Annotated in this window: 50 protein-coding genes and 2 rRNA genes (1 of these 52 only partly in view); 32 read left to right on the forward strand and 20 right to left on the reverse strand. The window is 64.2% G+C overall.

The genetic code is table 11. The features are described from left to right. The first annotated feature begins 230 nt into the window (after positions 1–230). Together AC3FKG_RS24645 and rrf are read left to right on the forward strand one after the other, a co-directional pair. Positions 231–3,111, forward strand: a 23S ribosomal RNA gene (locus AC3FKG_RS24645). Positions 3,112–3,237: 126 nt separating this feature from the next. Next, a 5S ribosomal RNA gene (rrf, locus tag AC3FKG_RS24650) occupies positions 3,238–3,351 on the forward strand. Positions 3,352–3,413: 62 nt separating this feature from the next. Here the strand turns inward: rrf and AC3FKG_RS24655 are convergent. Together AC3FKG_RS24655 and AC3FKG_RS24660 are read right to left on the reverse strand one after the other, a co-directional pair. Next, entirely contained in the window at positions 3,414–4,031 is a 618-nt protein-coding gene (locus AC3FKG_RS24655) for a 2-hydroxychromene-2-carboxylate isomerase (RefSeq protein WP_488744367.1), read from the reverse strand. Between the two features lie 65 nt (positions 4,032–4,096). After that, positions 4,097–4,825, reverse strand: a complete 729-nt coding sequence (locus AC3FKG_RS24660) for an SDR family oxidoreductase (protein WP_483712503.1) — start codon at positions 4,823–4,825, stop codon at positions 4,097–4,099. A 182-nt stretch (positions 4,826–5,007) separates the two neighbouring features. On the opposite strand from AC3FKG_RS24660, the gene AC3FKG_RS24665 reads away from it, so the two are divergent. Further along, on the forward strand, positions 5,008–6,573 hold the full coding sequence (locus AC3FKG_RS24665; RefSeq protein WP_488744368.1) for a class I adenylate-forming enzyme family protein: 1,566 nt from the start codon (positions 5,008–5,010) through the stop codon (positions 6,571–6,573). A gap of 158 nt (positions 6,574–6,731) precedes the next feature. Further along, positions 6,732–7,619, forward strand: a complete 888-nt coding sequence (locus AC3FKG_RS24670) for an IclR family transcriptional regulator (protein WP_488744369.1) — start codon at positions 6,732–6,734, stop codon at positions 7,617–7,619. Positions 7,620–7,712: 93 nt separating this feature from the next. On the opposite strand, the gene AC3FKG_RS24675 is transcribed toward AC3FKG_RS24670, so the two are convergent. From AC3FKG_RS24675 to AC3FKG_RS24685, 3 genes are all read right to left on the reverse strand, one after another. Continuing rightward, positions 7,713–8,663 carry a Bug family tripartite tricarboxylate transporter substrate binding protein gene (locus tag AC3FKG_RS24675; protein WP_483714403.1) on the reverse strand — a complete coding sequence of 317 codons (951 nt, stop codon included), beginning with the start codon at positions 8,661–8,663 and terminating at the stop codon, positions 7,713–7,715. A 130-nt stretch (positions 8,664–8,793) separates the two neighbouring features. After that, the gene (locus tag AC3FKG_RS24680) at positions 8,794–9,552 is read right to left on the reverse strand and encodes an SDR family oxidoreductase (RefSeq protein ID WP_488744370.1); all 759 of its coding nucleotides are present in this window, start codon (positions 9,550–9,552) and stop codon (positions 8,794–8,796) included. A gap of 48 nt (positions 9,553–9,600) precedes the next feature. Continuing rightward, on the reverse strand, positions 9,601–10,554 hold the full coding sequence (locus AC3FKG_RS24685; protein ID WP_483712495.1) for a 2-hydroxyacid dehydrogenase: 954 nt from the start codon (positions 10,552–10,554) through the stop codon (positions 9,601–9,603). A gap of 109 nt (positions 10,555–10,663) precedes the next feature. Between AC3FKG_RS24685 and AC3FKG_RS24690 the strand changes: the two genes are divergently transcribed. Both AC3FKG_RS24690 and AC3FKG_RS24695 read left to right on the forward strand, forming a co-directional pair. Continuing rightward, positions 10,664–11,806, forward strand: coding sequence for a citrate synthase (locus tag AC3FKG_RS24690; RefSeq protein WP_483712494.1), 1,143 nt, complete (start codon positions 10,664–10,666; stop codon positions 11,804–11,806). 111 nt (positions 11,807–11,917) lie between these two features. Beyond that, positions 11,918–12,349, forward strand: coding sequence for a hypothetical protein (locus AC3FKG_RS24695; RefSeq protein WP_488744371.1), 432 nt, complete (start codon positions 11,918–11,920; stop codon positions 12,347–12,349). Here the strand turns inward: AC3FKG_RS24695 and metC are convergent, their stop codons facing one another. From metC to AC3FKG_RS24725, 6 genes are all read right to left on the reverse strand, one after another. Next, positions 12,350–13,576 carry a cystathionine beta-lyase gene (gene metC / locus AC3FKG_RS24700; protein ID WP_483712491.1) on the reverse strand — a complete coding sequence of 409 codons (1,227 nt, stop codon included), beginning with the start codon at positions 13,574–13,576 and terminating at the stop codon, positions 12,350–12,352. Between the two features lie 60 nt (positions 13,577–13,636). Beyond that, positions 13,637–14,665, reverse strand: a complete 1,029-nt coding sequence (locus AC3FKG_RS24705) for a D-cysteine desulfhydrase (RefSeq protein WP_488744372.1) — start codon at positions 14,663–14,665, stop codon at positions 13,637–13,639. Between the two features lie 34 nt (positions 14,666–14,699). Beyond that, a complete protein-coding gene (locus AC3FKG_RS24710; RefSeq protein WP_488744373.1) occupies positions 14,700–15,425 on the reverse strand; it encodes an amino acid ABC transporter ATP-binding protein in 726 nt (241 codons plus the stop codon). A gap of 44 nt (positions 15,426–15,469) precedes the next feature. Then, the gene (locus AC3FKG_RS24715) at positions 15,470–16,129 is read right to left on the reverse strand and encodes an amino acid ABC transporter permease (RefSeq protein WP_488744374.1); all 660 of its coding nucleotides are present in this window, start codon (positions 16,127–16,129) and stop codon (positions 15,470–15,472) included. A 73-nt stretch (positions 16,130–16,202) separates the two neighbouring features. Further along, complete coding sequence (locus AC3FKG_RS24720) at positions 16,203–17,003, reverse strand: transporter substrate-binding domain-containing protein (protein WP_483712485.1); 801 nt, start codon at positions 17,001–17,003, stop codon at positions 16,203–16,205. A gap of 318 nt (positions 17,004–17,321) precedes the next feature. Further along, positions 17,322–17,669 (reverse strand): DUF3088 domain-containing protein, encoded by a 348-nt coding sequence (locus AC3FKG_RS24725; protein WP_483712483.1) that lies wholly within the window; start codon positions 17,667–17,669, stop codon positions 17,322–17,324. 223 nt (positions 17,670–17,892) lie between these two features. On the opposite strand from AC3FKG_RS24725, the gene ftrA reads away from it, so the two are divergent. The 3 genes from ftrA to AC3FKG_RS24740 all read left to right on the forward strand — a co-directional run bounded on the left by ftrA (position 17,893) and on the right by AC3FKG_RS24740 (position 20,797). Further along, positions 17,893–18,891, forward strand: coding sequence for a transcriptional regulator FtrA (gene ftrA / locus AC3FKG_RS24730; protein WP_488744375.1), 999 nt, complete (start codon positions 17,893–17,895; stop codon positions 18,889–18,891). Positions 18,892–19,137: 246 nt separating this feature from the next. Continuing rightward, positions 19,138–20,376, forward strand: a complete 1,239-nt coding sequence (phaZ, locus tag AC3FKG_RS24735; RefSeq protein WP_488744376.1) for a polyhydroxyalkanoate depolymerase — start codon at positions 19,138–19,140, stop codon at positions 20,374–20,376. 220 nt (positions 20,377–20,596) lie between these two features. Then, the gene (locus AC3FKG_RS24740; protein ID WP_483712479.1) at positions 20,597–20,797 is read left to right on the forward strand and encodes a hypothetical protein; all 201 of its coding nucleotides are present in this window, start codon (positions 20,597–20,599) and stop codon (positions 20,795–20,797) included. A 27-nt stretch (positions 20,798–20,824) separates the two neighbouring features. Here the strand turns inward: AC3FKG_RS24740 and AC3FKG_RS24745 are convergent, their stop codons facing one another. The 3 genes from AC3FKG_RS24745 to AC3FKG_RS24755 form a co-directional block, all read right to left on the reverse strand. Continuing rightward, entirely contained in the window at positions 20,825–21,595 is a 771-nt protein-coding gene (locus AC3FKG_RS24745; RefSeq protein ID WP_488744377.1) for an IclR family transcriptional regulator, read from the reverse strand. Between the two features lie 87 nt (positions 21,596–21,682). Next, complete coding sequence (gene dmpG / locus AC3FKG_RS24750; RefSeq protein WP_483712476.1) at positions 21,683–22,705, reverse strand: 4-hydroxy-2-oxovalerate aldolase; 1,023 nt, start codon at positions 22,703–22,705, stop codon at positions 21,683–21,685. 11 nt (positions 22,706–22,716) lie between these two features. Next, positions 22,717–23,685: an acetaldehyde dehydrogenase (acetylating) gene (locus AC3FKG_RS24755; protein WP_483712474.1), complete on the reverse strand. Its 969-nt coding sequence runs from the start codon at positions 23,683–23,685 to the stop codon at positions 22,717–22,719. Positions 23,686–24,214: 529 nt separating this feature from the next. Between AC3FKG_RS24755 and AC3FKG_RS24760 the strand changes: the two genes are divergently transcribed. From AC3FKG_RS24760 to AC3FKG_RS24770, 3 genes are all read left to right on the forward strand, one after another. Then, positions 24,215–25,036 carry a DUF2092 domain-containing protein gene (locus AC3FKG_RS24760; RefSeq protein WP_483712473.1) on the forward strand — a complete coding sequence of 274 codons (822 nt, stop codon included), beginning with the start codon at positions 24,215–24,217 and terminating at the stop codon, positions 25,034–25,036. A gap of 12 nt (positions 25,037–25,048) precedes the next feature. After that, entirely contained in the window at positions 25,049–25,573 is a 525-nt protein-coding gene (locus AC3FKG_RS24765) for a hypothetical protein (protein ID WP_483712472.1), read from the forward strand. Positions 25,574–25,729: 156 nt separating this feature from the next. Further along, complete coding sequence (locus tag AC3FKG_RS24770) at positions 25,730–26,056, forward strand: hypothetical protein (protein WP_488744378.1); 327 nt, start codon at positions 25,730–25,732, stop codon at positions 26,054–26,056. A 31-nt stretch (positions 26,057–26,087) separates the two neighbouring features. Here the strand turns inward: AC3FKG_RS24770 and AC3FKG_RS24775 are convergent, their stop codons facing one another. Further along, positions 26,088–28,427, reverse strand: coding sequence for an ATP-dependent DNA helicase (locus AC3FKG_RS24775; RefSeq protein ID WP_488744379.1), 2,340 nt, complete (start codon positions 28,425–28,427; stop codon positions 26,088–26,090). Positions 28,428–28,703: 276 nt separating this feature from the next. On the opposite strand from AC3FKG_RS24775, the gene AC3FKG_RS24780 reads away from it, so the two are divergent. The 3 genes from AC3FKG_RS24780 to AC3FKG_RS24790 all read left to right on the forward strand — a co-directional run bounded on the left by AC3FKG_RS24780 (position 28,704) and on the right by AC3FKG_RS24790 (position 33,137). Continuing rightward, positions 28,704–30,002 (forward strand): MFS transporter, encoded by a 1,299-nt coding sequence (locus AC3FKG_RS24780; protein WP_483712468.1) that lies wholly within the window; start codon positions 28,704–28,706, stop codon positions 30,000–30,002. Positions 30,003–30,133: 131 nt separating this feature from the next. Continuing rightward, positions 30,134–31,240 carry a porin gene (locus tag AC3FKG_RS24785; RefSeq protein WP_488744380.1) on the forward strand — a complete coding sequence of 369 codons (1,107 nt, stop codon included), beginning with the start codon at positions 30,134–30,136 and terminating at the stop codon, positions 31,238–31,240. 91 nt (positions 31,241–31,331) lie between these two features. Next, a complete protein-coding gene (locus tag AC3FKG_RS24790; protein ID WP_483714402.1) occupies positions 31,332–33,137 on the forward strand; it encodes a methyl-accepting chemotaxis protein in 1,806 nt (601 codons plus the stop codon). 114 nt (positions 33,138–33,251) lie between these two features. On the opposite strand, the gene AC3FKG_RS24795 is transcribed toward AC3FKG_RS24790, so the two are convergent. Continuing rightward, positions 33,252–34,766, reverse strand: a complete 1,515-nt coding sequence (locus tag AC3FKG_RS24795; protein WP_483712466.1) for a CoA-acylating methylmalonate-semialdehyde dehydrogenase — start codon at positions 34,764–34,766, stop codon at positions 33,252–33,254. A 184-nt stretch (positions 34,767–34,950) separates the two neighbouring features. On the opposite strand from AC3FKG_RS24795, the gene AC3FKG_RS24800 reads away from it, so the two are divergent. The 13 genes from AC3FKG_RS24800 (at position 34,951) to AC3FKG_RS24860 (ending at position 47,625) form a co-directional block, all read left to right on the forward strand. Then, positions 34,951–35,916 (forward strand): LysR family transcriptional regulator, encoded by a 966-nt coding sequence (locus AC3FKG_RS24800; protein ID WP_488744381.1) that lies wholly within the window; start codon positions 34,951–34,953, stop codon positions 35,914–35,916. Between the two features lie 159 nt (positions 35,917–36,075). Next, positions 36,076–37,707: a thiamine pyrophosphate-binding protein gene (locus AC3FKG_RS24805; protein ID WP_488744382.1), complete on the forward strand. Its 1,632-nt coding sequence runs from the start codon at positions 36,076–36,078 to the stop codon at positions 37,705–37,707. 23 nt (positions 37,708–37,730) lie between these two features. Further along, positions 37,731–38,462, forward strand: coding sequence for a succinate dehydrogenase/fumarate reductase iron-sulfur subunit (locus AC3FKG_RS24810; protein ID WP_483712463.1), 732 nt, complete (start codon positions 37,731–37,733; stop codon positions 38,460–38,462). Between the two features lie 2 nt (positions 38,463–38,464). Further along, positions 38,465–38,800: a succinate dehydrogenase gene (locus AC3FKG_RS24815; RefSeq protein ID WP_483712462.1), complete on the forward strand. Its 336-nt coding sequence runs from the start codon at positions 38,465–38,467 to the stop codon at positions 38,798–38,800. Next, complete coding sequence (locus tag AC3FKG_RS24820; RefSeq protein WP_211947612.1) at positions 38,797–39,144, forward strand: succinate dehydrogenase/fumarate reductase transmembrane subunit; 348 nt, start codon at positions 38,797–38,799, stop codon at positions 39,142–39,144. Before AC3FKG_RS24815 ends, AC3FKG_RS24820 begins: the two co-directional genes overlap by 4 nt. Continuing rightward, entirely contained in the window at positions 39,145–40,893 is a 1,749-nt protein-coding gene (locus tag AC3FKG_RS24825; RefSeq protein WP_488744383.1) for an L-aspartate oxidase, read from the forward strand. Between the two features lie 12 nt (positions 40,894–40,905). Further along, a complete protein-coding gene (locus AC3FKG_RS24830; RefSeq protein ID WP_483712459.1) occupies positions 40,906–41,841 on the forward strand; it encodes a fumarate hydratase in 936 nt (311 codons plus the stop codon). Continuing rightward, positions 41,835–42,518 (forward strand): fumarate hydratase C-terminal domain-containing protein, encoded by a 684-nt coding sequence (locus tag AC3FKG_RS24835; RefSeq protein WP_483712458.1) that lies wholly within the window; start codon positions 41,835–41,837, stop codon positions 42,516–42,518. Before AC3FKG_RS24830 ends, AC3FKG_RS24835 begins: the two co-directional genes overlap by 7 nt. Before the next feature lie 44 nt (positions 42,519–42,562). Further along, entirely contained in the window at positions 42,563–43,396 is an 834-nt protein-coding gene (locus AC3FKG_RS24840; protein WP_488744384.1) for an amidohydrolase family protein, read from the forward strand. A gap of 64 nt (positions 43,397–43,460) precedes the next feature. Further along, positions 43,461–44,375 (forward strand): LysR family transcriptional regulator, encoded by a 915-nt coding sequence (locus tag AC3FKG_RS24845; protein ID WP_483712456.1) that lies wholly within the window; start codon positions 43,461–43,463, stop codon positions 44,373–44,375. Positions 44,376–44,802: 427 nt separating this feature from the next. Beyond that, positions 44,803–45,750, forward strand: a complete 948-nt coding sequence (locus AC3FKG_RS24850) for a Bug family tripartite tricarboxylate transporter substrate binding protein (protein ID WP_488744385.1) — start codon at positions 44,803–44,805, stop codon at positions 45,748–45,750. Positions 45,751–45,836: 86 nt separating this feature from the next. Further along, positions 45,837–46,847 carry a Bug family tripartite tricarboxylate transporter substrate binding protein gene (locus AC3FKG_RS24855; RefSeq protein WP_488744386.1) on the forward strand — a complete coding sequence of 337 codons (1,011 nt, stop codon included), beginning with the start codon at positions 45,837–45,839 and terminating at the stop codon, positions 46,845–46,847. A gap of 34 nt (positions 46,848–46,881) precedes the next feature. Beyond that, a complete protein-coding gene (locus tag AC3FKG_RS24860) occupies positions 46,882–47,625 on the forward strand; it encodes a sulfite exporter TauE/SafE family protein (RefSeq protein WP_488744387.1) in 744 nt (247 codons plus the stop codon). An 847-nt stretch (positions 47,626–48,472) separates the two neighbouring features. Here AC3FKG_RS24860 and AC3FKG_RS24865 read toward each other — a convergent pair. The 4 genes from AC3FKG_RS24865 to AC3FKG_RS24880 all read right to left on the reverse strand — a co-directional run bounded on the left by AC3FKG_RS24865 (position 48,473) and on the right by AC3FKG_RS24880 (position 52,417). Continuing rightward, positions 48,473–49,765 carry a TRAP transporter large permease gene (locus tag AC3FKG_RS24865; protein ID WP_488744388.1) on the reverse strand — a complete coding sequence of 431 codons (1,293 nt, stop codon included), beginning with the start codon at positions 49,763–49,765 and terminating at the stop codon, positions 48,473–48,475. Continuing rightward, entirely contained in the window at positions 49,762–50,322 is a 561-nt protein-coding gene (locus AC3FKG_RS24870; RefSeq protein WP_483712449.1) for a TRAP transporter small permease, read from the reverse strand. The genes AC3FKG_RS24865 and AC3FKG_RS24870 overlap by 4 nt, the downstream gene beginning before the upstream one ends. Beyond that, positions 50,319–51,359, reverse strand: a complete 1,041-nt coding sequence (gene dctP / locus AC3FKG_RS24875; RefSeq protein WP_488744389.1) for a TRAP transporter substrate-binding protein DctP — start codon at positions 51,357–51,359, stop codon at positions 50,319–50,321. The genes AC3FKG_RS24870 and dctP overlap by 4 nt, the downstream gene beginning before the upstream one ends. A gap of 245 nt (positions 51,360–51,604) precedes the next feature. Next, positions 51,605–52,417, reverse strand: coding sequence for an IclR family transcriptional regulator domain-containing protein (locus AC3FKG_RS24880; RefSeq protein WP_483712447.1), 813 nt, complete (start codon positions 52,415–52,417; stop codon positions 51,605–51,607). 167 nt (positions 52,418–52,584) lie between these two features. On the opposite strand from AC3FKG_RS24880, the gene AC3FKG_RS24885 reads away from it, so the two are divergent. From AC3FKG_RS24885 to AC3FKG_RS24900, 4 genes are all read left to right on the forward strand, one after another. Continuing rightward, a complete protein-coding gene (locus AC3FKG_RS24885) occupies positions 52,585–54,162 on the forward strand; it encodes an alkaline phosphatase family protein (protein ID WP_488744390.1) in 1,578 nt (525 codons plus the stop codon). Positions 54,163–54,230: 68 nt separating this feature from the next. After that, complete coding sequence (locus AC3FKG_RS24890; protein WP_488744391.1) at positions 54,231–55,211, forward strand: Bug family tripartite tricarboxylate transporter substrate binding protein; 981 nt, start codon at positions 54,231–54,233, stop codon at positions 55,209–55,211. 68 nt (positions 55,212–55,279) lie between these two features. Continuing rightward, positions 55,280–55,768: a cupin domain-containing protein gene (locus tag AC3FKG_RS24895; protein ID WP_488744392.1), complete on the forward strand. Its 489-nt coding sequence runs from the start codon at positions 55,280–55,282 to the stop codon at positions 55,766–55,768. Positions 55,769–55,815: 47 nt separating this feature from the next. Beyond that, positions 55,816–56,349, forward strand: the 5' portion of a protein-coding gene (locus AC3FKG_RS24900; RefSeq protein ID WP_483712442.1) for a hydroxyquinol 1,2-dioxygenase. The gene runs 492 nt beyond the window's last position; 534 of the gene's 1,026 nt are visible here — the first part of the coding sequence; it begins with the start codon at positions 55,816–55,818; the stop codon falls past the right edge of the window.

The following is a 56,349-nucleotide window of genomic DNA, read 5'->3' on the forward strand; positions in this document are numbered from 1 at the left end:
TTGCCAAGCGATCGCGGGTCTGCCCTGCGAATCGGCTGTTCTTTAACAATATGGGATGTAGTAAAGGTGTCGCGCGAGCGTTGATGAGACGCTGCAGTAACCAACGCGATACCGGGTTGTGATTGTATCAACCAAAATGTATTTAAGTGATCGAAAGATGACTTGGAATACGGCACAAATGCGAGAACTCACCTGTAGCGAAGGGTCTCACTGAGACACACTCGTTATAGGGTCAAGCGAACAAGTGCATGTGGTGGATGCCTTGGCGATCACAGGCGATGAAGGACGCGGTAGCCTGCGAAAAGCTTCGGGGAGCTGGCAAACAAGCTTTGATCCGGAGATGTCCGAATGGGGAAACCCGGCCCGAATGGGTCATCCCTGGCTGAATACATAGGCCAGGGAAGCGAACGCGGCGAACTGAAACATCTAAGTAGCTGCAGGAACAGAAATCAACCGAGATTCCCAGAGTAGTGGCGAACGAAATGGGAAGAGCCTTGTACTCTTTAGCAGTGTTGTTAGCAAAACGGGATGGAAAGCCCGGCCATAGCAGGTGATAGCCCTGTATGCGAAAACAGCGTTGTGGAACTAGGTGTACGACAAGTAGGGCGGGACACGTGAAATCCTGTCTGAAGATGGGGGGACCATCCTCCAAGGCTAAATACTCGTGATCGACCGATAGTGAACCAGTACCGTGAGGGAAAGGCGAAAAGAACCCCGGGAGGGGAGTGAAATAGATCCTGAAACCGCATGCATACAAACAGTCGGAGCCTGGAAACGGGTGACGGCGTACCTTTTGTATAATGGGTCAGCGACTTACATTCAGTGGCAAGCTTAACCGATTAGGGCAGGCGTAGCGAAAGCGAGTCCGAACAGGGCGTTCAGTCGCTGGGTGTAGACCCGAAACCAGATGATCTATCCATGGCCAGGTTGAAGGTGCGGTAACACGTACTGGAGGACCGAACCCACTAACGTTGAAAAGTTAGGGGATGAGCTGTGGATAGGGGTGAAAGGCTAAACAAATCTGGAAATAGCTGGTTCTCTCCGAAAACTATTTAGGTAGTGCCTCGTGTCTCACCTTCGGGGGTAGAGCACTGTCATGGTTGGGGGGTCTATTGCTGATTACCCCGCCATAGCAAACTCCGAATACCGAAGAGTGCAATCACGGGAGACAGACATCGGGTGCTAACGTCCGGTGTCAAGAGGGAAACAACCCAGACCGCCAGCTAAGGTCCCCAAATATAGCTAAGTGGGAAACGAAGTGGGAAGGCTAAAACAGTCAGGAGGTTGGCTTAGAAGCAGCCACCCTTTAAAGAAAGCGTAATAGCTCACTGATCGAGTCGTCCTGCGCGGAAGATGTAACGGGGCTAAGCTATATACCGAAGCTGCGGACGCACAGCAATGTGCGTGGTAGGAGAGCGTTCCGTAAGCCTGTGAAGGTGTCTTGTAAAGGATGCTGGAGGTATCGGAAGTGCGAATGCTGACATGAGTAGCGATAAAGGGGGTGAAAGGCCCCCTCGCCGTAAGCCCAAGGTTTCCTACGCAACGTTCATCGGCGTAGGGTGAGTCGGCCCCTAAGGCGAGGCAGAGATGCGTAGCTGATGGGAAGCAGGTTAATATTCCTGCACCGTCGTATGATGCGATGGGGGGACGGATCGCGGAAGGTTGTCCGGGTGTTGGAAGTCCCGGTCCCTGTAGTGGAGAAGGCGCTTAGGCAAATCCGGGCGCGTAATTCAAGGCTATGGGGCGAGCGGCCTAGTGCTGCGAAGCAATTGGAAGTGGTTCCAAGAAAAGCCTCTAAGCTTCAGTCATACGAGACCGTACCGCAAACCGACACAGGTGGGCGAGATGAGTATTCTAAGGCGCTTGAGAGAACTCGGGAGAAGGAACTCGGCAAATTGGTACCGTAACTTCGGGATAAGGTACGCCCTGGTAGCTTGACTGGCCTGCGCCAGAAGGGTGAAGGGGTTGCAATAAAATGGTGGCTGCGACTGTTTAATAAAAACACAGCACTCTGCAAACACGAAAGTGGACGTATAGGGTGTGACGCCTGCCCGGTGCCGGAAGATTAAATGATGGGGTGCAAGCTCTTGATTGAAGTCCCGGTAAACGGCGGCCGTAACTATAACGGTCCTAAGGTAGCGAAATTCCTTGTCGGGTAAGTTCCGACCTGCACGAATGGCGTAACGATGGCCACACTGTCTCCTCCCGAGACTCAGCGAAGTTGAAGTGTTTGTGATGATGCAATCTCCCCGCGGCTAGACGGAAAGACCCCATGAACCTTTACTGTAGCTTTGCATTGGACTTTGAACCGATCTGTGTAGGATAGGTGGGAGGCTTTGAAGCGTGGACGCTAGTCTACGTGGAGCCGTCCTTGAAATACCACCCTGGTTTGTTTGAGGTTCTAACCTTGGCCCGTGAATCCGGGTCGGGGACAGTGCATGGTAGGCAGTTTGACTGGGGCGGTCTCCTCCCAAAGTGTAACGGAGGAGTTCGAAGGTACGCTTGGTACGGTCGGACATCGTACCTAAAGTGCAATGGCAAAAGCGTGCTTAACTGCGAGACCGACAAGTCGAGCAGGTGCGAAAGCAGGACATAGTGATCCGGTGGTTCTGAATGGAAGGGCCATCGCTCAACGGATAAAAGGTACTCTGGGGATAACAGGCTGATACCGCCCAAGAGTTCATATCGACGGCGGTGTTTGGCACCTCGATGTCGGCTCATCTCATCCTGGGGCTGTAGCCGGTCCCAAGGGTATGGCTGTTCGCCATTTAAAGAGGTACGTGAGCTGGGTTTAAAACGTCGTGAGACAGTTTGGTCCCTATCTGCCGTGGGCGTTGGAATCTTGACGGGGGCTGCTCCTAGTACGAGAGGACCGGAGTGGACGTACCGCTGGTGTACCTGTTGTCTCGCCAGAGGCATCGCAGGGTAGCTATGTACGGAAGAGATAACCGCTGAAAGCATCTAAGCGGGAAACTCGCCTGAAGATGAGGATTCCCTGGCGGCTTGACCGCCTTGAAGGGTCGTTCGAGACCAGGACGTTGATAGGCTGGGTGTGGAAGCGCAGTAATGCGTTAAGCTAACCAGTACTAATTGCCCGTAAGGCTTGATCCTATAACCAGTGTGTTTTAGCCTGGTGAGAGAATCGCCTGTGCCGTGCGTTGACAAGCACAACCCAAGACTACAGAACTACATCCCGAATTGGTGAGGTTGACCGCGTCAGCCTCACAACCCCTTATGCCTGGTGACCATAGCGAGTTGGAACCACCCCTTCCCATCCCGAACAGGTCCGTGAAACGACTCCGCGCCGATGATAGTGCGGATTACCCGTGTGAAAGTAGGTCATCGCCAGGCTCTTACAACGCAAAACCCCTCGACAGCATGTGCTGCGAGGGGTTTTTGCTTTGGCGGCTTCGCTATGCTGACCGGATGCGCTCGATTTCTTCTTCGACGTCGCGCAGGCGGTCCTTGCCAAAATAGATCTCGTCATTGACGAAGAAGGTCGGCGAGCCGAAGGCGCCACGCTCGAATGACGCCTGGGTGTTCTTCAGCAGCATCTCCTTGATTTCCGGGTCGTTCATCCGTTCAAGCAGGCGTTCGGCATCCAGGCCAGCCTCGCGCAGCACGGCCGCGATCGTCGCAGGATCGTCCATCTTCTTTTCCTGTTCCCACATTGCCGAAAACACGACCTCGACATAGCGCTCGAAGCAGCCCTCGATCCGGGCCGCGACCGCGCAACGCATGATTTGCAGGGTGTTGACGGGAAAGTGGGGGTTGAACCGGTACGCAGTAAGTCCGTGCTTCTCGACAAAGCGCGTGATTTCCAGTTGACCGTATTCCGGCTTGTTCTTGATGCCCGCAAAGGCTTCGCCTGGCGAGCGGTTGCCCGTCAGCCGGAACAGGCCTCCCAGAAGGACCGGTACATACTCGAACTTCACGCCGGTGCGCTGCTCGATGGACGGGATGACTTTGTGCGAGAGGTACGAATTGGGGCTGCCAAAATCGAAGTGGAACTGCACGACGGGCGTACTCATTTGCTGTCTCTCCAGTGTGGTTCAATGCCTTCAGGTGCTGTTCTTCTTGTCGTGGACTAGCAGCATTACCAGGCCTCGATCCAGGGACGCAGGTCGAGTTCGTGGGTCCACGCATCGCGCGGTTGCTGGTGCAGCATCCAGTAGGCGTCGGCGATGTGCTCGGGATTGAGAATGCCATCGCGCTCCTTCAGCGCGTAGCGCTCGGGGAACGTCTCGCGAATGAACTCCGTATCGATGGCGCCATCGATGATGGGATGCGCCACGTGAATGCCCTGCGGGCCAAGTTCCTTCGCCATGGATTGCGCCAGCGCACGCAGTCCGTGCTTCGCCCCCGCAAAGGCGGAGAAGCCTGCCCGGCCGCGCAGGCTGGCCGTCGCACCGGTGAAGAAGATGGAGCCGCGGCCGCGGGGGGCCATCACCCTTGCCGTCTCGCGCCCCATCAGGAAGCCGGCAAAGCACGCCATTTCCCACACCTTGTAGTAGACGCGCGCGGTCGTTTCCAGAACGTCGAAGCGGACATTGGCGCCGATATTGAAGACCGCAATCTCGATCGGCGCGATGTTCGTCTCGATGTTCCGGACCAGCGCCGTCATTTCCTCTTCCTTGCGCGCGTCCGAGCCGAAAGCATGGGCGACGCCGCCTTCCGCTTCGATCTGGGCCACCAGGGGCGCGAGCTTGTCGGCATTACGCCTTGTGACGCACGCGATATATCCCTCGCGCGCAAAGCGGCGGGCAATGGCGCCACCCGTGGCATCGCCTGCGCCGACAACGAGGATGGCTTTCTTGTCACTCATGGTGTCTCCTTGTAGAAATAGTTGCGGAACAAGAAACTGCATTGCAGTCCAGTATGGGTATCGTATCCGCAAGAGTCAACGGAGAAATGTTGCATGATCGCTGAAATTGTCATCTTGCGGGCTGCATATCGGGCCTATAGACTGCATAGCGGTTCGACAAAGCCAATATGGGAGACATGACTATGAGCGAGCACCATGGCGCCCCGGGCGCCGCATTTCGACGCATTCACGAGGTGATCGATCCCTGGGTCGAGCGTCAGCCCCAAGCACTGGCGCTGGTGGACAAGCGTGTGCGCCTGACCTATGCGGAACTTGCCGCGACGGTACATGCGGCAGCCACGCGCTTGCGCGAACTGGGGGTGCAGCCAGGCGACCGCGTCATGATGGTGGCAGAGAATTGCGCGGCCCTGGCGGTGCTGGTGCTGGCGGCCAGCCGCTGCGACGCGTGGGCCGTGGTGGTCAATGCACGGCTGTCGCCGCGTGAAATCGACCACTTCATTGACCATTCGGGCGCCCGGCGCGTGTTCTACGCCGTCGACGTCTCGCAGGAGTGCGCCATTCATGCCGACCGTGCCGGTGCAGTCAGGCAGGCCTGGCCGCTGTTAGGCGAGCTTGCCGTCGGGCCATGCAACGATGGCGCGCGCAGCGAATCCGTCAGTGCCGACCCGGCGCAGCAGGTCGCGGCGATGATCTACACCTCGGGAACTTCCGGCCATCCGAAGGGCGTGATGCTGACGCACGCGAACCTGCTCCATATGGCAACGCTGTCGCGGCAGATGCGGCATCTGGGTCCTGCCGACGGCGTGTACGGCGTATTGCCGATGGCACATGTGGTCGGGCTGTCGTCGCAGCTGGTGGGATCGCTCTCGTGCGGATGCGTGCTGCATCTGGAGGAGCGCTTTTCGCCGGAGGCCCTGGTGGGTGCCTTGCGCGAAGGACACCTCACTGTCCTGATCGGCGTTCCGGCGATGTATGCACGATTGCTCGAATGGCTCGGCCGGACCGGTACCGCGCTGGGCGACCATCGTTTGCGCATCATCGGCACGGCTGGCTCGCCGCTGACTCCCGAACTGAAAGCGGCGGTGGAACGGGCGTTCGGGATGCCGCTGCAGAACGGCTATGGCCTGACGGAGATGTCTCCCACGATTGCCCAGACCCGGCTTGAAGCGCCGCGCCGGGATTGCTCTGTCGGGCCGGCTGTCCCCGGTGTCGAGGTCCGGATCGTCGACACCGGGGGCAACGATGTCGAGCCCGGTTGCGCGGGCGAGCTGTGGGTACGTGGTCCCAATATGATGAAGGGCTACTACCGCGATGCCGCGCAGACGCGTGCGGCCATCAACGATGAAGGCTGGCTCAATACCGGCGACATGGCCAGGCAGGATGACGATGGCGCGCTGTTCATCGTCGGCAGAACCAAGGAGCTGATCATCCGTTCCGGATTCAATGTCTATCCGGTCGAAGTCGAGCAGGTCCTGAACAGCCATCCCGCCATCGTGCAGTCGGCCGTGGTCGGGCGCCAGGTCGAAGGGAACGAGGAGGTGGTCGCGTTCGTCGAGCTTGCCGATGGCGTGTCCGTGGCGCGCGACGAACTGGACGCCTACCTGCGCGAACGCCTGTCACCTTACAAGCTGCCGACGGAGATACGGGCGATGGTCCGGCTTCCGGCCGCACCCACCGGAAAGCTGCTCAAGGGTGAATTGAAGACGCTGGCCGCAAGCACGGCGGATGCACGCCAGACCCTTCTATAGCCGCCCTGTATTTCGACGCGAGGGCCGGGCATGACGAGGCCGGCATCTGTGCTAACTTCTTTCAGTTCGGAAGGCATCGCGGGGAGACGGCACAAGGCGCAGCCGCGCCTCGATGCCAGTCCGCAAGCGTGCGCGGAAATCGCGCAAGGAAAATCAGTATGGCAACAGAATCGAAGCAAGGGGAGTTGGGCCGCGCGTTGGGCACGGACGTCAACGACGCCGAGGAAGAGGCCCGGGGCGACGAGAGTCAGGACCGGCATTTCGTCACGGCGCTGGCGCGGGGCCTCGAGGTGCTCAGCTGCTTTCGCAGCGGCGACAGCTTCCTTGCCAACCATGAGATTGCCATGCGCTGCGGGCTGCCGAAATCGACTGTCACCCGGCTCACCTATACCCTGACGAAGCTGGGCTATCTGCATCTCGTTCCGGACAGCGGAAAGTACCGGCTCGGCACGGCCACGGCAGCGCTGGGCAGTTCCATGCTGCTCAATCTCGACGTGCGGCAGGTGGCAAGGCCATACCTGAAGTCGTTGGCAGCCGAAACCGGGGCGGTCGTGGCGCTGACGACGCGCGACCGGCTCTCGATGCTGTATCTCGAATGCTGCCGCAGTACGTCGATCGTCACCCTCAGCCTTGATGTCGGTTCTCGCATTCCACTGGGAACCAGCGCGTCGGGGATGGCTTTGCTGGCAGCGCTGCCCGCCAGCGAGAGAGCCGACCTCATGGAGCGCATCCGTGACCTGGACGAGGGCAACTGGCCGCACACCGAGCGCGGCATCCTGAAGGCGATCGAGGAATTTCGCGCTACCGGATGCGTGACCTCGGCAGGCAACTGGATCAAGGAGGTCCATGGTATCGCCACGCCGCTATGGCCGGGCAGGGGGCTGCCCTTGATGACAATCAGTGTGGCCGGGGCCGCGGGCTATTTTCCCGTGGCACGCCTGCACGAGGAGATTCGCCCGAAGCTTCTGGATTCCGTAAGGGAAATCGAGCGGAATCTCGGTCAGCGCCCGGAAGCGCCGGCGCCGGAAAGACTGCCGATGCCCTAGCGCTCCGCGGCGGATCGCGGCCCGATCCAGTCCGCGCCTGAAAGCCCTTGCGTTGAACGGCCAAGCGTGTCGCCACCCCGGAATCAAACGCCATTACTCCGGCTGGATTCCCGCTTCCTTCACTACCTTGCCCCACTTCGCAAGGTCCGATTTGATCAACGCCGCATACTCCTGCGGCGTGCCGCCTTGCACGTCGATGCCCGCCGTTTCCAGCTTGGCCCGCACCTCCGGCAGCTTCAGCGCCGCGTTGATCTCTGTGTTCAGCCTGGCCACGATCTCCCTGGGCGTGCCCGCCGGCGCCAGGAAGCCACCGTTGGTGTTGGCGTCATAGCCCTTGAGCCCTTGTTCCTCGGCGGTGGGGACATTGGGCAACGCCTTGGACCGCTTGCGCGTGGAAACGGCCAGTGCGCGCACATTGCCCGATTTCACCTGCTCCTGAATCGCGCTGATGGTGTCGATGTAAAGCACCGTGCGGCCGGCGATAAGGTCGGGATGCGCCGCGGACGAGCCCTTGTAAGGCACCAGCAGCACCGGCGCACCACTAACCATGCGGAACATCTCGGCGGCCATTTCCTGCGCGCTGCCACGACCCGACGTGGCCACCTTCGCTTCGGCCGGATTGGCCTTCATCCAGCCCACCAGCTCGGGCACCGTCTTCGCCGGCAGCTTGGGGTAAGCCGCGAACACCAGCGGGATCTCGTGCGTGTAGACGATCGGCTCAAAGCTCTTCTCTGGGTCCCAGCCGAGATTCTTGAACAGGAACTTGTTGATGTTGTGGCTGCCGCCGACGATGCCGATCGTGTAGCCATCGGGCTTGGCATTGGCCAGGACCGCGGTGCCCAGGTTGTTGGAGGCGCCGGGTCGGTTCTCGACGATGAACGGTTGGCCGAGCTTTACCGACAGCTTCTCGCCGACGACACGGGCGATCAGGTCAATGCCGCCGCCGGCCGGCGCCGGGACGATGATGGTGACTGGTCGCGTCGGATAGTTACCTTGGGCACCGGCCCCGCCGGGCGCCATCATGATGGCGGCACAACCGGCCATCGTGCCGATCAGGGTACTGAATCTGCTTGGGGTGAATCGCATGGGGTGTCTCCGTCTGGATGCTGGTCAACTTCAGTCGACTCTGGTGGCTCCCACGGATGCGAGGCCCGTGGGAATGTGGGCGGGGATGTCAGCCGCGGCCGACGAACGGCATGGCGCTGGCCATGACGGTCATGTTCAGGACATTGGTGTCCAGCGGCAGCGAAGCCATGTGGCGCACCGCATTGGCCACGTGGCTCGCGTCCATCATCGGTTCGGGCGCGACCGTGCCATTGGCCTGGAGCACGCCGCGCGTCATGCGCTCGGACAATTCGGTCAGCGCATTGCCGATATCGACCTGGCCAGCGGCGATGTTGAAGGCGCGGCCATCGAGCGCCAGCGCCTTGGTCAGACCCGTGACAGCGTGCTTGCTGGCCGTATAGGGCGCGGTGAACGGCCGCGGCGTATGCGCGGAAATCGAGCCATTGTTGATGATGCGGCCGCCCTGCGGCGACTGGCGCCGCATCAGCGCGAACGCCGCGCGGGCGCACAGGAACACACCGGTGACGTTGGTGTTGATGACGGCGAACCATTTCTCCAACGGCAGTTCGTCCATCGGCACAGCGGGTGCGTTGACGCCGGCGTTGTTGAACAGAAGGTCCAGCCGGCCGAACTCGCGCTCGATCGTGTCGAACAGCGCCTGCACGCTGGCAGGGTCGGTCACGTCGGCGGGGACGGCCATCGCGGCCTGGCCGCGTGCGGCGGCATCGGCCGCCAGCGCCTGCAGCGGCTCGGCACGCCGGCCAGCCAGCACGACGGTCCAGCCGTCTTCAAGCAGCGCGAGCGCGGTGCGGCGGCCTACGCCGCTGCCGGCACCGGTCACCAGGGCGAACTTTCGGGATGCGGTCAAGATGGTCTCCAATGGAGGTTGTGTGCAGGGTGTGCCGGGCACGTTGGCTCAGGTGGTCAGGCTCATCACAGGACGCTCGCCCGCCAGCGCCTGCGCCACGCTGTCCAGCACCATCTGCGCCATGGCGCCGCGCGTCTCCCACGTGGCACTCGCGCGGTGGGCTTGCAGCGTGGTGCGGTCCGACTGGCGCAGCGTCAATGGCACGCGCGGTTCATCGACGAAGACGTCGAGCCCGGCGCCGGCGATGTGGCCCGCTTCGATGGCCTTCGCGAGATCGGTCTCGTTGACGAGCCGCCCGCGTGCCACGTTGACCAGGTAGCCCTGCGGGCCAAGTGCATCGAGCACGGCTGCATCGATGAGCCCCTCGGCCTTGTCGGCGGCCGCGCACAGCACGAGCGCATCGCTTTCGCGCGCCAGTTCAAGCAGGTCGGCGACGTATGCGTGGGGCACGTCGTCCATGGCGCGCAGGTCCGTATAGCGGATCGGGCAACCGAACGCAGCTGCCCGCGCGGCGACGGCACGGCCCACGCGACCCATGCCGACGATGCCGACGCGCATGCCGCTGAAGCGGCGCGCCAGCGGAATCGCGGACGGCGACGGGTGAAGTTCCCAGTTGCCGTCGCGGACAAAGCGGTCGACCGCGCACAGGTTGCGGCAGGCCGCGATCAGCAAGCCGATCGCCAGGTCGGCCACATCCTCGGTCAGCGCGCCGAGCGTGGCGGTGACGGGCAGGCCACGCTCGCGGCAATAGGCCAGGTCCACCGCATCGGTGCCCACGCCGTTGACGGCCACGACCTTCAGCGCCGGCAACTGCTCCAGCATCGCGCGGGAGATTCCGGTGTGGCCTCCCGTGATCACTGCCTCGATGGAGGAGCCATGCTCTCGCAGCCACGCGGCCTGATCCGGGATTTCGAAGTACTTGTGGACTTCGTAGCGCGCGGCAAGCGCCTCATTGGCGGCGGGAATCAGGATCGGGTTCAGTTGCAGGATCTGCGGCTTCATGGTTGGTGTCGCGAGGCTTGGAGGAAGTAGGAATATCGTAGGCAATAGTTGATTGATCACGCAATATTGATATATAAAATCAACATAAATCCGTTTCAGCGAGTGATTGATGAGTTCGTGGATATCGATGGACGAGGCCTGCACACGCCTCGCGGTTCGGCCGCAGACCGTGTATGCCTATGTCAGCCGCGGCAAGATCGAGGTCATGTCCGATCCGGCCGATACGCGCCGCAGCCTGTACCGCGCCGAAGACGTGGCAACGCTTGCCAAACGCAAGCAGGCTGGCCGCAAGCACGAGACATTGGCCACCAACACGCTGTTCGGCTCGGAGCCCAGCATCCCGACGGCCATTTCCACGTTCGTGCGCGAACGGCTGTATTACCGCGGTGAGGATGCGGTGGCGCTCGCCGCATCGGCCACGGTGGAAGAGGCGGCGCACCTGCTGTGGGATGCGGACCGGATTGCGGATTTCTCATCGTCGGCACGCGTCGCCCGGCCCGGACGCGTGGCCGCGTTCAAGACCCTCGCCGAACTGGCCGCCACAGGCCATTCCACGCACGGCCGCATGACGCGCGTTCTGCATGGCGAATGCCAGAGCCTGGTCGGGCAAATCGCCAACGCGTTTGGCGCGCAGCCGGGGCAGCAGCCATTGCACCTGCGCTTCGCGCAGGGTTGGGGACAGCCGGCGCCGGTGGCCGAACTGCTGCGGACCGCGATGGTCCTGCTGGCCGACCATGAACTGACGAGTTCCGCGTTTGCGGCGCGCATCGCGGCATCTACCGGCGCCTCGCTGCCGGCCTGCCTGCTGTCCGGCCTGACCACGTTGTCAGGACCGTTGCACGGCGACGCATCGGGACGGGTGAAGGCGCTGTTCAGCGAGCTGGAGCGGCAAGGCGAGGACGAGGTCATTGCCCATCACCTGTCGACCGGCTTGCCGCTTGCCGGCTTCGGCCATCACCTTTATCCGGAGGGCGATCCGCGCGCGAAGGCGCTTCTGGACTTGTTCGAGCCCCCGCGTGTGATCGCGCGCTTCATCGAGAAGGCAACGCGGCTGACTGGTCTTCAGCCGAACATTGACGTGGCCCTGGCGGCTTTGGTGACGCACTACGGACTGCCGGAGGATGCGGCATTCGGCATGTTTGCGACCGCGCGCAGCGTGGGGCTGCTTGCGCACAGCCTGGAGCAGTTGGCTGTCGGGCAGGTCATCCGTCCGCGTGGGCGCTACGTCGGGGTAGCGCCCGGACGGGACTGAGGGCCAATCCGGCGCGAGACAGGGCCCTATGGTAAGGTTTATGAGATCTGTTCCTGCCATCATGGTGATGCATGGACGGCACTTATTTGCTGTAGGGGAGAACGACGCAGCGTGAGTGATGCAAAGCATGACCTGCGGCGCAAGCTGCGGGCCGAGAAAGTGGAAAGCAGCAGGGCATTGCGCCTGAGCGTGCCGCCGGAGGCCAGGCCCGCGCCGGTCAGCCGGCAAGAGTGGCTGCGCCAGCGCAAGGCGCAGCTGCAGGCCGCCCGTGCCGCTGCCAGGCAAAGGCGCGACCTGCTCAAAGCCGAGATCCTGTCGGCAGCGCGCGACATCGCGCGCGAGGAACGCGTTGCCGCGCGGCTGGAAACGGAACGCCTGAAGGCGGAAGCCAAAACCGAGCGGACCCACGCGCGCGAGGACGAGCGGGCCGCGGCCAAATTTGAGCGCGGCCAGCCCGCGCGCCCGGCGTCAAAACGAAAGACGCTCTCGCAGGAGAAGCGCAAGCTGGTCTCCTACACCGACCTGCTGCGCATGCGCAAGTGATCAGGTCGCGCAGGCCTGCTCGGCGCCTGCTTCCGCATGTTCCGTTTGGGACTCATGCGAGGAGAGCGCCAGCAGGCCCCGCTGCAGGTCGTCGATCAAGTCCTGCGGATCTTCCAGTCCCACATGCACGCGCACGGCCTGTCCCTGGTAGGGCCAGCGCGAGCCCGTGCATCCCTTGCCCGGCGTGAACGGGATCGCAAGGCTTTCATAGCCCCCCCAGGAAACACCCAGTCCGAAATGCTCGAGCGCGTCGATGAAGGCCGCGAGCGATGCCTGCGAATTCGTGCGCAGCACCACCGAGAAGAGGCCGCAGGCGCCGGTAAAGTCGCGCTTCCATAGCGCGTGTCCCGGATGGGAGGGCAAGGCCGGATGCAGCACCGCCTCGACCTGCGGTTGCCGCTCCAGCCATTGCGCGACCTGCAGGCCGGACTGCCAGTGGCGCTGCAACCGGACGGCCATGGTGCGCAGGCCGCGCAGGGCCAGATAGATATCATCCGGGCCCGCGGTCTGCCCCAGGTCGTACGTCGTCTGCTTGACCAGAGGCCAGGTGTCGCGGTTGCAGGTCACCACGCCGAGCATGGCGTCGGAATGGCCCACGATGTATTTCGTGGCGGCCTGGATCGACACGTCGACGCCGTGCGCGAACGGCTTGAAGAACAGCGGCGTCCCCCAGGTGTTATCCATGACGACATAGGCGCCGTGCCGGTGCGCCGCGGCGGAGATGGCGGGAATGTCCTGGATGTCCAGCGTCTCGGAGCCCGGCGATTCCACGTAGACGACGCGCGTATTGGGCCGGAACAGCGACTCGATCGGCTTGCCATCAACCGGATCATAGGTCTCGACTTCGACACCGAAGCGCGCCATGACGCGCTCCAGGAACGCGCGTGTCGGCGAATAGGCGCTGTCGCTCACGAGGACGTGGTCGCCCGAAGACAGCAGCGCGGTCAGCGCGGTCGTGACCGCGGCAAGGCCGGAGGGAAAGACCAGCGATCGATAGCCGCCTTCGAGTTCGGCAATGGCTTCTTCGAACGCATGCGTGGTGGGCGTGCCATAGCGGCCATAGGTCGTGGCGCCGGGCTCTTCCGCGGCGCGCGCGCGCTTCATCTCTTCCCATTCGGCCATTGAACCCGCGAGGATGGTCGAGGCCCGGAAGATCGGGGTATTGACGACGCCGCCGAAGCGCTCCGGATGGCGGCCGGCACAAACGAGTTGGGTGCTTTCCTTCATTGGATCTCCATGGATGGTTGATGCGGCATCCGCGCCCGCGGATGCCGCCGGGATGTCTGGTCAGCCGGCAGAGGGCTGGAGGGCAGCGGCCTGGAGCACGTCGCGATAGGCGAACAGCGCCGGTGCGCCGCCGGTATGCAGGAACAGCAGCGGACCGTCGCCGTCGAAGCGCTTGCGCACCACGCCGTCGAGCAAACCGGCCATCGCTTTGCCTGTGTAGACCGGGTCGAGCAGCATGCCCTCCATGCGTGCCAGGAGCCTGATCGCGTCGAGCGTGCCTGTGTTGGGCTCGCCATAGCGCGGCAGGAAGTACTCGTCCCACAGTTGGAGCCGCATTTCGGTCGGCACTTCGATGTCGAGCAAATCCGCGGTTGCGTCGATCAGCCCCGCGACGTTGGGCGCCTGGGCTTCGACAGTCCGCGAGACGGTGACACCGACAACCTGCGTATGCGGCATGGCATGGGCCAGTGCCAATGCGAGCCCGCCGTGCGTGCCGGCACTGCCGGACGCCAGTACGACGGCCGAGAATGAAACGTCCATTGCCTCCGCTTGCTGTGCCAGTTCCAGGCCGGCCTGCACATAACCCAATGCGCCAAGCGGACTGGAGCCGCCGATCGGCACGACGTAGGGCTTGTAGCCATCGCCACGCATCCGTTCGGCCAGCGCCTGCAGTTGCGCATCGGCGTTGTCGAGCGAGGCCACCGGCTCACTGCGCGCGCCGAACAGGTCGAGCAACAGGCGGTTGCCGCTGTGCAGGTAATCGACATCGGTGGTGCCGGTGGGGTTCTCCAGCAACGCGTGGCAGCGCAGTCCGAGACGGGCCGCGACGGCGGCTGTCTGCCGGACATGGTTCGACTGGATCGCGCCGGCCGTCACCAGCGTATCGGCACCCTGGCGCAACGCGTCGGCGGCCAGGAACTCCAGCTTGCGCAGCTTGTTGCCACCAAAGGCAAGCGGCGTGGTGTCATCGCGCTTGATATAGACATCGCGGCCGAGCATTGCGGACAGCCGATCGAGCTTCTGCAGGGGCGTCACCGCGCCAACCAGGTCGAGGCGGGAAAATGATGCGAGGCGATCCGAGATTTTCATGGTTTGGTCTTTGGGGAGATAAACGCGCGCCGCATCAGTGCAGGATCTTCGCCAGGAATTCCTTTGCACGGGCCGACTTCGGATCGCCGAAGAAGGCGTCCTTGTCGGTGTCTTCAACGATGGTGCCGCTATCCATGAAGATCACGCGGTTGGCCACCTTCTTCGCGAACCCCATCTCGTGGGTGACGCAGATCATCGTCATGCCTTCGCGCGCCAGTCCGGTCATGACGTCGAGCACCTCGTTGATCATTTCCGGATCGAGTGCCGACGTCGGTTCATCGAACAGCATGGCAACCGGGTCCATCGACAAGGCGCGCGCAATGGCGACGCGTTGCTGCTGTCCACCGGATAGCTGCGCGGGAAATTTGGCGGCATGCGTTTTCAGGCCGACGCGGTCAAGCAGCCGCAAGCCCTTTTCACGGGCCTCGTCCTTGCCGCGCTTCAGCACCTTGACCTGCGCCAGCGACAGGTTGTCGAGGATGGTCAGGTGCGGGAACAGCTCGAAATGCTGGAACACCATGCCGACCCGCGAGCACAGCTGCGCGAGGTTTATCTTCGGATCGCCGACGCTGACGCCGTCCACGCTGATGCGGCCTTGCTGGAACGCTTCGAGCCCGTTGACCGTCTTGATCAGCGTGGATTTGCCCGAACCCGAGGGGCCGCAGATCACCACGACCTCGCCTTTTTCCACGCGCGTGCTGCATCCATCCAGCACCTTGAATTGTCCGTACCATTTCGATACGCCTTCGAGGGCAATCATGTCGTGTCTCCTGCTTGCAGATGGTTGTTGTTGGATAGCGCTGATCAGCGCGTCACGCGCAGGGTCAGCCGTGCCTCGATGCGCCTTTGCACCCATGACAAGCCGGTGCTGAGCAGCCAGTAGATGGCGGCCACCGACAGGTACAAAGGCAGCGGCTGGAACGTGGAGGCAATGATTTCCTGCGACGATCTCAGCAGCTCGGTGACGGTAATGACCGACACCAGCGAGGTGTCCTTGATCAGGCTGATGAGCGTGTTGCCGAGGCTCGGCACGGCCAGGCGCAAGGCCTGCGGGCAGACGATGTAGCGCAGCGTCTGCAGGTGGCTTAGCCCGAGGCTGTGCGCCGCGCTCCATTGCCCGCGGCTGATCCCCAGGATCGCGCCGCGCATGCTCTCCGACAGGTAAGCGCCGGCATTGGCTGTGAGGGTCAGAATGCCCGCGCTGGTCGGGTCCAGGGAGATGCCGAGGTCCGGCAGGCCGTAGTAGACGACGAACATCTGCACCAGCAGCGGCGTGCCGCGCATGACGCTGACATAGGCTCGGGCGATGCCGCTGAGGATGGGGTTGGCACTGATGCCCATGATGGCGACGACGATCCCGACCAGCAGGCCGAAGATCATCGAGGCCAGCGCAAACTTCACGGTGATCGCGGCGCCTTGCAGGAGCACCGGCGAGGCATGAATAATCAGGTCAATAGGGTTCATGATGCGATCCATTGCGGTGGCCAGGCACGCCCGTTCCGGACTTGGACGGGCGTGTCGTCAGGCGTGGCGGTGATTACTGTGCGAGGGGTTGGCTGGCGTCGGTGCCCAGCCACTGGACAGACAGCTTGCGCAAGGTGCCGTCCTGCTGCAGCGCGTTCAGCGCGTCGTCGATCGCCTTGGCGAACTTCGGGTTGCCCTTGCGGAACGGAATCCCCATTTCGAGCTTCGTACCGGCCAGCAGTGCGCCGGTGCGCAGCGGCAGGTTGGCGTTCTTGATCAGGTACGGGAGCATCAGGCGGTCATTGAGCGCGGCATCGATACGGCCAGCCGCGAGATCACGCAGGTTTTCCGAGGTGCCCGGATAGGTCTGCACCTGGATGCCAGGCACTGTCTTCGCCAGGTCGGCATAGTTGCTGCCCAGCGTGACGCCGACGGCTTTGCCCTTCAATGTTTCCAGCGACGGGAACTCGCGTTTGTCGTTGCTGCGCTGAAGCACCTGGACCGCGGAATAGACATAGGGCTGCGTGAAATCGAGCGCCTGCTTGCGCGCCGGCGTCATGCTCACCTGGTTGACGATCACGTCGAACTTGCCGGCCTGCAGGCCCGCGATGATGCCGCTCCATTCGGTGGTGATGAACTGGGCCTTGACGCCCATCTTGTCAGCCACCGCGCGAGCCACCGCGACGTCGAAGCCATCGAGCTCGCCCTGGGTGTTGCGATAGCCGAACGGCGGGTACGTGCCCTCCATGCCGACCTTCAGGACGCCGCTGGCCTTGACGGTGTCCAGCAGGTCTTCGGCCTGTACGGCGGGTGCGGTGAAACCGAGGACGGTCGCGAGCAGCGCCCCCTGCAACAGCGATTGCAGCAGCTTCATGCCTTGTCTCCAATGTGGTTTTAGGTCTTGTCGATGGGCAGCATCAGTGCCCGACAGGTCTGTGAAACGACGTTCCTGACCGCTGACGGAGCCCTCGCCGGCCTTGGCGACGTCGCCCTGTCGGGTCACCATGTCGTCCAGGCCGTGAGGGAAATCGTAGTGATCCGTCAGGGGAAAAAATTTTCAAAAGACCGGGAGGCGAAGCGCGTTCGTGGAATTTTTTTCTCCGTCCATCAGGTTAATGACAACGGAGTTCCTGATACTTGGATTGAAGCGCAAAATGCCTCTCCCTTTGGCAACGGCTTCGCGGATCCGCGCTCAGCCCGCCGGGCGCGCTACGCCATATTGCGACGACAGGTAGCGGCGGATGTGGTCAGGAGAATCGATGAACTGGGTCTGGCCGGCCACGCGGACCTCCACGCCGTTGTCGACCGGCGCGCGCCCCGCGCCGAGCACCAGCACAGGGGCGGACTGGTTGGCTTCGCCGATCAGTTCGACGATCGCCTGCCGCGGGCGCGGCGCATCGATGTACTCGACATCGATCTCGTTGCGCAGTTGCGGGAAGAAGCTGAGCAAGCCTTCGACCGCAATGGCATCGCCGCAGTAGAAGGGCCCTTCCGTGCCTTGATAGAAGCCAGGGCGAAGCATCAGTAGCTTGTCTTTCATGTCTCTCTCTATGGGTTGAAATGAGTGGTGGTCGCCGTTGCCCTTGCTTGCCGGGCCGCGAACCACCGGACAAAGGATAGGGTCGGGTGGGTAAACCCACTAGTGGCACGAACGACAATTAACGTCCGGATCATGCCAAAATCAGCCGAGGGGAAAATCGCGTGAAACAGGGCGCGGCAATCCTCCGCCAGGTGGCCTCAACCGCTCATTCATTCGACCTCTCGTGCCAAAGAAAGAATCGCAATCCGGTGCCCACGGTGGGCTGGTAGCCGTGGTGGTTTACGACGGCCTGAGCCTTTTCGAATACGGCTGCGCCGTGGAAGTCTTCGGTCTGCCCAGGCCGGAAATGGGCGACGCGTGGTATCGCTTCGCGACCTGCTCGGCCGATGCGGGGACGTTGCGCGGTGCGGGTGGCATCCAGGTGCAGGCCGACGGCGGCCTGGAACTGCTGTCGAAGGCGAAGACCATCATCATCCCCGGGTGGCGGGGTATCGAAGCCGAAGTGCCGGAGGCGCTTTGCCACGCGTTGCGCAAGGCGAACGGGCGCGGGGCGCGCGTCATGTCGATCTGCACCGGCGCGTTTGTGCTCGCCGCAGCGGGATTGCTTGACGGCAAGCGCGCGACGACGCACTGGCGTCATGCTGCAGCCCTCGCGCAGCGGTATCCGGAAGTACGGGTGGAGGCAGACGTGCTCTACGTCGATGCCGGCGATGTCCTGACTTCGGCAGGCAGTGCGGCGGGCATCGACCTGTGCCTGCACCTGATTCGCCGGGACTTTGGCCCGCGCGTGGCCAATCAGGTCGCACGCAGGCTGGTCATGCCCCCGCACCGTGAAGGCGGGCAGGCCCAGTACATTGCGGAGCCGGTGTCGAAGCGCAGCAGCGCATCGCTGGCGCCGCTGCTGGACGGGGTTCGCGCCACCCTGGGAGAGGACTGGCCGATTGTCAGGATGGCGGAGCAGGCGGCAATGAGCGCCCGCACCTTCCAGCGCCACTTCGTCAACATGATGGCCATGCCGCCGGGAGAGTGGCTGCTGATCGAGCGGATCAGCCGGGCCAGGGTATTGCTGGAAGAGACGGCCTTATCGCTGGACGATATTGCCGTGCAGGTGGGCTTTGGCGCCGCGGCTACCTTGCGCAATCACTTCCGCGCGCGGCTTGGAACGAGTCCTGGTGACTATCGGCGGCGTTTCAGTGCATCGGACCAGCATGGATCCCGGTGAACGGCGGAGCAGGCTTTGAAGTCGCGGTCGGGTGTTTGGCATCAAAGGCGAAATGCATCTTCGGTGCCGCGGCGGTAGTGGTCCGCCCTATAGTGGAACTCAGGTACCGTGCTCACACCCGCACAGGTGCGAGGGTCGCGGACCAGATTCCGCGTGCGTCCGCCTCGACATCGCGTCGGCGAAGCCATCCGGGCCGATGAAGCCTGCAGCCTTGGCCGCCGGCCCGCCACATCCTTGGAGGCCTCCATGCTCTACCGGTACATGGAGTATCAGCGCGCAATATTCGCGCCATTTGCTGCGTGGGCAGCGAACGCGGCAGGCGCGCTTTCCGATCACGGTAACGTCCTGTCGCGGATACCGGGCGCTCCCGCCTTTGCCGCTGGTTACGAGACGCTGTACCGGCTCGGACAAGGCAACGACAATCCCGGCTTCAGCATTGCCGCGGTCGAGCACAACGGATGCGTCCTCCCGGTCGTCGAGCAGGTCGTCCTGGAGCGGGCGTTTTGCCGCCTCTTGCGCTTCGCCGCCGATACGGCCGCACTTGGCGCCGCGGCTCCGCCAAGACCGGCGGTGCTGGTCTGTGCGCCGCTTGCCGGGCATCACGCTGTCATGCTGCGCGAGGTCGTCGAAAGTTTATTGCCCGAGCATATCGTCTATGTGACGGACTGGATCGATGCGCGCTGCGTTCCACTGGCGGAGGGGCCGTTTCACCTGGATGACTACGTCACCGAACTTCAGGCGTTCATCCGCCGGATCGGCGCGGCGCAAGCGCTGCACGTGATTGCCATCTGCCAGGCCACCGTGCCGGCCCTGGCGGCGGTTTCGCTGTTGGCCAGCGCGGACGAGCCCACGCCCAGGAGCCTGATCCTGATCGGCGGGCCGATCGATGCGCGTCACAGCCCGACTGCGGTCGGGCGACTGGCCGCGGACCACCCGCTGGTGTGGTTCCAACGAAATCTGATCTATACCGTGCCCGACCGCTACGCCGGTGCCGGCCGCAAGGTGTACCCGAATTTCCTTCAGCTTGCTGGCTTGATCGCGGCGCAGCCTGGTCTCTTGCTGGCATCGCACTGGGACTATTATTCGGAACTTGTGCTGGGCGACCACAAGCGTGCCGAAGCGCTCCGGCGCGTTTGCGATGCCTACCTCGCGGTGCTGGACATGGCGGCCGAGTTCTATCTGGATACGATCGAGATCGTGTTCCAGCAATTCCGCCTGGCGCGCGGCAATTGGTTCGTGCGGGGCCAGCTTGTGCGTCCGCAAGACATCCGCGCGACTACGCTGCTCACCATAGAAGGCGACCACGACGCCATTTCCGGCTGCGGGCAGACACAGGCCGCGCACCAATTGTGCCGGGGCATTGCGGCGCGCGACAAGCGGCATGTCACGGCGCCGCGGTGCGGTCACTACGATCTTTTCGGTGGCCCGCGATGGCACCTCGAGATCTACCCCGGCATCCGGGCCCTGATGCGGCAGGGTAGCTAGCGCCACATGCCGGCGCCAGACTCGGCTTCGCTCCGCTGCATCGCAGCACATCCATCCCTTGAATCCGCCGACAAGACGGTTTAGGGTACATGCTCGGTGTGCGCAGAGTCAGCGCCTTCTTGCACCGGGTTCACCAGTACTTTCAACCGTCCTCCGTGGAACTACCTCCACGGGGCAGCAGTCGCAGTTCCTTTTTTCGCCCACGACAAAGGAGCCTGACATGCTCAGTCCGCATGAAATAGCCGCGCTGCTGCTGCTAGGCGATGCACAAGACATTGACGATCTCGAACCGGAGCAGCTGGATGGACTGCTGCTCCACAAACTGGTGACGCTGGAGCAGGGCCACGGCAGCGGCAATGTCCACCCCCGCTTGACGCGTCAGGGATATTCCATGCTCGATGCGATGCGCCGCATTCCATAACCCGGCACGGTGGCGGTAGCGCGGACTTCACCCGAGCGTGCCGCCGAGCTTCGCGCTAATCGCCTGTGCCGCGCCGCGCACCGTGGGAATCAGCGCGCGCAGGCGTGCCTCGTCGGTGGAATCGGTCGTGCCCGTAACGCTGACGGCCGCCACGGTCTTGCCGCTCGCATCGCGGATCGGTACCGCGACGCAGCGGATGCCCGGCGCGTTCTCTTCCAGGTCGAACGCGTAGCCGCCTTGCGCATAGGTGTGCATGCCGGCTAGCCAGGTCTCAAGCGGCAAGTGGATGTTGCCGCGCTCGGCATCGTACTGGTAGCGGGTGCGCCACGACGCCTCGCCCTCGTCCAGGATCAGCGCCTTGCCCACGCCCGTGCAGCAGACCGGCTTGCGTCCGCCGATGCGCGAATTGACGCCGATCGGACGCTGGGCGTCGATCTTGTCGAGATAGATGATTTCGTCGCCATCGAGCATGGCCAGGTGGACGGTATCGCGCGTCTCGTCCGCGAGTTGCTCGATGTTCTGCCGCGCACTGCGGGCAATATCGGAATCACGGTAGGCGGCGAAGCCCAACTCCAGCAGCCGCGCGCCCAGCCGGTAGCCGCGGCGGGGTTCGAATTGCAGGTAGCGGGCCTGCACCAGTGCCGAGGCCAGGCGGTGGGTGGTGCTGAACGCCACACCGGTACGGTCGGCGATTTCCTGCACGGACTGGCAGCCGTCAGCAACGGCATCGACCACATCCAGTCCGCGAAACAGCGTCTGGCTGGCCAGGGTTCGAGTGGGGTTTGGCGTTCTTGACATGGCAGGAAGTGTAACGCCGCTGGCGGACAGCCCACCAGCGGCGCGACGCTGCAGCCTGGTCGTCAACGATACCCGGGCGGTGCTGCCTTACGCCTTCTTGAGCAGATCCAGCGCGACGTCGACGATCATGTCTTCCTGGCCGCCCACCATGCGGCGCTTGCCCAGTTCGACCAGGATGTCCACGGCCTTCAGGCCGTACTTGTTCGCGGCGATTTCGGAGTGGCGCAGGAAGCTGGAATAGACCCCGGCATAGCCGAGCGCCAGCGTTTCGCGATCGACGCGGACAGGGCGGTCCTGCAGCGGGCGCACGATATCGTCGGCGGCATCCATCAGCTTGTACAGGTCGGTGCCATGTTCCCAGCCCAGGCGTTCGATGGCGGCGATGAACACTTCCAGCGGCGCGTTGCCGGCGCCGGCGCCCATGCCGGCCAGCGATGCGTCGATGCGGTCGCAGCCTTCTTCCACGGCGACGATCGAGTTGGCCACGCCCAGCGACAGGTTGTGGTGCGCGTGGATGCCCGTATGCGTGCTCGGGTCGAGCACCGCCTTCAGCGCACGGAAGCGGTCGCGCACGTCCTGCATGCCCAGCGCGCCGCCCGAGTCCACCACGTAGATGGTGGTAGCGCCATACGATTCCATCTTCTTCGCCTCGACGGCGAGGTTTTCCGGCGTGGTCATGTGGCTCATCATGAGGAAGCCCACGGTGTCCATGCCGAGTTCGCGCGCGCGTTCGATGTGCTGGCGGGACACATCGGCTTCCGTGCAATGCGTGGCCACGCGCACGATGCGCGCGCCGGCCTTGTAGGCATTGTCGAGATCGTGGATCGTGCCGATGCCGGGCAGCAGCAGCGTGGCGATCTTCGCGTGTTCGATCTCGCCCGCGACCGCTTCGATCCATTCGAGATCGGTGTGGGCGCCGAAGCCGTAGTTGAAGCTGGAGCCTTGCAGGCCGTCGCCGTGGGCCACTTCGATCGAATCGACGCGTGCCTGGTCCAGCGCGCGGGCGATGTCCTTGACGTTCTGGATCGAGTACTGGTGGCGGATGGCGTGGCTGCCATCGCGCAGCGTCACGTCGGAGATATAGAGTTTCTTGCCGGGGTTGAAAGTCATGGCGCGTTTCCTCAGGCGTTCAGTGCGCATTGCGCCATGCGTTCGGCGGTGGCGAGCGCGGCGGAGGTCATGATGTCGAGATTGCCGGCGTAGGCGGGCAGGTAGTGCGCCGCGCCTTCCACCTCCAGGAACACCGAGGTCTTGAGGCCGCTGAAGCGGCCCAGGCCCGGGATGTTCAGCGGGGCATCGGCGGGGATCACGTCGAACTGGACGCGCTGCTTGAGCCGGTAGCCCGGCACATAAGCCTGCACGGCGGCGGCCATGTCGTTGATCGATGCTTCGACTTCGGTCTGGTTCGCGGCATCGCTGAGCACGTACACGGTGTCGCGCATGATCAGCGGCGGTTCCGCCGGGTTCAGCACGATGATGGCCTTGCCCTTGGTCGCGCCGCCGATGACCTCGATTGCCTTCGACGTGGTCTCGGTGAATTCGTCGATATTGGCGCGCGTGCCGGGGCCGGCCGACTTGCTGCTGATCGACGCGACGATTTCCGCATAGTGAACCTTCGCCACGCGCGACACCGCGGCGACCATCGGAATGGTGGCCTGTCCGCCGCACGTGACCATGTTCACGTTGCGGGCGTCCAGACGCGTTTCCAGGTTGACCACGGGCACGCAGTACGGACCGATGGCCGCCGGCGTCAGGTCGATCATGCGGATGTCCGGCTTCACCTCGCGCAGGCGCGCGTCATTCTTGATGTGGGCGCCCGCGCTGGTCGCGTCGAACACCACGTCGATGTCCCGGAACTCGGGTAGGTTCAGCAGGCCTTCGACGCCTTCATGCGTGGTGGCCACGCCCATGCGGGCGGCGCGCGCCAGGCCGTCCGACTCGGGGTCGATGCCGACCATGGCTCCCATTTCCAGGTGTTTGCCGTGGCGCAGGATCTTGATCATCAAGTCCGTGCCGATATTGCCCGATCCGATGATCGCGGCCTTCAGTTTCCGATTTGCCAATGGAGCCTCCGTCCTAGGGGCCGCCATGGCGGCGAACCCCATTTCTTTGAAGTGCTGTAAATCGCAGGCTAAGACATCGCCGATCCGGGCCGGGAATGCTCCTGCGCTGCGGGGCAAGATTACTCCTCGGTTTCTGAAATATCAACATGTAAGATGCATTCTCATATATTGAGATAAAAAGTGAAGGAAGCGCCGTGCTACAAGACTGCTCGAGTATCGGTCAGGTCATATAGGCGGTGCGGTGAGAGGTATTCGCTACTTCACGTCATCGAGGCACGCGTGCCGCAGCGGCGCCTTGTGTCGCCCATCGCATCGGTGACATCGAATCGAATAAATGCCTGCGCGCAAAAGTTTCACTTCGCCTGGCGTTGGCGTCGTGGAGAATGGCATCCACTGTGGCTGCGGCTGGGCCACAAGACGGGCATTCGGGCGGGGGGCTTTCAAGCCTCGCGAGCTGGCCTTTCATGCAGCGCTTGATCGCGCGCATCACCCGAACTGAGGCGGGTATCGCGCATTGGTGTCCGGTAAGACCAAGGGCCGTTCAACGGAGAACTTCATGGCACGCATCAAAGCTCTGAGCTTGCTTGTTGTCACGCTGGCGGCGTGCAGCAGCACGCCGCCGCAGTCTTCCAATCCACCGGCGAGTCCGCCGGCACAGGCCAACCCCGCCCCGGCGCAGACGCCGGCAAGCGCCGCGCCGGCCGATGCCAAGGCCGTCGACCCCGCGGCCATCCAGGCCCTGAAAGACATGGGCGCGTACCTGCAAACGCTGAAGCAGTTCGAAGTGATGATCGAACTGTCGGGCGAGCGCGTGCTGGCGGACGGCCAGAAGCTTCAGCACACCGCCACGGCGGATCTCGACGTGCAGCGGCCGAACAAGCTCCGTGCCGACATGCGCACCGTCAACGGGCGTCGCGAGCTGATCTATGACGGGAAGACCGTGACGCTCTACACGCCTGCGCAGAAGTACTACTCGCAGGTCAAGTTCGATGACAACCTGGGCGTTCTTGCCCAGCGCTTGCGCGAGCGCTTCGCCCTCGAAATCCCCTCGACCGACCTGTTCCTGTGGGGCACCGACGCCGCGCCGATGGACAATATGCAATCGGCGATGAACGCCGGGCAGGACATTGTCGGCGGCGAGGTCTGCGACCACTACGTGTTCCGGCAGGGAGAGATCGACTGGCAGATCTGGATCGCCACCGGGGCTCGCCCGCTGCCGCGCAAGCTGGTCATCACCAATCGCGCCGACGAGGCCCGGCCCCAGTCGGTCACGCTCTACAAGTGGAAGCCGAGTCCGAAGTTCGGCAACGATGTCTTCGCGTTCAAGCCGCCGAAGGATGCCAAGGTGGCCGAATTCGTTCCGGTCAAGGCCAGGTAAAGGAGCGATGCCATGACATACCTATCCTGCAAGCGATTCGTGGTGGGCCTGGCGGTCCTGGGGCTGGCGACGGCTGGCTGGACACTTCCGGCGCAGGCGCGGCCGGGCGGCGGCCTCGGAGGTGGCGGCGGTGGCGCTCATGCCGGCGGTGGACGCGGTGGCGGCGAGGCGCAGGCGCGCCAGGTCAACAACCAGCGTGCCGACGCGCGCACCAACAATGTTCGCAGCAGCAGCGTGAACAACGTCAATAACGTCAATGCCAACCGCAACGTCAACGTCAACTCCAACCGCAACGTCAACGTGAACGTCGACAACAACAACGGATGCTGCGGCGGCGGTTGGGACCATCCGGTGGCGGCGGCGGCGGCCGTGACGGCTACCGTGGCGGTCACGGCCGCGGCGATTGGATCGATGGTCCGAACCGTGCCGCCGGGCTGCGTGCCGGTGAACTATGGCGGCATGGTGTACCAGCAATGCGGTGCCACGTGGTACGCGCCGCAGGGGTCGCAGTACATGGTGGTCAACCCGCCGTACTGAGGAACCGGAGCAGGGCGAGGCCGCCAGTCCGTGTGCGCTGGCGCCCGCCTTTCACGACGGCCTATACTGCGAAGGCGAAATGCGTTTGCGAAACGCGCGCCCCCAGACCCATGGCTCCGGTGGCCGCCAGCTTCGATTCGATCAACAGGAGCCTCCATGCATTCACCCATGATCCGCGTGCTGGGCGCCGCAGCGACCGCGATGCTGCTGGCCGCGGCTTCATCGGCAGCGTTTGCTGCTCCGCCCGCGGATAGCCGGCCTCTGGTGCTGGATACCCACAGCGGCATCAGCGACGGCAAGCGCGGCGGCACCGAGCTTCAGACCGCACCGCTTTCGCTACGCGGCGCAGCGGGAGCGCAGCAGAACATCGCGCCGGAGACGCAGTATCCGCTCGTCGTCGCACCGTACATCGAGGTGCCCGGTGGCGGGCAGAGATCTCCGTATCCGTCGCCGCGTCCGCGGCCGACGCCACATATGCCGTAGAGCGGTACGTCGGATGACCGCTGCGCGGCCGTTATCCGGTTGCCGGGCTTTCCGGAAGCGGTTGCGGCTTGCGTGCCGGCACCTCCCACCATGACGGCAACATGTCCTGCACCTCCGCGCGCGAGTACCGGTCATCGATCAGCCACACCACGCCGCGGTCCTGCCGGGTGCGGATCACGCGGCCGGCCGCCTGGATGACCTTGCGCAGGCCCGGATACAGGTAGGCGTAGTCATAGCCATAGCCTTGGCCGAAGGCGGCTTCCATCCGCTCGCGCAGTTGTTCGTTGACCGGGTTCACCTGCGGCAGGCCCAGCGTGGCCACGAATGCGCCAATCAGCCGGTCGCCGGGAAGATCGACGCCTTCCGAGAAAACGCCGCCCAGCACCGCGAAGCCGATGCCTTGACCGCCCGGCGCGAACGCCTCCAGGAATGCCGCCTGCCCGGCCTCTGTCATGCCACGAGCCTGCGACCAACTCGGGATATCAGGATGATGCTGGGCCAGCATGGCGGCGGCCTGCCGGAGATAGTCATGGCTGCTGAAGAACGCCAGGTAGTTGCCGGGGCGTTTAGCGAACTGGTCTGCCATCAGCGCGACGATGGCCGGGAGCGAGCGCTGCCGGTGGCTATAGCGCGTGGAGATATGGCGCGCGACATGTACGTCGAGCTGTTCCGCCTGGAATGGCGACGGCACCTCTACCCACACCGCACTGCCCGGCACGCCCAGCAGGTTGCGGTAGTAGTCGGCCGGCTGCAGCGTGGCCGAGAACAGCGTGGTCGAATGCGCGCCCGCGAATCGCGGGGCGAGGTAAGGCGCGGGCAACAGGTTGCGCACGCACAGCGCAGCATCCATGCCGCCACGCTGGCGCGGCGTGCGCGTGATATCGAACAGCGAATGCTTGCCGCCGTATTCCGTCATCTGTTCGGACAGGCGCAGGAAATGCATCGCATCGAAATAGAAGCGCTCCAGCGTGGCGTCGTACCGCTGCGGCTGCGCGCTCATGTCGTCGATGATGGCGGTGCATAGCTGGGCCAGTGCCTCGATGAACGCGGCGGGCTCTTCATCGCGCGTTTCGTAGGCGGCCTCGCTGGATTTGGCAAGTGCGCTCCATTGCCGGTTGACCCGGTTCATCTCGCGCTTCAGCGTGCCCGGCGCCGACAGCCGCACGCCGCGGAAGACGGCATGGTCGAGCGTGACCGTGTACATGGCGCGGCCGCGTTCGACCAGGTTGTGCGCCTCGTCCACCAGCACGCTGACGCGCCATTCGTTCATCGCGGCCAGCGCATACAGCATCGCGCTGCGATCGAAGTAGTAGTTGTAGTCCGCCACCACCAGATCGCTCCAGCGGATCATCTCCTGCGCGAGGTAATACGGGCAGACCTCGTGCGCGCGGGCGATGTCCCGCACGCTTTGGCCGTCGAGCAGCGCTGCATGGCTGGCCGTGTCGCGCGCGGCGGGCAGGCGATCGTAGAAGCCCTTCGCCAGCGGGCAAGAATCTCCATGGCAGGCCAGGTCGGGATGCTCGCACGCCTTGTCGCGCGCCATCAGTTCGAGCACACGCAGCGGCGCATCGCCGGGCTGGCGGCGCAATTGCGCGGTGGCCTGCAGCGCCACCGCGCGGCCGGTGGAACGCGCGGACAGGAAGAAGATCTTGTCGAGGCGCTGCGTGGGCATGGCCTTCAGCGCCGGAAACACGGTGCCAATCGACTTTCCGATGCCGGTCGGTGCCTGCGCCAGCAGCGTGCGCGCGCTGGCGTTGGCCTTGTAGACCGATTCGGCCAGCAGGCGCTGCCCGTCGCGGAATGTGCCATGGGGAAAGGCCAGTGCTTGCAGCCCGGCATCGCGATCGCTGCGATGCGCGATTTCCCGTTCGGCCCATTGCATGAAGCGGCGGCAGCTGTCCTCGAAAAACGCGCGCAGCATCGCGGCGTCGCAGCGCTCCTTCAGCACGCGCTCGCGCTGGCTCAGGATGTCGAAATACACCAGCGCCACGTCGATCTGCGCAAGGTTGCGCGCCTCGCACAGCAGCCAGCCGTAGATCTTCGCCTGCGCCCAGTGCAAGGCCTGGTGGTTCTGCGGAATCTCGATCTTGTCGCCGCGCACGGTCTTGATTTCCTCGACGCGGTTGGCCACGGGATCGTAGCCATCGGCGCGCCCGCGCACGCGCAGGCCTTCGAACTGGCCCGACAGCGTGACTTCGGACTCATAGCCGGACCCGCGCCGGCTGGTAACGACGCCATGACCCGCGACGCCTTCCTGCCCGGTAGGCGAAGGCGTAAAGCGCAGGTCGAGGTCGCCCGCCTTGGCCGTGAATTCGCACAGCGTGCGTACGGCGACGGTATAGCGGGGCGGATCGGTTGGTGTGGCGGACAAGGCGCGGGACGGCGAGGATTGCGGGGCTGTATGAATATACAGTGATCCAGCGCCTTCGGAAATATGCAATCCGCGTGTTCCCGACTAGCGGCGCGGAAGCCTCCGCCGGCCGCTGGGAAACCACAATATAGTGATTTACCCTATGAACACTACATACAAATCATGTACTTACGTTCATTGTAATTACAGATTACGTATCTTATACTCCGCCCGGTTGCGCGACACCTTAATCAAAACGCCTCAATCGAAGGACACAAGGACAAGGAGACAACCGTCATGCAATCCACGAGCCCCGCCACGACGATGGCGATTCCGCGCAGCAGCGTGCGCTGGAAGATCTTCCTGATGATGCTGCTGCTGGTGGCCATCAACTACATCGACCGCGCCTCGCTGTCGGTGGCCATGCCGCTGATCGCGAAGGAGTTCGACCTGAGTCCGGCCATGCAGGGGCTGATCCTCAGTTCCTTCTTCTGGACCTACGCCTTCATGCAGGTGCCGGGCGGCATGCTGGCCGACAAGTACAAGCCGCGCATCGTGATCGCCTGCGCCACCGTGTTCTGGGGCTTCTTCCAGGCCATCGCGGCGGCCTGCACCAATGCCACCTCGCTGATGCTGACCCGGCTCGGGCTGGGCGCCGCCGAAGCGCCGATCTACCCGGCCGGCGGCAAGCTCAATGCCATCTGGATGACGAAGAACGAACGCGGCCGCGGCGCCACGCTGCTGGACGGCGGCGCACCGCTGGGCGCGGCGCTCGGCTCGCTCATCATCGCCGGGCTGATCAGCGAACTGGGATCGTGGCGCCTGTCGTTCGTCGTAGCGGGCGTGGGCACGGTACTGGCCGGCTTCGTGGCGTGGTGGTACATCCGCAATTCGCCGCGCGAACACAGCGGCGTCAATGAACAGGAAGCCCGTCATATCGAGGATGCGCTTGCACTGGAGCACAGCGAGGAGCCGGCCAACCTGAGCGGCCGTTCGCTCGACTTCTTCAAGTACCGCTCGGTGTGGTGCATGGCGGTCAGCTGGATGTGCTTCAACGCCGTGTTTTACGGCCTGCTGACCTGGATGCCGACCTACCTGAGCAAGGCACGCGGCTTCGACCTGAAGACCATGGGCGGCGCGAGCTTCATCATCTTCTTCGCTGGCTTTATCGGCGAACTGATCGGCGGCTGGATCGCCGACAAGTGGAAGGAAGCCGGCGGCCGTCCCAACGTCGTGATGCGCACGCTGTTCGGCATCGCCGCCGTAGTGGCCACGGTGTCGATCTTCTCGGTGGCCTATGTCACCGACCCGGTGCTGGTGGTCGTGCTGCTGTCCTCGACCCTGTTCTTCCTGCGCTGGTGCGGCCTGTTCTGGTCGGTGCCGTCGATGCTGGGCACGCGCAACAAGGTGGGCTTCCTCGGCGGCGTGATGAACCTGGGCGGCAATATCGCCGGCATCAGCGTGCCGATCATCGTCGGCCTGATCGTGCAGGCCACGGGCTCGTACTTCCTGGCGCTGATGTTCTTTGCTGCCTGCGGTGTCGGCCTGCTGCTTGCATCCACCAGCATCGACTACGAGAAAAAGATTCCGGTCTGACGGCAACACGGCAACACGGCAGGACAGCAGGAACCGGAACACTGCAATTCCCGCATGAACAACAAGGAAGCGCCGCCCGTCGCGGACGGCGCTTGTCAGCGCATTGGCAGGAATCCCCAAACAAGGAAAACATGAAGCTCAAACTAATCGCCATTTCGGCTGGTCTGCTCGCATCGGCTGGCGCTTATGCCCAATCCAGCGTGACGCTTTATGGCGTGGTTGATGTCGGTATCGAATACCTGAACAGCGTCCCGAATGCGGCCAAGAACAGTTCCAGCCTGGTGGCCATGCAATCGGGCAACCAGTCGGGTTCGCGCTGGGGCCTGCGCGGCGTAGAGGATCTGGGCGGCGGGCTGAAGGGCATCTATACGCTGGAGAGCGGTTTCAATATGGATGACGGCAAGATGGCCCAGGGCGGCCGGCTGTTTGGCCGCGCCGCATATGTCGGCTTGCAAAGCCGCTGGGGCCAACTGACCCTGGGACGCCACACGTCGCCGTTCTGGGACTTCTCTGGCGCATTCGATCCGATGGGCAACGCAGGCCGCTTCGCCATCGGCGCACAAGACCCGTTCATGCTTGGCCAGCGCGCGGACAACTCGGCCAAGTATGTCGGCACCTTTGGTGGCCTGACGGTGACCGGCCTGTACAGCTTCAACTACAACAACGCGGAAGTTCCGGGGAACTTCACCAACGGCCGGGAGTATTCGGTGTTGGCAACTTACGCCACCGGCCCGTTCTCGGTCGGTGTCGTGTACGACCAGACCAACCAGTCGTCCGCCGCCGCGCTGTCAAGCAACCAGCTGATCCGTCGCGCGGCGATTGCGGGCAACTATGCATTTGGCCCGGCCAAGCTCTATGCCGGCTACCGTTATGCGCGCTCGTTCAACGGCGCTTCGCTGCCGGGGACTGCCGGTGCGGCGAATACCTATGCCAACCTTGCGTGGGCTGGCCTGGGGTATCAGCTGACGCCGACCTTCTCGCTGACCGGCGCGGCGTACTATCAGAACCTCGCCAACGCGCACGTCGGCAACCCGTGGCAATTCGTTGCGACGGCCGACTATCTCCTGTCGAAGCGCACCGACGTGTACGCAACCATGGCTTACGCGGTGAACAGCAATCCGCGTTCGGGGCTGGGCGTGAACGGGTTCAACGATGTGCTGGGTGCATCGTCGAATGAGCAGGTGGTGCCAGGCAAGAATCAGTTCGGCGCCGTAGTTGGCGTTCGCCACAAGTTCTGAGCGATCGGCAGATTGCGCAATGAGCCCGGTTCTTCCGGGCTTTTTTGCGCCAACGCCGATCCGCGTGACCCTTAGCGCTCCTTACCTTCGTATGCTCTCATCCATTCGCTCAAAGATTCAGGCCATCTCCACTGGCATCGTCGTGACGGCCCTGGCACTGACGGCTGGCGTGACGTATGTCATCGTCCGCAACAGCAATCTCGAAACGATTCAGCAGAATCTCGACGCCATCGCGACCGGCCATAGCCTGGCGCTCGATGAGTGGGTGGCGGCCAAGGCCACGATGGTGAGCGCCGCGGCCGAACAGATTGCCCCGGGCGATCCGCAAGGCATCGTCCGCCAGTTGCAGAAGGCCGGCGCATTCCCGATTACCACGGCGGGCTGGAAGGACAAGTCCTTCGTAGCCAGCAAGGATCGCATGCCGGAAGGCTTCGATCCGACCGCGCGTCCCTGGTACCAGCAAACCGTGGCGGCGGGGAAGCCGATCGTCTCCACGCCCTATGCCGATGCCGCGAGCGGCAAGCCCTTCGTCTCCTTTGCGGCGCCGATCGTGCGCAATGGCGCATTGGACGGCGTGGTGTCGGCGGTCGTGTCGCTGGATGGCGTTCGCGCCGTCGTTGCCGCGGTGCATCCGACTCCGGCGAGCCTGGGCTTTGTGGTGGACAAGGACGGAACCATCCTGGCGCACCCGCAGGACAAGTACATCCGCAAGCCGGCGCTTGAGTTGGCGCCGGCGCTGACGCCGCAGACGATGGCGTCGCTGGCGACGGAGACCACGCCGCTAGAGGTCGAACTGGATGGCACGGCCAAGCTGCTGCGCGCCAAGCCGATACATGGCACCAACTGGCAACTGGTGGTGGCGCTGGACAAGGCCGAGGCCACGGCAGCCCTGGACAGCGTGGTCAAGGCCTCGGCCATCGCCATCGTGTTGTTGGCGGCCGTCGCAGCGGTGCTGAGCGGGGTGCTTACCGCGCGGGCATTCAGCCGGCTATCGGGCGTTCGGGATGCGATGAACGAGATCGGATCCGGTGATGGCGATTTGACGCACCGGCTCCCTGCTGCGGGCCGTGACGAGGTGACGCAGATTGCGGTCTCTTTCAATACCTTTGTCGAGAAACTCGGAGGCGTGTTGTTGCGGATTCGCCATGGCAGCGAGTCCGTGAAGATTGCGACCCGGGAGATCGAAGCCGGCAATCAGGACCTGTCGCGCCGGACCGAAATGGCGGCCAGCAATCTGGAGGAGACCGTCGCTTCGCTGTCCGAGCTGACGGGTTCCGTGAGGCGATCCGCCGAGGCGACGGTGCAGGCCACGCGTCTCGCCTCATCCGCGAGCGAGGCCGCTGCGCGGGGCGGTACGGTGGTGTCCGATGTGGTGGCGACCATGGCGGACATCGCGCAGTCTTCCGCGAAGATCGTGGAGATTATTGGCGTCATTGATGGCATCGCTTTCCAGACCAATATCCTGGCGCTGAATGCGTCGGTGGAAGCGGCGCGCGCCGGCGAGCATGGGAAGGGCTTTGCGGTCGTGGCGAATGAAGTGCGTGGGCTTTCTCATCGCTGCGCGACGGCTGCGAAAGAGATCAAGGCATTGATCGAGGCTTCCGATCTCAGCGTTCAGTCGGGCGCGCAACGCGTGCAGGCGGCGGGGGAGGCGATGAAGGAAATAGACGATGGCATTCGTCGTGTTACTTCGCTGATTGGGGAAATCAGCGCGTCAATGGGGGAACAGGCCACGGGGATCAGCCAGATCAACCAGGCTGTGGAGGAGATGGAGCAGGCAACGCAGCAGAACGCGGCGTTGGTGGAGCAGGCGACTGCGGCGTCATCGCTGTTGAATGAGCAGGCTCATACGTTGGCGGAGGCGGTGGGGGAGTTCAGGCTTGGGGATACCCGGTGATGACCGGTTCGTCGCCCTTGGCATGCGCCGCTGTTGCCGGCGTAGCCGGCGACACAGCAGCGCATGCCAAGAGCGAGAACCCCGTCATTGCCAGCGAGGGCTCGCAAAGATCCCTTACTTCGCCGTAGGCATCGCAAACTCCGCCCCCCGCGTCGAATCGTCCGGCCACCGCTGCATGACACTCTTCTGCCGCGTATAAAACCGCACGCCTTCCTCCCCATACGCGTGCATATCGCCGAACAGCGAGCGCTTCCAGCCGCCAAAGCCGTGCCAGGCCATCGGCACCGGGATCGGCACGTTGATGCCGACCATGCCAACCTCGATCCGGCGCGCGAACTCGCGCGCAACCTGGCCATCCCGCGTGTAGCAGGCCACGCCGTTGCCAAACTCATGGTCATTGACCAGCTTCACAGCCTGCGCGAAATCGTCCACCCGCACGCATGACAGCACGGGCCCGAAGATCTCCTCCTTGTAGATGCGCATGTCAGGCGTGACGTTGTCGAACAGCGTGCCACCGGTAAAGAAGCCTTGCTCGTGCCCCGGCACCTTGTAGTTGCGGCCATCGACCACCAGCTTCGCGCCTTCTTCCACGCCAAGAGCGATGTAGCTTTCGATGCGTTCGAGCGCCTGCCCAGTGACCACCGGTCCCATCTCGGCCGCCGCATCCATGCCGTTGCGGATCACCAACTCCCGCGCACGGGCTTCCAGCTTCGGCAGGATCTTGTCGGCCACGTCGCCTACCAGCACCGCGACCGAGATCGCCATGCAACGCTCGCCGGCAGAGCCGTAGGCCGCACCGATAAGACCATCCACGGCCTGATCGATATCGGCGTCCGGCATGACTACCATGTGGTTCTTGGCGCCGCCCAGCGCCTGCACGCGCTTGCCGAGCCGCGCGCCGGTCTCGTAGATGTAGTTCGCGATCGGCGTGGAGCCGACGAAGCTCACCGCCTTCACGTCGGCGTGGTGGAGCAACGCGTCGACCACCGTCTTGTCGCCCTGCACGACGTTGAACACGCCATCGGGCAGGCCCGCCTGCTTGAGCAGCGCGGCCATGAACAGCGATGCCGAAGGATCGCGCTCGCTCGGCTTCAGGATGAAGCAGTTGCCGGCCGCGATCGCCACCGGGAACATCCAGCACGGCACCATGCAAGGGAAGTTGAACGGCGTGATGCCGGCCACCACGCCCAACGGCTGGCGCAGCGTCCAGTTGTCCATGCCGGTCGAGACCTGGTCCGTGAAATCGCCCTTGAGCAGCTGCGGAATCCCGCAGGCGAATTCGATGATGTCGATGCCGCGGCTGACTTCGCCGGCGGCGTCGCTCAGTACCTTGCCGTGCTCGGCCGTGATGATGGCGGCCAGCTCGTCCTTGTGCTGGTTCATCAGCTCCAGGAACTTCAGCATGACGCGAGCGCGCCGGATCGGCGGCGTGTCGGCCCACTTGGGGAAGGCCGCCAGGCCGCTCGCCACCGCGGCATCGACGTCCTCGGCCGTGCCGAGCCGGACTTGCCGCGCCACCGCGCCAGTCGCCGGATTGAACACGGCCTGCGAGCGCGTGCCCGAACCCGCGAAGCGTTCGCCCGAAACAAAGTGGATCACGTCTGCGGAGTCGTTGTAAGGCGCGGTCATGGGAATCTCCTGTGCGGTCTGGCGAGCCTGCAAGGCCGCCCTGTCTGGGAATGAGGCGAGTGTAGGAAGGCGCGCGAGTCGCGGCTAGCACCCGCGGGCGAATTCACTGTTCAGGATTTTTAGATACTGGCATGCTATAGACACGAACTATAGGCATCTGAAGTGATGCGAAAGGAGTCTCGGGATGACAAAAGCCAACGTAGAGGAACTCTGGGAGCACCTGCACTGGCTGGTCGTACTTCAGCAGCAGGGCAGCTTCAGCAAGGCCGCCGCGCGGCTGGGCGTCAGCAAGGCGTCGATGAGCCAGCACATCGCTGACCTCGAAAAGGCTGCCGGCATCATGCTCGTGCAGCGCACGACGCGCAGCGCCACGCTGACGGATGCCGGCCGGCAACTGGTCGATTCCATGCGCGGCGCCTTCGAGCAGATCGCCACGGGCTACGCCAATGTCCGTGACCTGGCCGGCGCCCCGCGCGGCTTCTTACGCGTCACCGCGCCGGTGGCGTTTTCCAGGCAGCAACTGGTGCCGCTGCTGCCCGGATTCCTGCGCCGATATCCGCAGATCCAGGTCGAGCTGGACATGTCCGACCGCCTGCGCCCGCTCGCGCAGGAAGGCTTCGACATTGCCGTGCGGCATACCTCCGCGCCCCCCGAAACCCATGTCGCCTGGACGCTGGCCGCCACGCGCACGGTGCTGGTGGCCAGCCGTTCGTACCTCAGGACCCGAAGCGCGCCCGAATCGCCGCAGGCACTGGCCGAGCACGCCTGCCTGCACTACCCCCGCCGGCAAGGCACCGCCACATGGACCTTCGTGCCGGAATCGCCGGACGCGGGCGCGGGGCATGCCGATCCGGTCACGGTCCCCGTCGCCGGACAGCTGGCGGTCAATAACAGCGAAGCGTTGCGGGATGCCGCCATTGAAGGCCTGGGCATCGCGCTGCTGCCGGACTTCAGCGCGCAGTCAGCGCTGGAAAGCGGAAGGCTGGTCGAACTGCTGCCACAGTGGCGCGCGACCGGTGCATTCGGCGACTGGCTCTATGCCATCCGGCCGTACTCGGCGCACGCGTCCCGCGTCTCGCAGGTGTTGGTCGAGTACCTGAGGGAGTCGTTTTCTCAAGGCTTTGCGTTCCGCCCGCCGGCACAGGTCTGAGATCAATCGCAATGAGATATCCAAAGGTCACATTGCGGCCTTAACTTCAAAAAATATCAACTTATATCCAATTGATTCAGGAATTTCGATTACTTAAACTTTATTCAACCCAACCACAAAAGACCACGGCCGAAACAGAACGGTCGGGTACGGAGACAAATGCTCGGTTCGGAACTCGTCATTCGGGCGCTCGCACGCCGCGGTGTCAGCACCCTGTTCAGTCTGTCCGGCAACCAGATCATGCCGCTCTACGACGCGTGCATCGATGCCGGCATTCGCATCGTCCACGTCCGTCATGAAGCCGCGGCCGTTTTCATGGCCGATGCGTGGTCGCAAGTCACGGGCGAACTCGGCGTGGCGCTGCTGACCGCCGCGCCGGGTATCGCCAACGGCATTGCGCCACTGTTCTCCGCGTCGCAGGCCGAAAGCGCCGTGCTGGTGCTGTCCGGCGACTCGTCCGTGGCCGAAGACGGCATGGGTGCATTCCAGGAACTGGACCAGGCGGCCATGACCGCGCCACTGACCAAATGGTCAAAGCGCGTGACCGATGCCCGCTCGCTCGTATCCACGCTGGACACCGCCGTGTCGACCGCAATGGCTGATCGTCGCGGACCGGTTCACCTGGCACTCCCGTTTGACCTGATGACGCGCGAATCCGGCCTCGATGCCCTGCCACCGCAGATGCCCGATGCAAAACCGGCGGAGCCGGCCGAGAGCACCATCGAGACCATCGCGCAGTTGCTGGGCCAGGCACGCCGGCCGCTGATTCTTGCGGGACCCACGCTGTGCCGGGACCGCAATCGCCGGGCGCTGCCCGCACATAGCCAGGCCTTGGACGCGCCGATCGTGCCGATGGAAAGCCCGCGCGGATTGCGTGACCCGTCACTGGGCGCGATCGCCGAGGTCGTCGCGGACTCCGACCTGATCGTCCTGCTCGGCAAGCGCCTCGACTTCACGGTCGGATTTGGCCGCGAGAACATCTTTGGCAAGACGGCGCGGGTCGTGGCGATCGACCCCGACGTGGACATGCTGCGCCGCGCCGAAAGGCTGCTCGGCGACCGCCTTGCCGCGCGCTGCGTGGCGGATGTGTCCATCGCGCTTGAGCGGCTGGAGCAAGCATCGCGACCGCCCGGGCATGATCGCCTTGCGTGGATGGAGCGTGTTGACGCCGCGCGGCGCGAACGCGGGCAGGCGCCGGCCGGATCGAAACCGGCCATCCATCCGCGCGCCTTGTGCGAAACCGTCAATCAATTCCTCGGCGGTGTACCCGAACCCATCCTCGTCTGTGATGGCGGCGAGTTCGGCCAGTGGGCGCAGGCGTTCTGCACCGCGCCGACGCGGATCATCAACGGCGTGTCCGGCGCGATCGGCGGCGGCATCTGCTATGCCATCGCCGCGAAGATCGCCCGGCCCGAGGCCACGGTCGTCCTGCTGATGGGCGATGGCACCGCGGGCTTCCATCTTTCCGAATTCGATACCGCGGTACGCGAACAGGCCGGCGTCATTGGCGTGATCGGCAACGACCTGCGCTGGAACGCGGAACACGTCATCCAGCAACGCACCTACGGCGAAGACCGACTGATCGGCTGCGAGCTGAGCGCCGCGGCACGCTATGACGCGGCGGTGGCCGGGCTGGGCGGGTTCGGGGCGTTCGTCGAACGCATCGATGCGCTGGCGCCTGCATTGCAGGCAGCGCTCGACAGCGGCAAGCCCGCCTGCATCAACGTCCGCATGGAAGGCGTGCCGGCGCCGGTATTCGCGCGCAACCAGGCCGGCGCATCGGCGCATTGAACGACACGAAGGGGGAGACAGTGATGGAGGCGACCAAGGCCGCGCAGCGCATGCTCACGGTACGCATTGCACGCGGCACCGAAGCGGGAAGCTTCACCACCTACGAGGTGCCATGGCGTGAAAACCAGACCGTGCTGGATGTGGTCACCGAGGTGCAGCGCCGCCTCGACCCGACGCTGTCCTACCGCTTCGCGTGCCGCGTGGGCGTGTGTGGCTCCTGCGCGATGACCGTCAACGGCCGTCCGCGCTGGACCTGCCGCACGCACGTGAGCCGCGTGGAAGAGGACGGCGTGATCGTGATCGAGCCGCTGCGCAATATGCCGCGCATCAAGGATCTCGTGGTCGATATGTCGGAGTTCTTCGACAAGTGGAAGAAGGCCGGCAATACCTTCGTCGGCACGGCCACGCGCGACGATCCGCCGGCCGCAGTATCGCCGGCCAGCCGCAAGCGCAAGATGGCCGACGCCGCGATCGAATGCATCAACTGCGGGGTTTGCTATGCGGCCTGCGACGTGGTGTCGTGGGACAAGGAATACCTCGGCCCGGCCGCGCTGAATCGCGCCTGGACGCTGTTCAACGACGAGCGCCATGCCGACCCCAAGGACGTGCTGCGCAAGGCCACCTCCGGCAGCGGCTGCAATGCCTGTCACACGCAAGGCAACTGCATGACGCACTGCCCGGTCAGCCTGAGCCCGACGGGCAGCATCGCCGGCCTGAAGAAGAACGCGCTGCTGCAGTTCCTGAAGGGAGGCTGATCATGGAGCAGCGTCTCTTTGCCCTGCAGCGTCTGACGGCCATGATCATGGCGCCGTTCGTGCTGGTGCACCTGGGTGTCATCCTCTATGCGGTGCGCGGCGGCCTCACGGCGGCCGAGATCCTCTCGCGCACGCAGGGCAGCTGGATCTGGATTCCGTTCTACTCGCTGTTCGTGCTCAGCGTGGCGGTCCATGTGCCGATCGGCCTGCGCAACATCCTGATCGAATGGGCGCGGCTGAGCCGCAGCGGCGCATCGGTGGCGAGCCTGCTGTTCGGCCTGCTGCTGCTTGCCATGGGACTGCGCGCGGTGGCGGCAGTAGGAGGGTTCGGGTCATGAAGTCGCCACGCAATCATCGCGCTTACTGGGCTTTCCTGGGCCATCGGCTTTCCGGGCTGGCGCTCGGCATCTTTCTTCCTGCGCATTTCTATGTGCTCGGCCTTGCGCTGGACCAGCGTGCCCGCATGGACGCGTTCCTGAAGTTCGCCGACATGGGTGCGGTGAAGTTCGGCGAATGGGGGCTGGTGCTGCTGCTGTCCATTCATATGTGCTTCGGCCTGCGGCTGCTGGCGCTGGAACTGTTGCCGTGGAGTTCCACGCGCGACGCACGGCTGTCGTGGATCGGCTGGGGCGGCGCGCTGTCGCTGCTGGTCGGCGTGGTCTTTGCCCTGGGGGTAATCTGAATGCAAATCGAGAATCACAAGACAGACATCCTGATCCTCGGGACCGGCGGCGCGGGTCTGTTCGCGGCGCTGCATGCCAAAAAGGCCAACCCTGCGCTGAAAGTGTCGGTGGCGGTCAAGGGCCTGCTCGGCAAATGCGGCTGTACGCGCATGGTGCAGGGCGGCTACAACGTGGCGCTGTCCTCCGGCGATTCGGTCGAACGCCATTTCATGGACACGATCGAGGGCGGCAAGTGGCTGCCGCGGCAGGACCTGGCCTGGCGTCTCGTCGAAGGCGCGGTCGAGCGCGTGCGCGAACTTGAAAACGAGATCGGCTGCTTCTTCGACCGCAACCCCGACGGCACGCTGCACCAGAAGGCCTTCGCGGGGCAGAGCTTCGACCGGACTGTGCACAAGGCCGACCTGACCGGCATCGAGATTATCAACCGGCTGATGGAGCAGGTGCGCGCGCTCGATGTGGAAGAGCTGGAGGAGCACCGCGCGATCGAGCTGATTCCCGCCGCGGACGGCTCCGGCATCGCAGGCGTGCTGTTCATCGACATGCGTCGCGGCACCTATCGCTTCGTGCAGGCCAAGGCCGTGCTGCTGGCCACCGGCGCGGGTCCGACCATGTATCGCTATCACACGCCGTCGGGCGACAAGACCTGCGATGGCCTGGCCATGGCGATGCGCTACGGCCTTAGCCTGCGCGACATGGAAATGGTGCAGTTCCATCCGACCGGCCTGCTCGGCGGCCCCGATACGCGCATGACGGGGACGGTGCTCGAAGAAGGCCTGCGCGGGGCGGGCGGCTGGCTGCTCAACGGCGACGGCGACCGCTTCATGACCAACTACGACGCACGCGGCGAACGCGCGACGCGCGACGTGGTCAGCCGCGGTATCTATGCCGAAATGCGCGCCGGCCGGACGGGACCGATGGGCGGCGTCTACATACAGATGAGCCATCTCGGGCCGGAGAAGGTGGCCAAGACCTTCCCGGGCATGGTCAACCGCTGCAGCGACTGCGGCTTTGATCTTGCGGGCGGCAGGGTCGAGGTGGTGCCGACAGCGCACTACCTGATGGGCGGTGTCGAGTTCAATGTGGATTGCAGCACCGCGTCGCCGGGACTGTTCGCCGCTGGCGAGGACTGCGGCGGCGTCCACGGCGCAAACCGCCTCGGCGGCAACGGCGTGGCGAACTCGACGGTCTTCGGCGGCATCGCAGGCGACGCCATGGCGGCTTATGTCCCGGGCGTGAAGCAATGGAAGGAGCCGGACCGCCGCGTGATCGCCGATGGCATCGCGCGCGCCGAGTATCCGTTCTCGAAGCCGGCGGGCGCGATCCACGAACTGCGCGACGCGCTCGCGCAGACGATGTGGGACGACGTCGGCGTGCTGCGCCACGAGGCGGCGATGCAGCGCGGACTGAAATCGGTCGCGTCGCACCAGCGTGCGTTGATGGCCATCGGCGTGCCCGACGGCGACCGGCGCTACAACGTGACCTGGCATGACTGGCTGAACCTGCAAAGCCTGGTCGACATGTCGCGCGTCATTACGGTCTCCGCGCTGGCACGCGAGAACAGCCGCGGCGCGCATTTCCGCGAAGACTTCCCCGAGGCGGGCGACCTGCACGGCAGCCGCTACACCCGCGTGAGCGCCGATGGTGACGATCTCCGCCTCGAGATGGTCCCCGTCAAGTTCGATATTGTCCGGCCCGGCACGTCGCTGATTACTGGCGAGGCAGGCCAACCCCCGAAAGTTGCAGCATAAAGGACCGCTACGATGACCATTTCCATCGATCGGGTCGAGGAAGCCGCGTTCGAGATCATGAAGCGCGCCGCGATCGAGATCCCCAAGGACTACAAGCAAGGCATCCAGGCCTTGCAGAAGACCGAGACCGGCAAGCTGCCGCGCTTCGTCATCCACGCGATGCAGGACAACTGGGAAGCCGCCGACGAGGACCGCCGCCCGATGTGCGCGGACACCGGGCTGCCGCGCTACTACGTGAAGGTCGGCAATGAAGCGGCGGTCCAGCGCGGCTTTGTCGCGGTCGAGCGGGCACTGCGCAAGGCGACCGCCGACGCCACGCTGGCCGTGCCGCTGCGCCCGAACCGCGTGCATCCGCTCTGGCGCACCGACAACAACAACAACGTCGGCATCAACGCGCCGGAGATCGAATGGTCGTTCGAGCCGGATGCCGACTGGGTCGAGATCACCACGGTGCACAAGGGCGGCCTGTTTGGCACCGACTACCGCATGCTGTTCCCCGGTGACGGCATCGACGGCATCAAGCGCTTCGTGCTCGATACGCTGATCGCGTTCGGCAAGCGCGGCCTGGCGTGCCAGCCCGCCATCGTTGGCATCGGGCTGGGCGGCTCGAAGGATACGTGCATGCAGCTCGGCAAGCAGGCGGCTTGCCTGCGCGTGGTCGGCGACCGCAACCCCGATTCGAAGATCGCGGAACTGGAACTGGAACTGATGAAGCTCGGCAACTCGATCGGCATGGGGGCCATGGGGTTTGTCGGTTCTTCGATGGTGGTCGATTGCCACATCGAGGTTGGCCACACACACACGGGTGGCATGCCGATCAGTCTGCATACGTTCTGCCTGTCGTCGCGCCGCGCCACGGCACGCATCCACGCGGGCGGCGAAATCGAGTACCGCACCGACCCGCAGTGGTTCACCCCATACCTGCGCAGGGAGACAGTCGAATGGTAAGCCCGCAAGACGATGACCTGAAGGTCTTCCATATCAACCTGCCTGCCACTACGGAAGACATCGCCAGCCTGGAACTGGGCGCGGCGGTCTACCTGAATGGCGTGATCTACACCGCGCGAGAGGGCGTCTACAAGAAGGTGCTCGACGAGGGACTTGAGCCACCGGTCGAGCTGCGCGGGCTCAGCAACGTCAACTTCCACTGCTCGCCCGCTGCCGCGCCCGATGGCCATGGCGGCTACAACGTCGGCGCGGTAACCGCCACCGCGAGCTTCCGCTTCTCGAAGTGGATTCCGAAATGGATGAAGCAGACTGACTGCCGCATCTTCATCGGCAAGGGCGGCATGCCCGCCGACGACTACAAGCGCGTGCTCGCTCCCGGCGGCGCGGTCTACCTGACCACGGTCGGATACGGCACGGGCGCGCTGCTGGGCCGCGGCATCAAGCGCGTGCGCGATGTGTTCTGGCTGGACGAGCTTGGCATTGCGCAGGCCATGTGGATGTTCGAGGTCGAGAACTTCGGCCCGTTTATCGTCGAGAGCGATCTTGACGGCAACTCGCTCTTTGCGCAGCACGCCGAGATCATCAACGCCGGCATCGAAAAGCTCTACGCGGGACTCAAGCCGCCCGCGCTGCATCGCTACGGCGAGACCGACGACCGCAAGAACGAAGTGATGTAGCCCCGCACTCTCAACACACTGCAGCAAACCGGCAAGGAACGGACATGATCATCGATTTCCGACTGCGGCCGCCACTCGGCGGCTTCCTGAACACCCTGATGTATTCGGCCGGCGAGCGCCGCGACGGCTTCACGCGCACGGTCGGCTTCGAGCCGTCGCCGGCCGCGCAGCAGCAGTCGATGGGTCTGCTGATGCAGGAGATGGATGCGGCCGGCGTCGATCGGGGTGTCGTGGTGGGGCGCCTTGCCGGCACGCTGGGCAGCGTATCGAACGACGACGTGGCGCGCATCGTGCGCGATTACCCCGGGCGGTTCATCGGCGCGGCGTCCATCGATCCGACCGATCGCGTGGTTGCATGCAAGACCATTTCGAATGCCGTCGCCGGCGGCTTCAAGGCCATCAACATCGAACCGGGCTCGTACCCGATACCGATGTACGCCGACGACCGCCGCCTGTACCCGATCTACGCGCATTGCGAAGACCTGGACGTGCCGGTGATCCTGATGGTGGGCGGCACAGCGGGCCCGGACCTGAGCCACTCGGACCCGATACGCACGGACCGCGTGCTTACCGATTTCCCGAGGCTCAAGGTCGTGGTGGTGCACGGCGGCTGGCCGTGGGTCACGGAGATTCTCCACATCGCCTTTCGCCGGCCGAACCTGTACCTGTCGCCGGATATGTATTTTTCCAGGATGCCAGGCTGGGAGGAGTATGTGAAGGCGGCCGATACCTTCCTGGCGGACCGGATGCTGTACGCCAGCTCGTTCCCGTTCTGCCCGGTGCGCGACTACAAGCAGTGGTTCGAAACCTTGCCGATCCGTGCGGAGAACATGGAGAAGGTCATGGGCGGCAATGCGCGCCGCCTGCTGGGGCTTTAGGGCACGTGGCGTGCGTCCGTGCGGCACAATGACGGCGCACCGAACCCCTGATATCGAGTCGAATATGGACGTCAAGACGCTCTACACCCTGGTCGCCATCGCGGATCGCGGCAGCTTCGCCGAAGCGGGCAACGCGATCGGCCTGTCGCTGTCCGCCGTGAGCATGCAAATGCGCGCGCTGGAGGAAGAACTGGGCATGACCATCTTCGACCGCAGCCGCAGGCCGCCGATCCTCACGGATGCCGGGCTGGCCTTCACCAACCGGGCGCGCGACCTGCTGACCCACTGGGAAAGCATGAGCGCGGCGCTCAAGCGCGAAGCGGCGGGCGGCGTGCTCAAGCTCGGCTCCGTGCACACCTGCGTGTCCGGCCTGCTGCCGCTCGCGCTCAAGCGGCTGCAGCAGCAGGGGCACCGCCTCGACATCCACCTGACCACGGGCCTCACGCATGACCTGGAACGCGCCGTGCAACGGCGCCAGCTCGATGTCGCGGTAGTCACCGAGCCCGAAGTGCCGCGCCTGGACCTGGAGTTCACACCGTTCTTCAACGAGGAATTCGTCGTCATCACGCATGTCACCACGCGTGGCGACTCGGACAAGGGCGTGCTCGAAACGACGCCGTATGTGCGCTTCAATCGCACGGCGCGCGTGGGTTTCCTGGTCCAGGAAGAAATGGTGCGCCGGCAGATTGCGGTGCGGTCGACCATGGAGATCGACACGCTGGAAGGCGTCATCTGCATGGTTGCAAACGGCCTCGGCTCCTCGGTGGTGCCCGCGCGCGGCGTGGAGAACGAATTCCCGGCGTCGATCCGTACCATCCCGTTCGGATCGCCGCCGTTGATGCGCCGCCTCGGCATCCTGGTGCCGCGCGACAACCCGCGCGCGCACCTGTCGCGGCTGCTGCTCGATGCGCTGACGGCCGTCACCGAGCCGGCCAGCGCGCCCGATGACACCCGGCCCCGCCTTGTGCGCAAGCGTTAGCGATGGCGACGGTGCGCTTTTCCGCTTGGACAGCGATGACGGTCGTCCTGCATCGAAGCGAATAGTCGAAGAAGAACAGGTCAGATCGATAGCCTGCATTTAATTTAAATGCAGGATGGATTTTTGTTTTCGAAAGTTAAATTTTATCAACCAGTTTAACTGGTGATGCTCACAAAAAGATTAGGTTTTTGTTTAAGGAAATTATTTATTAGCCTCGATTGAAGACAATGCGTTGCACACGATAGCCGCGCCGGACAGCGGCACCACAAAGGAGACAGCGATGACACGACTTGGCATTGGAAGCGCACTCAGGCATTGGCAGGGACACGCACGGCGGTGGCTGCATCGCTTGCGCGCGAATCCCATTCTCGAGGAACTGCGTGGCGGCGCGGAAGCCAGGCGTCACGCGGGTTCAACGGCGGTAGCCATGTTCGCCCTAGCCATCGCACCGATGTACATGACGCCGGCACATGCGGAGGAATGGCCGAACAAGCCGGTCCGCCTGGTCGTGCCCTTTGCATCGGGCGGCGCCACCGACCTGCTTGCACGTGCGCTGGCGCTGGAGCTGGGCAAGCAATGGAAGCAGCCCGTGGTGGTGGACAACCGTCCCGGCGCCGGTGGTGCCGTGGGCGCGGAGGTCGTCGCCAAGTCGGCCGCGGATGGCTACACGCTGCTGCTGGCCTCGGGCAGCATGTTCACGGTGAATCCGTACATCTACCACAAGCTGCCGTATTCCACGCAGAGCTTCGAGATGATCAGCAAGGTGGCCAGCGGCCCGATGGTCGTTACCGTCAACACCAAGGTCCCGGCCAAGACCGTGGCGGAACTCATCAGCTATGCGAAGGCCAATCCCGGCAAGCTTACCTTTGGCTCGGCGGGCAACGGCAGCCAGGTCCATATCGCGAGCGAGGCATTTGCCGAGGCCGCTGGCATGGAGGTCGTGCACGTGCCGTACAAGGGGGATGGCCCGGCCTATGCGGACCTGATGGCCGGCGTGATCGACATGACCGTGGGCAATATCAATGGCATCTCGCCGCTGCTAAAGGGAAGCCGTTTGCGTGCGCTGGCCGTGACGGGCAAGGAGCGCTCGCCGCTGCTGCCCGACGTGCCGACGGTGGCCGAAGCCGGACTGCCGGGTTTCAGCTTCTATGGCTGGTTCGCGCTGATGGCGCCCGCGGGCACCTCGAAAGACCTGACCGCAAAGATGTATGCGGATCTCGAACGTGCCGTCTCGGAGCCCAGCATGCAGCGCTACCTTGCCGCACAAGGCATGACGAAGACACTGTCGCCGAATGGCCGCCTTGTCGAGGAGATCGCGCAGGAATCGGGCCGCTGGAAGGTGCTGGTGGCAAGGCGGAAGATCTCGGCCAACTGAGCGTGGCGGTCCGATACAGAGCGTGCCCACAGTCGGCTGGCTGGTGGCGCCTGAGCCGCCGCCGTCCGGAAACGGAGACAAGCGTCATGGATCCAATGTTTCGCAGGCTCATGCGGTTTGCCTTGCCCGGCATGGCAATGGCCGGTGCTGTCACGGCGCTGCCTGCCTCCGCGCAAACCACGCAGCAGTACCCGAGCCGGCCGGTCACGATCATTGTGCCGTTCAGCGCAGGCGGTGATGCGGACCAGTCCGCGCGCAACCTGTCGGTCACGGCCTCCACCATGCTCGGGCAACCGGTCGTGGTGATGAACCGGCCCGGCGCCAACGGCGCCATCGGCTCGCAGGTGGCGAAGGACGCGGCGCCGGATGGCTATACGCTGCTGCTGGCCAGGGTTGGCTCGCAGGTGCTGCTTCCCGCGATCCAGGATTCGGGGCTTCAATATAAGTGGAACGACTTCACGTTTATCGGGCTGCTTGAACTGAACCCCGTGGTTTGCGTCGTGCATCCGGAATCGAAGTACAAGACCATCGCGGATCTTGCAGCCGAACTGCAGGCGCATCCCGGCAAGCTGAACTACAGCGCATCGGGCCCGGCCACCGTGCTGAACCTTGCGCCGCAGTTGCTGCTGCAAAGCCTGAACCTGAAGCCGGCCGATGCCGTCAGCGTGAACTACAAGGGCGGCAGCGAGGCGGCGCTCGCGGTGATCTCGAAGGAGGTCGATTTCAGCTGCCCCAACCTCAGCTCCGTGTCGGGCCAGCTGTCGGGCGGCAAGCTGCGTGCGCTGGTGACCACCACGCCGGAGCGGCTCAAGCAGCTTCCGGATGTGCCGACCGTGCGCGAGGCTGGCTTCCCGAAGCTTGAAGCGGTGATCGGCTGGAGCGCGCTGTACGGCCCGCCGAAGCTGTCGCCGGACATCGTCAGGAAGTGGGCCGGCGTACTGAAGGCGGCGGCGGGCGATGCTCGCTGGATTGCCGCTAACGCGACATATGGGGGCATACCACGCATCCTGACGCCCGAGGAGACCACCAGGTATGTTTCGGAAAGCTTCGCGACGTACCAGTCGCTGGCCCGCAGCGTAGGCATCAAGGTGCAGTAGCGTGACGACGACAACAACAAGAACGGGTTGAAGCATGGGTAGCGAGCATTACGCGGTCCTGGGGGCGACCATTGCCGCCGCCTACACGGTATTCGGTCTGACCGGTTTTGGCGCGGCGATGGTGGCGGTGCCCGTGCTGGTCCAGTTCATTCCGCTGCAGTTCGTGGTGCCCACGCTGTTGCTGCTGGACCTTGTCACGACCGCCATGGTCGGCTTGCGCAACCGCAAGTCCATTGCGCGCTCCGAGCTGCTGCGGCTGGTGCCGTCCATGGTCGCCGGGGTGGCACTGGGCACCACGGTGCTGGCCAGGGTCGAGTCGCGCTGGCTGCTGGTCGGCCTTGGCGTGTTCGTGCTGGGCATGACGGGCCGCGCGCTGCTTCGTCCTGCCGCCGCCAGCGCGCCGGCCGCCGGCACGGCATGGTCGGCGCCGGCGGGTATCGTTGGCGGTGTGTTCAGCGCGTTGTTCGGGACGGGCGGGCCGATCTACACCATGTACCTGTCCAGGCGCCTGCCGCACCTCGACGAATTCCGCGCCACGATCGCGGCGGTGATCCTGGTCAGTGCGGGCATGCGCCTGGTCGCGTTTGCCAGCAGCGGACTGCTGCAGCAGGCGGACCTGCTGCGCAGCGCGGCATTCGCGGTGCCGTTCAGCCTGGCCGGGTTGGCGGTGGGATCCCGGCTGCGCAAGCGTTTCCCTGCCGACGTTGTGCGGCGCGTGCTGATGCTGTTCCTGGCGGCCAGCGGTGTGTCGGTGCTTTGTCGGGGGTTGATGATGTAGGGATCTGAGAGGGAATTAGTTTGCTCACATGACATGGGAGGATGGTAAGGTACAACAGTTATGGATTTCCGTACCCAGTTAGTTCCGGATTGCGCGCATTTTTTCGTCCGCAAAGCCAATGCTGACAAGGCATATCCGTAACTGTTGAGTCTTGCCATGTGCGGCTTTTTTGCACCGCGATTTTGCGGGAATTCAAGCAAACTTTTGCGCTGCACATCTCAAATCGAGACCTGCTCGTTGCCTTTGTGAGGCCCACTACACGCAGATCACCACTGAACTTGGCTGCCCACACAAACGAACACGTAGGCGCCTGACGCGATGCTCTTGGTCGGTTTCACATTGAAGTCGCGAGCGAAGGGCGGCAGACGACCCCTCTGCGACGGTCAAGGGCACCTACATGTATGGCGGCGAACAGTCCGATAGCAGTCGTCCGCTACCTACCGTGCCGCTCATGGCAGATCGCCCGTTGTCTCCCGTCACGGACCAGATTTGGCGGAGGCCAGCGTTCCACGCCGACCGACGTTGCGCATGCATGGCTCCTCGAATGGGTGCAAAAAAAAAGGAATCCCCTATCGACGCAGCGATGCCTCCAGGCTTATGAGGTTCTGCGGGGCGACGCGGATCAGGCCGCCGCGCGGGCTGTCGATATCGGCGATCAGCGCCATCGGTCAGCTTCCGCCATTGGCCAGAGGAAGGTCGAACGTCAGCAACTGGCCCGATAAGCGACTCCCGAGATCGAAGGAAGCGCTTGTGTGAGAGACAGGGTTGAGTGTTTGCCCGTAACCCCGGAAATCTGATCTGACCGCAGCATCCCGTCCTCGGATCGGAATGCCTGCGTCAAGTCCGATTAGCGCATCAATCCAACCAGCGCGAGCGCGATGCCTGGCACGAGGATCACCAGCACGAGTGCGACGACATTGGCGGCCAAAAAGGGGATGGTTCCTTTGAAGATGGTGCTGATCGACAGCTCAGGCAGCATGGTTCTCACCATGAAGATGTTCATCCCCACTGGTGGATGGATCATGCCGATCTCCATCATCATCGCCACGTAGATCCCGAACCAGATCATGTTCGCGCCAAGCGGCTGCACGATCGCGGCGAACACAGGGATAGTCAGCAGCATCATGGCCAGCGCCTCCATCAGCGATCCGAGCACGATGTAGATGCCGGTGATCACGAGGATGACACCCAGTAGCGGCAGGTGCATCGCCTGAATCCAGTCGACAAGCGTTCCCGTGAGGCCGGACAGGGTGATGAAGTTGGCGAACACCATGCCGCCGAACGCGATCGAGAAGATCATGGCCGTGGTCTTGCCCGCTTCCACCAGTGACTCGAGCAGCGTGGCGAAGGTCAGCTTGCGCCGGATGCCGGCAAATACCAGCGCGCCAGTCGCGCCAATGCTGGAGGCTTCGGTCGCGGTGAAGATGCCGCTGTACAGGCCGCCAACCACCAGCAGGAACAGCACCAGCACGCCCCAGATCTTGCCGGCCTTGCGAAAGCGGACCGCCCACGAGGCCCGTTCTCCCGGCGGCCCCTTAGTCGGGTCCCGCCTTACCGTCCACCAGATCGACAGCAGGAAGAGCGTGCCAAGCAGCAGGCCGGGCCCGATCCCAGCGATGAACAGTTTGCCGATGTCCTGGTCGGTCAGCACACCGTAGATCAGCAGCGGGAAGCTTGGTGGAATCAGCGCGCCCAGCGTACCGCCTGAACTGACGCATCCTGCTGCGAGGCTGTCGGCGTAACGATGGCGGCGCATCGGCGGCATGGCGACCTTGGTCATCGTGGCCGCCGTGGCGATGGAGCTGCCAGACATGGAGGCGAAGCCCGCGCAAGCCAGCACGGTCGCATGGGCCAGTCCGCCGCGGAAATGGCCAATCCACGCATTGGCCGCGTCGTATAGCTCTTCCGCGAGGTCGGCCTTGTAGATGAACGTCCCCATCAGGATGAACATCGGCAGCACCGACAGGTTTTCGTTGGCCGCGAGATCGGCGATGGTCATGCCGGCCATCGCCAGCGCCGGTTCAACACCGCGTGTGAGGGCGAAGAATCCCACGCCGACGCTCAGCATGGCGAAGCCGAGCGGCACGCCTGCGAATGCGAACAGCAGGACGGTGAGAAAGCCTAGCAGTGCGAGCGTCATGATGCCTCCCGGTGACGCGGAAACGATCTGAGGTGCTGGAACGCGAGCAGGATCAGGACCAGCAGCGTGACTGCAGCCAGCGCACTCATGAAATAGCTCAGGGGCGCGAGCGGCCATTCGAGCACGGTGGTGGTGATCTGGTTCTCGGCCAGGTCAACGCCGTCGGCGGCCAGTTGCCGCGCCATGATCGCCACGGCTGCGATGCTGACTAGCAGGACAAACGCCTGCTGCAGCCACGTGCCCAGGTCGCCAAGCCTGTCCTGCAGGATGTTCACGGTAATGTGCTGCCGCCCCAACGTGACCAGCGGGAAGGCCGAGAAGATCAGGATGGCCATGGCGAATCGCACCATTTCGGCGGCGCCGCGGATCGGTGACGAAAGCCAGTAGCGCAGGAAAACATCGCCGAACGTCAGCATCATGATGAAGCACAGCGCCAGTGCCACGATGGTTCCAAGCGCGCGTTGCAGCCAGCGGGCCGCCCACCCGCGCGGCGGGGCGGCGGTGGCCGAGCCCATCTCCGCAACCGTCGGGGTTGCGGCGGAATCCGGATGTTTCATTGGGCCTCCTTCAACGCTTGCTCGCGATAGAAGCGAAGGGCGCCCTGTCCCTCAACATTGCGCCGCGCCGCGGCGGCAAGCCACTGCGCTTCCATCGGACGCGCGAGGTCGGTCAGCTCGGCCAGGAAAGCGGGGGGCGGCGTGACAAGCGCCAGTCCGCCAGCCACTGCGTCGGCACGCGCCTGCGTGTTTGCCTGGTCGATGACGCGCATGCGCCGTGCAAAGGCCTCTCCGGACAACGCGGTGATGGCGCTGCGGTCTGCCACCGAGATCGAATCCCAGGCCGCCTTATTGACGAAGAAGGAAAAGCTTGGCGCGGTAATGCCGCCTGGAATGACGGTCTCGGCCCGCGCATAGCGCACTACGTTGAAGCGTGCGGCGTCCAGGTCGGGAATGCCCGCGAATCCGTCGACCGTGCCGCCGGCCACCAGCTCGCTCATCTTCGCCGCGGGCGTGGCCACGACGCCCGCGCCGGCATGATCCATCAGGTTCGCCGCGACGCCAGGGAGCGCCCACAGTTTGACGCCCCGCATCGCCTGGCGGGAGGTGATGGGCTGCTTGAGGCTGTAGAGCTGGCCCGCCGGGAAGACCACCAGCGCGAGCAGGTGCACGTCACGATACTCGCCGGCCTGACTGAAGTACTTCTCATGCGTGCGCCACAGTGCCACCGACATGCCGGCCGCCGTGGTCGAGCCGAGCGGCAGGTGCGCAAGCTGGGGCAGGGTGACGCGATTCTGGATCAGGCCGTTGAAGATATAGGCGCCGTCGACAATGCGCTTGCGGACCACGTCCCACTGCTGCTGCGGGGAACCGACGCTCGTCGGCGGATAGACGATCCTGACGCGGCCTTCGGTCGCCCGCTCCACCTCCTGCGCCCACGGCTTCATGATCGCGACGTTGAAGATGTGCTGGGGCGGCAGAAAGGCACTGACAACCAGGGTGGTGATTGGGGGCGTGGTGGCGCGCGCCGTGGCAGGCAGCGCAAATGAAAGCGCCGGCAGCAGTGCCGCCGCTATCCATGCGATCCATCTCGGCATGGTGTCTCCTGTTTCTCGGTTCTTGTGTCGTGGCCGGTGCGAGAAAAAAGGGTGGGGGCGCCGGCCAGTCGCGGCGGCCGCGCAAGGCAGCCGTCACAGGATCAAACTTAGCGGCTGGCGCAGCCGATGTCCCGGGTTTTTACTGCGGGTTTCACGTGGTGAAACCCGCAGGTATGCCGGGCGGCGCAGGCAAGTCGGAGCGCGCCGGGGCGAGAAGCAAAGAGGGCAGGCGCGCGGGGTCCGCGCTAGGGGCGAGCCGACATCTTCCCGGCGATGGCGTCGGCCGTGTGCCGCAGCGGGTCCAGGCACTGCGTCACCATCTGCTCCGGCGTGCGCACGCCTCGAATCCAGACGATGTTGACGCATCCATACACGCGCCCCTTGTCTCCCATGATTGGCACGGCCAGTGCATCCAGGCGGTCGTCCGCCTCGGTGCGCGGCTTGTCATAGTCGCCACCGAACCCCTGCTCGCGCACGCCGTAGCCGCGCTGCTGCGTGCGCTCGATCGACCGGGCCACGTACGCCGGATCACGCGCGACAGCGTCCCCGCCCCGGCGGCTGCGGCGCAAGGCCGCGAGGATCATCTCGCGTTCCTTCTGCGGGCAAAAGGCCAGATAGGCCTGTCCCACCGCCGAACGAAGCATGTTGACCTGGAAGCCGATGTTGTCGCGCCGGATCGTAAAGTACGACTCGGCGCGGTTGGTTTCACACAGCACCATGGCGTTGCCGCGCCGGATCGCGAGATCCGAGGGCCACAGGATCTCGGCCTGAAGCCGGTCGAGCTCCGGAGCGGCGAACTGTGCCAGCCGGTCGGTCACGTCGGATTGCCGCCGGCTTGCGGGCGGCGGACTGCCGGGGCAGTAGTGCCCGTCAGCGATGCGCCGCCAGATCAGCGCGCGGCGCTCCAGGGTCACCAGAATGCGCAGCAGCGTCGCCTTCGGCAGCCCCGTTTCATCATGCAGCGCCTGCAGGCTGGCGCCACCGGTCCTGCGCACCTCGTCCAGCACGGCCAGTCCCCGATCCAGCGCCGTGATTGTCTTGACCTTCGGGTCCCACATGCATCGTCTCCCGCACGGGACTCGGCTTCCCGTGTATTTCACTGAGTGAAACTCTAGCAGAAGCCGCTTGAGAAGCCCACTCGCAGGAAATATTGTTCTGGCCATGGCGGCGACGCAGCAAACGTGTCTGACCGCTTCACTACGAAGCCACAAGAGGAGACGTCGAGATGGGAGCGCAACGCATACGCAATGTCCTTTGGATCATGTGTGATCAACTGCGCTGGGACTACCTGTCCTGCTACGGCCATCCCCGCTTGCATACTCCCAACGTCGACCGCCTCGCGAGCCGTGGCGTGCGCTTTACCAATGCGTTCGTGCAGGGGCCCGTGTGTGGGCCGTCGCGCATGTCCTACTACACGGGGCGGTACGTGACGAGCCATGGCGCCGTGTGGAACTTCGTACCGATGCCGGTTGGCGAGATGACGCTCGGTGACTTCCTGCGGCCCCATGGCGTACGCGTCGCCGTAGCGGGCAAGACGCACGTGGAGGCGGACCGGGCGGGCATCAGGCGACTCGGTATCGATCCGCGCAGCGCTGAGGGCGCGCTGGTGGCGGAAGGCGGATTCGAGCCGTTCGACCGCGACGATGGCATCTGGCCACCGGGCTTTGCCGATGAGAGCCACCAATACACCGCCTATCTGCGCGAGCGTGGCTACGACGGGGCGAATCCGTGGCACGACCATGCCAACTCGGCCGCCGGTGAGAACGGAGAGATCCTGTCCGGCTGGGACATGCGCTACGCCCGGTTGCCTGCGCGGGTCCGCGAGCAGGATTCGGAAACGCCGTACATGACGCGCCGCGCGATCGACTTCATCGAGCAGAGCGGCGACCAGCCCTGGGTGTTGCACCTGTCATACATCAAGCCACACTGGCCCTACGTCGCGCCGGCGCCGTATCACGCGATGTACGGCCCTGATGACGTGCTGCCGGTCAAACAGCACCAGAGCGAGCTGGACCATGCGCATCCCGTGCTGCAAGGCTTTCGCAACTGCGAGGTCAGCCGCAATTTCTCCCGGGCGGAGGTGCGGGACACGGTCATTCCCACTTACATGGGCCTGATCAAGCAGATCGACGACCAGCTCGGCGTGCTATTCGACTACCTTGAACGCAGTGGTCGCTTCGACGACACCATGGTGATCTTCTCCAGCGACCATGGCGACTACCTTGGCGACCACTACCTCGGCGAGAAGGAGCTCTTCCACGACAGCGTGGCCAAGGTTCCGCTGATCATCTGCGACCCGCGCGCGGACGCTGCGCGAGGCCACGTGGAAGCACGGCTGGTCGAGGCCATCGATCTGGTGCCGACCATTCTCGATGCCTATGGGTTGCCCATTCCCGACCACGTCGTGGAAGGCCGATCGCTGGCGCCGCTGCTGCGCGGCGAGACGCCGAGCGAATGGCGCGATGCGGTGTTTTCCGAGAACGACTACGCCTTCCGCGATTTCGTGCGCGAAGCGGTCGGACGCCCGGCGCACGGCTGCCATATGACGATGGTGCGCGACCACGACTGGAAATTCGTGCACTTCGAAGGCCTGCGTCCGCAGTTGTTCGACTTGCGCAATGACCCGGACGAGTTCGTTGACCTGGGCGCCGATCCTGCCTATGCAGAGATACGCGAGCGCTTCCAGGCGCGCCTGTTCGACTGGCTGCGCGACCGCCGTATCCATCCGACAGTCAGCCATGCCGCCATGGCCGGATGGACGCGCAAGGAAGAGGAGGTCGGCATCCATATCGGCCGCTGGTAGCGCGGTTGCAGTACCCCGTAGCGGCCACCGGAGAGCCGCCGGGAATCACGAAACTCTCAGGAGACAACATGAAACCCACAAGTCACGCACTGGCGCTCGCCTGTCAGATCGCCTGCGTGTTTGCCGTCGTGCCGGCGGCTTCGGCACAAGCCGACTGGCCCAGCAGGCCGATCCGGATCGTCGTAGCGTTTCCCGCAGGTTCGCCCGGAGACATCGCATCGCGGCTGGTTGCCAACAAGCTTGGCCAGTCGCTCGGGCAGCCAGTGGTGGTAGAGAACCGGCCGGGGGCCGGCGGCAATATCGGCGCCGACGTGGTAGCCAAATCGCCCGCCGACGGCTACACGCTCCTGCAAGGCCCGGACACGATCCTGACGGTCAACCCGACGCTATACCGCAAGCTCAGCTTCAAGCCCGGCGACCTTGTTCCCGTGATCACGCTTGCGCGCTTCAACCAGATGTTGGTCTGTGCGCCGTCCTCGGGTATCCAGTCCCTTTCGGACCTGGCGAAGAAGGCCAGGTCGGCGCCGGAAGGGCTGAACTATGCATCGGGCGGCCCCGGCGTGCCGGGCCACCTGGCGATGGAGATGTACCTGACGCAGGCCGGCATCAGGATGACGCATGTGCCGTACAAGGGACCGTCGCCGGCCATGCAGGATGTGCTGGCCGGACAGGTCCCCTGCGGATATCTGGCGTCGCCGGTGGTCACGCCGATGGTCAAGGCCGGCAAGCTTGTGGGACTGGCGGTATCGGGTTCTACACGCTCGGTGCTGGCGCCGCAGGTACCCACCATGGCCGAGGCCGGCGTGACCGGCTACGACGCGAGCTTCAGCGAACTGCTGCTCGCGCCGAAGGGCACGCCGGACGCCATCGTGCGCCGCCTGAATGAAGAGATCGGCCGCATCGTGAGGCTGCCGGAGGTGCGCGCGAAGCTGCTTGCCAATGACCTCGCACCCGCCCCCGACCAGCCCGCCGCATTGGCCGGGCAGATTGACGCCGACACCGCCAAGTGGCAGGCCGTGATCCGCCGCGTCGGTGTGTATCTGGACTGATCCGGCCACCCGACAGACAACCAACCGCAATTCGCCGGCGGTGCATCCGCCCAACTCAGGAGACATCCATGACGACATCCACGCCCCGAACCGTTTTCGGTTCTCTCGACAACTACCGCAAGGGCAGCATCGAAGTGACCCAGGGCGACGCCCGTCACTATGTGTTTTCCAACATCTTCGAAGTGGCCGCAGGCTCAGCGCCGTACGAGCGCGTGGTAGTCGGCAAGAACTTGGAATACGTGGTGGAAGCCGCGCGTGCCGAAGGGCAATCCGCATGGTTCACCTGCTCGCACGATGAATTCGTGATCTCGATGGACGGCGAGGTACGCGTGGACTTCGTCAAGCTGGACGCGTCTCCCGCCGCCGCGGATGGTGCCGTGCTGGCCGAGCCCACGGGGCGCAACATGGGCCACGTGGTGCTGGGCAAGGGCCATCAGAGCCTGCTGCCGGCAGGCTGCGCCTATCGCTTCAACGCGCAGCAGCCATGCGCACTGCTCTTGCAATCCAGGCTCGGTGCGCTGTCCGTGGAGAAGTGGGCGGACATCTGCCTCCATTGAACCAAGGCCCGATCGCACGTTCCACCAAAATCATTAGGAGACTTACCATGGCCATGCTCGACGTTGCCGACAAGCCGAAAACTTCCGCCTTCGCCGCCAATAAAGTCCAGTCCGGCGCGCCCGATCCGGTCAGCGGCTACCGCGATTTCAACCTTGGCGCCTTCCGCTTTTCGCGCGACGCTTACTTCGCCACCGTGCAGTGGCCCGCGCGCGGCCAGCTCCGTACCCACGCCATTCCTGCCGACGCCTTCCTGCGCGCCATGATGCGCGACGTCGCCTGGGGCTTCTTCTACGGCTGGGTCAACTTCGACCACGTCTTCGGCACGCGCAACCACTACGGCAAGGTCGACGTCTACGCGGGCGCCTTCAACGGCGTGATGAAGGAAGCGGGCGTGGACTATACCGAGACCTTCGAGACCCCGGTCATCATGGCGACATTCAAGGCCATCCTGCACGACTGGACCAACGAAGGCTTCGATCCTTTCGCCGCGCCCGAGGAAACCGGCACAGCCTTCGGCCCCAAGCACGGCGACAACATCGCTGCGATCGAGCGCACGCGCATCGCCACGCGCCGCATGCCT

The organism is Cupriavidus sp. 22TCCZM04-2 (assembly GCF_057798895.1).

What these genes read in the sequence shown, in the direction of transcription:
- AC3FKG_RS24895 (WP_488744392.1), top strand. Translation starts at nt 55,280, where the DNA reads ATGACGACATCCACGCCCCGAACCGTTTTCGGTTCTCTCGACAACTAC.
- AC3FKG_RS24755 (WP_483712474.1), bottom strand. Translation starts at nt 23,685, where the DNA reads ATGGCGGCCCCTAGGACGGAGGCTCCATTGGCAAATCGGAAACTGAAG.
- AC3FKG_RS24855 (WP_488744386.1), top strand. Translation starts at nt 45,837, where the DNA reads ATGGATCCAATGTTTCGCAGGCTCATGCGGTTTGCCTTGCCCGGCATG.
- AC3FKG_RS24745 (WP_488744377.1), bottom strand. Translation starts at nt 21,595, where the DNA reads ATGTCAAGAACGCCAAACCCCACTCGAACCCTGGCCAGCCAGACGCTG.
- AC3FKG_RS24770 (WP_488744378.1), top strand. Translation starts at nt 25,730, where the DNA reads ATGCATTCACCCATGATCCGCGTGCTGGGCGCCGCAGCGACCGCGATG.
- AC3FKG_RS24845 (WP_483712456.1), top strand. Translation starts at nt 43,461, where the DNA reads ATGGACGTCAAGACGCTCTACACCCTGGTCGCCATCGCGGATCGCGGC.
- AC3FKG_RS24885 (WP_488744390.1), top strand. Translation starts at nt 52,585, where the DNA reads ATGGGAGCGCAACGCATACGCAATGTCCTTTGGATCATGTGTGATCAA.
- AC3FKG_RS24825 (WP_488744383.1), top strand. Translation starts at nt 39,145, where the DNA reads ATGCAAATCGAGAATCACAAGACAGACATCCTGATCCTCGGGACCGGC.
- AC3FKG_RS24865 (WP_488744388.1), bottom strand. Translation starts at nt 49,765, where the DNA reads ATGACGCTCGCACTGCTAGGCTTTCTCACCGTCCTGCTGTTCGCATTC.
- AC3FKG_RS24850 (WP_488744385.1), top strand. Translation starts at nt 44,803, where the DNA reads ATGTTCGCCCTAGCCATCGCACCGATGTACATGACGCCGGCACATGCG.
- AC3FKG_RS24790 (WP_483714402.1), top strand. Translation starts at nt 31,332, where the DNA reads ATGCTCTCATCCATTCGCTCAAAGATTCAGGCCATCTCCACTGGCATC.
- AC3FKG_RS24705 (WP_488744372.1), bottom strand. Translation starts at nt 14,665, where the DNA reads ATGAAAATCTCGGATCGCCTCGCATCATTTTCCCGCCTCGACCTGGTT.
- dmpG (WP_483712476.1), bottom strand. Translation starts at nt 22,705, where the DNA reads ATGACTTTCAACCCCGGCAAGAAACTCTATATCTCCGACGTGACGCTG.
- AC3FKG_RS24715 (WP_488744374.1), bottom strand. Translation starts at nt 16,129, where the DNA reads ATGAACCCTATTGACCTGATTATTCATGCCTCGCCGGTGCTCCTGCAA.
- dctP (WP_488744389.1), bottom strand. Translation starts at nt 51,359, where the DNA reads ATGCCGAGATGGATCGCATGGATAGCGGCGGCACTGCTGCCGGCGCTT.
- AC3FKG_RS24660 (WP_483712503.1), bottom strand. Translation starts at nt 4,825, where the DNA reads ATGAGTGACAAGAAAGCCATCCTCGTTGTCGGCGCAGGCGATGCCACG.
- AC3FKG_RS24690 (WP_483712494.1), top strand. Translation starts at nt 10,664, where the DNA reads ATGAGTTCGTGGATATCGATGGACGAGGCCTGCACACGCCTCGCGGTT.
- AC3FKG_RS24655 (WP_488744367.1), bottom strand. Translation starts at nt 4,031, where the DNA reads ATGAGTACGCCCGTCGTGCAGTTCCACTTCGATTTTGGCAGCCCCAAT.
- AC3FKG_RS24830 (WP_483712459.1), top strand. Translation starts at nt 40,906, where the DNA reads ATGACCATTTCCATCGATCGGGTCGAGGAAGCCGCGTTCGAGATCATG.
- AC3FKG_RS24720 (WP_483712485.1), bottom strand. Translation starts at nt 17,003, where the DNA reads ATGAAGCTGCTGCAATCGCTGTTGCAGGGGGCGCTGCTCGCGACCGTC.
- AC3FKG_RS24765 (WP_483712472.1), top strand. Translation starts at nt 25,049, where the DNA reads ATGACATACCTATCCTGCAAGCGATTCGTGGTGGGCCTGGCGGTCCTG.
- AC3FKG_RS24815 (WP_483712462.1), top strand. Translation starts at nt 38,465, where the DNA reads ATGGAGCAGCGTCTCTTTGCCCTGCAGCGTCTGACGGCCATGATCATG.
- AC3FKG_RS24675 (WP_483714403.1), bottom strand. Translation starts at nt 8,663, where the DNA reads ATGGCCGGTTGTGCCGCCATCATGATGGCGCCCGGCGGGGCCGGTGCC.
- AC3FKG_RS24710 (WP_488744373.1), bottom strand. Translation starts at nt 15,425, where the DNA reads ATGATTGCCCTCGAAGGCGTATCGAAATGGTACGGACAATTCAAGGTG.
- AC3FKG_RS24805 (WP_488744382.1), top strand. Translation starts at nt 36,076, where the DNA reads ATGCTCGGTTCGGAACTCGTCATTCGGGCGCTCGCACGCCGCGGTGTC.
- AC3FKG_RS24740 (WP_483712479.1), top strand. Translation starts at nt 20,597, where the DNA reads ATGCTCAGTCCGCATGAAATAGCCGCGCTGCTGCTGCTAGGCGATGCA.
- metC (WP_483712491.1), bottom strand. Translation starts at nt 13,576, where the DNA reads ATGAAGGAAAGCACCCAACTCGTTTGTGCCGGCCGCCATCCGGAGCGC.
- AC3FKG_RS24795 (WP_483712466.1), bottom strand. Translation starts at nt 34,766, where the DNA reads ATGACCGCGCCTTACAACGACTCCGCAGACGTGATCCACTTTGTTTCG.
- phaZ (WP_488744376.1), top strand. Translation starts at nt 19,138, where the DNA reads ATGCTCTACCGGTACATGGAGTATCAGCGCGCAATATTCGCGCCATTT.
- AC3FKG_RS24840 (WP_488744384.1), top strand. Translation starts at nt 42,563, where the DNA reads ATGATCATCGATTTCCGACTGCGGCCGCCACTCGGCGGCTTCCTGAAC.
- AC3FKG_RS24665 (WP_488744368.1), top strand. Translation starts at nt 5,008, where the DNA reads ATGAGCGAGCACCATGGCGCCCCGGGCGCCGCATTTCGACGCATTCAC.
- AC3FKG_RS24670 (WP_488744369.1), top strand. Translation starts at nt 6,732, where the DNA reads ATGGCAACAGAATCGAAGCAAGGGGAGTTGGGCCGCGCGTTGGGCACG.
- AC3FKG_RS24780 (WP_483712468.1), top strand. Translation starts at nt 28,704, where the DNA reads ATGCAATCCACGAGCCCCGCCACGACGATGGCGATTCCGCGCAGCAGC.
- AC3FKG_RS24870 (WP_483712449.1), bottom strand. Translation starts at nt 50,322, where the DNA reads ATGAAACATCCGGATTCCGCCGCAACCCCGACGGTTGCGGAGATGGGC.
- AC3FKG_RS24820 (WP_211947612.1), top strand. Translation starts at nt 38,797, where the DNA reads ATGAAGTCGCCACGCAATCATCGCGCTTACTGGGCTTTCCTGGGCCAT.
- AC3FKG_RS24880 (WP_483712447.1), bottom strand. Translation starts at nt 52,417, where the DNA reads ATGTGGGACCCGAAGGTCAAGACAATCACGGCGCTGGATCGGGGACTG.
- AC3FKG_RS24890 (WP_488744391.1), top strand. Translation starts at nt 54,231, where the DNA reads ATGAAACCCACAAGTCACGCACTGGCGCTCGCCTGTCAGATCGCCTGC.
- AC3FKG_RS24800 (WP_488744381.1), top strand. Translation starts at nt 34,951, where the DNA reads ATGACAAAAGCCAACGTAGAGGAACTCTGGGAGCACCTGCACTGGCTG.
- AC3FKG_RS24785 (WP_488744380.1), top strand. Translation starts at nt 30,134, where the DNA reads ATGAAGCTCAAACTAATCGCCATTTCGGCTGGTCTGCTCGCATCGGCT.
- AC3FKG_RS24810 (WP_483712463.1), top strand. Translation starts at nt 37,731, where the DNA reads ATGGAGGCGACCAAGGCCGCGCAGCGCATGCTCACGGTACGCATTGCA.
- AC3FKG_RS24725 (WP_483712483.1), bottom strand. Translation starts at nt 17,669, where the DNA reads ATGAAAGACAAGCTACTGATGCTTCGCCCTGGCTTCTATCAAGGCACG.
- AC3FKG_RS24835 (WP_483712458.1), top strand. Translation starts at nt 41,835, where the DNA reads ATGGTAAGCCCGCAAGACGATGACCTGAAGGTCTTCCATATCAACCTG.
- AC3FKG_RS24760 (WP_483712473.1), top strand. Translation starts at nt 24,215, where the DNA reads ATGGCACGCATCAAAGCTCTGAGCTTGCTTGTTGTCACGCTGGCGGCG.
- AC3FKG_RS24860 (WP_488744387.1), top strand. Translation starts at nt 46,882, where the DNA reads ATGGGTAGCGAGCATTACGCGGTCCTGGGGGCGACCATTGCCGCCGCC.
- AC3FKG_RS24685 (WP_483712495.1), bottom strand. Translation starts at nt 10,554, where the DNA reads ATGAAGCCGCAGATCCTGCAACTGAACCCGATCCTGATTCCCGCCGCC.